This is a genomic window from Saccharopolyspora erythraea NRRL 2338, from assembly GCF_000062885.1.
Taxonomy (GTDB): Bacteria; Actinomycetota; Actinomycetes; order Mycobacteriales; family Pseudonocardiaceae; genus Saccharopolyspora_D; species Saccharopolyspora_D erythraea.
Genome location: NC_009142.1, coordinates 6,184,656 through 6,242,326, shown reverse-complemented (window position 1 = coordinate 6,242,326; position 57,671 = coordinate 6,184,656). Strand labels below are relative to the sequence as shown.

The 57,671-nt window shown below is 67.6% G+C and carries 27 protein-coding genes (2 of these 27 cut by a window edge); 19 read left to right on the top strand and 8 right to left on the bottom strand.

Annotated elements, in window-relative coordinates:
• Together SACE_RS26540 and panC are read right to left on the bottom strand one after the other, a co-directional pair.
• Positions 1–396, bottom strand: the 5' end (the start) of a protein-coding gene (locus tag SACE_RS26540) for a thiamine pyrophosphate-dependent enzyme (protein ID WP_009944708.1). It extends 735 nt beyond the left edge of the window; 396 of the gene's 1,131 nt are visible here — the first part of the coding sequence; it begins with the start codon at positions 394–396; the stop codon falls past the left edge of the window.
• Complete coding sequence (gene panC / locus SACE_RS26535; protein WP_009944709.1) at positions 393–2,567, bottom strand: pantoate--beta-alanine ligase; 2,175 nt, start codon at positions 2,565–2,567, stop codon at positions 393–395. Before panC ends, SACE_RS26540 begins: the two co-directional genes overlap by 4 nt.
• Positions 2,568–3,239: 672 nt before the next feature.
• On the opposite strand from panC, the gene SACE_RS26530 reads away from it, so the two are divergent.
• From SACE_RS26530 to SACE_RS26510, 5 genes are all read left to right on the top strand, one after another.
• On the top strand, positions 3,240–4,262 hold the full coding sequence (locus SACE_RS26530) for a beta-ketoacyl-ACP synthase III (RefSeq protein ID WP_011874750.1): 1,023 nt from the start codon (positions 3,240–3,242) through the stop codon (positions 4,260–4,262).
• A 30-nt stretch (positions 4,263–4,292) separates the two neighbouring features.
• Entirely contained in the window at positions 4,293–4,532 is a 240-nt protein-coding gene (locus tag SACE_RS26525) for an acyl carrier protein (protein ID WP_009944711.1), read from the top strand.
• Positions 4,532–5,755, top strand: a complete 1,224-nt coding sequence (locus SACE_RS26520; RefSeq protein WP_009944713.1) for a beta-ketoacyl-[acyl-carrier-protein] synthase family protein — start codon at positions 4,532–4,534, stop codon at positions 5,753–5,755. Before SACE_RS26525 ends, SACE_RS26520 begins: the two co-directional genes overlap by 1 nt.
• A gap of 33 nt (positions 5,756–5,788) precedes the next feature.
• Entirely contained in the window at positions 5,789–7,741 is a 1,953-nt protein-coding gene (locus SACE_RS26515) for an acyl-CoA dehydrogenase family protein (RefSeq protein ID WP_009944715.1), read from the top strand.
• An 890-nt stretch (positions 7,742–8,631) separates the two neighbouring features.
• Entirely contained in the window at positions 8,632–9,054 is a 423-nt protein-coding gene (locus SACE_RS26510) for an SsgA family sporulation/cell division regulator (RefSeq protein WP_009944717.1), read from the top strand.
• Positions 9,055–9,269: 215 nt separating this feature from the next.
• Here SACE_RS26510 and SACE_RS26505 read toward each other — a convergent pair whose 3' ends face one another.
• Entirely contained in the window at positions 9,270–10,124 is an 855-nt protein-coding gene (locus tag SACE_RS26505) for an endo alpha-1,4 polygalactosaminidase (protein WP_143538235.1), read from the bottom strand.
• A gap of 417 nt (positions 10,125–10,541) precedes the next feature.
• Here SACE_RS26505 and SACE_RS26500 point away from each other — a divergent pair, with 417 nt between their 5' ends.
• Positions 10,542–11,417, top strand: a complete 876-nt coding sequence (locus SACE_RS26500) for a hypothetical protein (protein ID WP_011874748.1) — start codon at positions 10,542–10,544, stop codon at positions 11,415–11,417.
• 335 nt (positions 11,418–11,752) lie between these two features.
• Here SACE_RS26500 and SACE_RS26495 read toward each other — a convergent pair whose 3' ends face one another.
• The gene (locus SACE_RS26495; RefSeq protein ID WP_009944722.1) at positions 11,753–16,969 is read right to left on the bottom strand and encodes a type I polyketide synthase; all 5,217 of its coding nucleotides are present in this window, start codon (positions 16,967–16,969) and stop codon (positions 11,753–11,755) included.
• A gap of 818 nt (positions 16,970–17,787) precedes the next feature.
• On the opposite strand from SACE_RS26495, the gene SACE_RS26490 reads away from it, so the two are divergent.
• The 4 genes from SACE_RS26490 (at position 17,788) to SACE_RS26480 (ending at position 37,580) form a co-directional block, all read left to right on the top strand.
• Entirely contained in the window at positions 17,788–18,087 is a 300-nt protein-coding gene (locus SACE_RS26490) for a transposase (RefSeq protein WP_009944723.1), read from the top strand.
• A 498-nt stretch (positions 18,088–18,585) separates the two neighbouring features.
• Positions 18,586–19,290, top strand: a complete 705-nt coding sequence (locus SACE_RS37980; RefSeq protein ID WP_157355923.1) for a type VII secretion system-associated protein — start codon at positions 18,586–18,588, stop codon at positions 19,288–19,290.
• A 60-nt stretch (positions 19,291–19,350) separates the two neighbouring features.
• Positions 19,351–36,864 carry a helix-turn-helix domain-containing protein gene (locus tag SACE_RS26485; protein ID WP_269453551.1) on the top strand — a complete coding sequence of 5,838 codons (17,514 nt, stop codon included), beginning with the start codon at positions 19,351–19,353 and terminating at the stop codon, positions 36,862–36,864.
• A gap of 50 nt (positions 36,865–36,914) precedes the next feature.
• Complete coding sequence (locus SACE_RS26480; protein WP_009949998.1) at positions 36,915–37,580, top strand: type VII secretion system-associated protein; 666 nt, start codon at positions 36,915–36,917, stop codon at positions 37,578–37,580.
• A 67-nt stretch (positions 37,581–37,647) separates the two neighbouring features.
• Here the strand turns inward: SACE_RS26480 and SACE_RS26475 are convergent, their stop codons facing one another.
• The 4 genes from SACE_RS26475 to SACE_RS26460 all read right to left on the bottom strand — a co-directional run bounded on the left by SACE_RS26475 (position 37,648) and on the right by SACE_RS26460 (position 46,978).
• Positions 37,648–38,241, bottom strand: coding sequence for a sigma-70 family RNA polymerase sigma factor (locus SACE_RS26475; protein WP_009950000.1), 594 nt, complete (start codon positions 38,239–38,241; stop codon positions 37,648–37,650).
• Positions 38,242–38,672: 431 nt separating this feature from the next.
• Positions 38,673–41,504, bottom strand: a complete 2,832-nt coding sequence (locus SACE_RS26470) for a helix-turn-helix transcriptional regulator (RefSeq protein WP_009950002.1) — start codon at positions 41,502–41,504, stop codon at positions 38,673–38,675.
• A 228-nt stretch (positions 41,505–41,732) separates the two neighbouring features.
• A complete protein-coding gene (gene mycP, locus SACE_RS26465; RefSeq protein ID WP_011874743.1) occupies positions 41,733–43,001 on the bottom strand; it encodes a type VII secretion-associated serine protease mycosin in 1,269 nt (422 codons plus the stop codon).
• A complete protein-coding gene (locus SACE_RS26460; protein ID WP_009950006.1) occupies positions 42,998–46,978 on the bottom strand; it encodes a type VII secretion protein EccC in 3,981 nt (1,326 codons plus the stop codon). The genes mycP and SACE_RS26460 overlap by 4 nt, the downstream gene beginning before the upstream one ends.
• 209 nt (positions 46,979–47,187) lie before the next feature.
• On the opposite strand from SACE_RS26460, the gene eccD reads away from it, so the two are divergent.
• The 9 genes from eccD to SACE_RS26405 all read left to right on the top strand — a co-directional run.
• The gene (gene eccD, locus SACE_RS26455; RefSeq protein ID WP_029622033.1) at positions 47,188–48,606 is read left to right on the top strand and encodes a type VII secretion integral membrane protein EccD; all 1,419 of its coding nucleotides are present in this window, start codon (positions 47,188–47,190) and stop codon (positions 48,604–48,606) included.
• A gap of 42 nt (positions 48,607–48,648) precedes the next feature.
• Positions 48,649–50,040 (top strand): type VII secretion protein EccB, encoded by a 1,392-nt coding sequence (eccB, locus tag SACE_RS26450; RefSeq protein ID WP_011874741.1) that lies wholly within the window; start codon positions 48,649–48,651, stop codon positions 50,038–50,040.
• Between the two features lie 89 nt (positions 50,041–50,129).
• On the top strand, positions 50,130–50,435 hold the full coding sequence (locus SACE_RS26445) for a hypothetical protein (RefSeq protein WP_011874740.1): 306 nt from the start codon (positions 50,130–50,132) through the stop codon (positions 50,433–50,435).
• Between the two features lie 31 nt (positions 50,436–50,466).
• On the top strand, positions 50,467–50,754 hold the full coding sequence (locus tag SACE_RS26440; protein ID WP_009950010.1) for a WXG100 family type VII secretion target: 288 nt from the start codon (positions 50,467–50,469) through the stop codon (positions 50,752–50,754).
• 143 nt (positions 50,755–50,897) lie between these two features.
• Positions 50,898–52,562, top strand: a complete 1,665-nt coding sequence (locus SACE_RS35790; protein ID WP_157894871.1) for a hypothetical protein — start codon at positions 50,898–50,900, stop codon at positions 52,560–52,562.
• Between the two features lie 354 nt (positions 52,563–52,916).
• On the top strand, positions 52,917–55,493 hold the full coding sequence (locus tag SACE_RS38585; protein ID WP_052635544.1) for a hypothetical protein: 2,577 nt from the start codon (positions 52,917–52,919) through the stop codon (positions 55,491–55,493).
• A gap of 41 nt (positions 55,494–55,534) precedes the next feature.
• Entirely contained in the window at positions 55,535–55,990 is a 456-nt protein-coding gene (locus SACE_RS26415; RefSeq protein WP_011874737.1) for a YbaB/EbfC family nucleoid-associated protein, read from the top strand.
• Between the two features lie 136 nt (positions 55,991–56,126).
• Entirely contained in the window at positions 56,127–56,429 is a 303-nt protein-coding gene (locus SACE_RS26410; RefSeq protein ID WP_009951605.1) for a hypothetical protein, read from the top strand.
• 359 nt (positions 56,430–56,788) lie between these two features.
• Positions 56,789–57,671, top strand: partial view of a helix-turn-helix domain-containing protein gene (locus SACE_RS26405; protein ID WP_011874736.1) — the 5' end (the start) only. Its footprint extends 34,496 nt past the window's final position; only the first 883 of its 35,379 coding nucleotides appear in the window; the start codon lies at positions 56,789–56,791; the stop codon falls past the right edge of the window.

The following is a 57,671-nucleotide window of genomic DNA, read 5'->3' as shown; positions in this document are numbered from 1 at the left end:
GCCGTGGTGCCAGTCCCCGCGCATCACCGCCAGGGCTTCGACGGGGTCGACGCCGCGGACGATGGCGGCAAGCGTGTCTCGGTAGGTGGGGAAGATCCAGTCCTGCGGCGACAAAGCGCGGGCAGCCGCGACTTCACACGCCTCTTGACCGGTGGTCGAGGGATAGACGGCGAGCCTGCCCTGCTTCGCCAGTGCGGTCGCCTGCTGGTTGTAGCGCCGGCCCCGTACGACATCCCTGTACAGCGTGTGCAGCAGTCCGGTGTCGGTGTCGGCGGATCGGGCAGTGCCGAGGACGCGGAACGGTTCTCGTTCCGGAAGCAAGGCGGACGGGTCGGTCCGTGGCGGTTCCTGCTTCACCGACGCGGTGGCACCGGTCTTCTGAATCACCGTGGTCACGCCAAGCTCCTCGTCGCGTCGTTGACGGATTCGCCGACCGGCAGACGTGGCCGCGCCACTTGGACGACCGCGTCGGTGGGCCGGTTCTTGCCCAGGAACTCATGAGCCGCGACGAACTCGTTGCTGCATTGGGCCGCGGCGCACCCGATCTCGCCGCCGAGTATGACCGCGGCCATGATCTCGGCGAGTTTGCGAGCTTTCCCGGTCCCGTAGCAGTCGACCACGGACAGCGTCGCACGGAAGGCGGGGAGGCCGGTTCCGCCGCCGACGGTGCCCAGGATGAGGGTCGGCAGGGTGATGGAGACCTCCAGGTCGCCGGAGGGCAGGAACCGGCAGTCCACCACAGCTTGCGAGCATTCTCCCAAGTAGGCCATATCCTGTCCGAATGCCTGGAACAGCGCGGCCATGCCGTTGACCGCGTGGATGTTGAGCGACGGACTCCCGTGCAGGGCCAGGACATTCTTGTAGTTGCGGATGTAGCTGGCCAACTGGTCCAGTCCCACCCGGGTCATCTTCCGCACCACGTCCTCCTTCAGGACCGTGCGCGCGATGACCTTCTTGCCCTTCTTGCGAGCGGGAATGTTCTTCTTGTCCTCCGGGTAAGGTACGAACTCCTCCTGGACCAGCCCGCTGTTGGTCTTGACGTAATCGGACACCCGGCTCACGGCCTTGCTGGCCATGTTGCTTCCCATGGCGTCGCCTGTGGTGCAACGCAGCGACAGGATGACGGAAGTGCCCACGCAGTCGTAGGAAACACCCGTCACACCCAGATGACCGCTACTGGCGACCGCTAGCCCGCGAATGGTTTCCTCGTGTTCCCTGCACCAGGCGATGAGCCGTGCCGACTCGTCGAGCGAGTTGGTGGTGAGCTGGGTGGCGCGCAGGAAGTAGTCGCCGTAGACCAGGGTTTCGCACCCACCGGACAGGTTCATCACCTTGGCGCCACGTGAGTACGAGGCCAGCAGAGTTCCCTCCAGGGTGGACATCGGGACCGCGAACGTCCCCCGGGCCTCCGTACCGCGAATGTCCAGGGGGCCGCACAGCCCGAGTGGAACCGGAACCGCGCCTACGAAATTCTCGATGTTGCCGCGCACGTCCGACTCCGAAAGGGAGCTGCTCAACGACTCGTAGGATTCACCGGTCCCGTCGAGCAGCTGCTTGACCAAGCCGATTCGTTCGTCGAAGCTGTGGCGAGAGATCTCGATGTGCGACGAAGGGTCCGCGGACAGGTGGCCTGGATGCGCGTCCCTCTGCCGGTCGCCTCCTCCGTGCGTGGCGACTTCGGTGGCCGGGTCCCTTGGACTCGGGACTCCGAGATCGGGCCGAAGGATGTCGAGCAGGGACACCGGCCCGACGCGGGCGCCGATGGCGAACAGCACAGGATCCTTGATCGTCTCCACCGGTTCAAGGGTTTCGATGTCGAGCACTTCGAAATACTCGAGTTCGACGTCGCCGGAGGACACCTCCGCCGCCATCGCGGCCAGTGCCCGCTCGCGTAGCACGGCGGTCTCGGTAGCACCGTTGCTCAACGAGTCGGCGGCGGCGCGCAGCGCGCGCGGCAGCGCAACGGCCTTCGGCCGGTGCTCGCCCAGGTGCACGTTGCGGCTCGACATCGCCAAGCCGTCGGGTTCCCGCACTGTCGGCAGTACCTTGACCGACGCGGGCAGGTTCAGATCGCGCACCAAGCGCTCCACCGCGACCCAGTGCGGCAGATCCTTCTCCCCGAAGTACGCGACGTCCGGTTGCACGATGTTGAACAGCTTCGTGATCACGGTGCACATTCCCGGGAGCTGACCGTCCTTGGTCAACCCCGTGCGCCGAAGCATCTCGACGAGCCGTCCACCCACACTCACGGTCGTGGCGAACCCGTCAGGGTAGATCTCCGCCGTTTCCGGAGCGAACAGCACGTCCACGCCCTGCCGGGCCGCGATCGCGGCGTCGCGCCGCTCGTCGCGCGGATAGGTCTCGAAGCCGCCGTCGTCGCTGAACTGAGCAGGATTGACGAAAAGGGACACCACCACGACATCGCATTCGCGGCGCGCGGCCTCCATCAACGATTCATGGCCTGCGTGGAACGCGCCCATTGTGGGCACGAAACCCACGGTGCGTCCCTGCGAGCGCATTTCCCCCACGTAGTCACGTATCTCGGCGATCGTACGCATCGTCTTCATGCTCAATGCTCGTCTCCGTACTGCTCGGAACCGACTGATCCAGCTGATCCGGACAGCGTCAACCGGCCTGATATGGAGGCGCGGTCTGGTGCCCGATGAGGTGAGCTGCGTGGAAGGCAGCAGTGCTCTGTCCGCCTGCGAAGGTTTCCCGCTCTCAGGAAACCCGCTGTGAAGGAATATGCACCCACCGCAGCGATTTGTCAGTAGTTCGGTGCCCGGCCGCCGGGGTTCTTGCCCACCAGGTCAGTGCCGCGTGTACGTCGGGGCACCCGCTCAAGTGCGGGCGACTTGCGGGGTTCCCCGCGGGTCGGCGCGAGTCCGCTCCTGTCCGCCGCGGGCGGCCGAGGCAGCCGTCTTGAGCAGGCAGGCGAGCGACCGGGCGCATCGGCACCGCTCTTCCAAGACGTGCGCCCGCGCCGCATAGACGAGGGACGCTGCGAGGTCAAGGTTGTGTCGCGGAGGACCGGGCCAGAAAGGCAAAGCCTGTGTCCGAAGGTCCAGAGGTTGAAGTCCCCGTCTTCTCCTCCTCTTACGCTCACCTCGGGTTCCGAAATCTGGTCCGGTCAGGCTCATTGTGATGGCTGATCGGCCATGTGGTCCGCCCCATTCTTTTCTGCTTTTCGTTGGCGGGTCACGTCCGGTTGGGATCAGTCGAGCGATGGAGTGGGCCGAATGACGACCGGTGCTGTATTGGCGGGTGTAGGGGCGTGGTTGCCGCCGGCGGTGGTCACCAACACGGATCTGTGTTCGCGGCTGGACACCACGCAGGAGTGGATCGAGAGCCGCACCGGGATCCGGGAACGCCGCACCGTCTCCAATGGAGTGGCCACGGTGGACCTCGCGGTGGAGGCCGGTGTCCGGGCTTTGAAGTCGGCGGGCATGTTCGCCGTCGACGCGGTCGTGCTCGCCACGACCTCACCGGACCGGACCTGTCCGGCGGGGGCGCCGGAGGTGGCGTCCAGGCTGGGACTGGGCAATGTGGCGGCCTTCGACCTCACCTCCGCCTGCAGCGGGTTCGTCTACGGGCTCGCCACCTGTGCGGGACTCATCGCCACCGGGGTCGCCGAGAGCGTGCTCTTCATCGGCGCGGAAGCGTTCTCGACCTTCGTCAACCCTGCGGACCGGACCACGGCCCCGATCTTCGGAGATGGAGCCGGGGCGGTGGTGCTGCGCCGCGGGGACGGCGACGAGCCAGGGGCGATCGGCCCGTTCGACCTGGGCAGCGATGGCCGGCATGCCGATCTGCTGGCCGTGTTCGGTGGTGGCTCCCGGCAGCGAGCGGCGAACGGGCTCGGACACGCTGACGTGCCGGCCGAGGACTGGTACCTGTCGATGTCCGGACGGGCGGTTTACCAGCACGCGGTGGCGCGGATGACCGCTTCGGCGCGCACGGTGCTGGACCGGGCGGGCTGGTCGGCGACGGACGTTGACCGGTTCGCAGGCCATCAGGCGAACCTGCGCATCATCACCTCGGTCGCCCAGCAACTGTGCATCCCCCACGATCGCGTCCTGGCCAACATCGATCGAACCGGGAACGCACTGGCGGCCTCCATTCCGATCCTGCTGGCCGAAACCGCCGCGAGCGGTGAGCTGAGCGCGGGGCAACGGGTTCTGGTCACCGCGTTCGGCGCGGGACTGTCGTGGGGCTCCACAGTGCTGGAGTGGCCGGACATCACGGCCGATTCCCTGATCTGAGTTTCCGTCAGAGTACTTATAGGAGAAGTGATGGACGATCTGTTCAGCCGCGTCAGTGAACTGCTGGCCTCCCGGTTTGAGGTCGAACAGGCCGACCTGCGTTCCGACGCCTCGTTCGACGACATGGGACTGGACTCGTTGGCACAGGTCGAACTGGGCGAGATCCTCGCACAGGAATTCGGCGTCGACATCGATGACGAGGAGATGGAGAACATGTCGACGTTGACCGAGCTCGTCGGCGCGTTGCGGCAGAAGGGAGTGGCTGTCTGATGCCCGGGTTCGCGGCGGCGGTCACCGGCCTGGGGCTCATCACGCCCGCGGGCATCGGCGTGGAGGCGAACTGGGATCGCGTCGTGGCAGGTCGTCCGACGGCGGCCACCGATCCCGACCTGGCCGGTCTCCCGGTCGACTTCGCCTGCCGGGTGCCCGACTTCGACGCCGCCGCGAGCCTCGGTGAGCGGACCGCCTGGCAGCTCGACCGGTACCAGCAGTTCGCGCTCGTAGCGGCGCGCGAAGCCGTCCGCGATGCCGGACTGTCTCCCCAGGACTGGGACGGCACCAGGGTCGCGGTCGTTCTGGGCTCCGGCGCCGGCGGCACCTCGACGATGGAGAGCCAGCAGACCCGGCTGCTCGACAGGGGAGCGGGGAAGGTCTCGGCCCTCACCCTCCCGATGGGGCTGCTCAACATGGCGGCCGGGCGGTTGGCCATCGAGTTCGGGGTGCGGGGCCCCAACATGGCGATCTGCACGGCGTGCGCCTCCGGTGCGAGCGCGATCGGCGTGGCGAGGGACCTCCTGCGCTCCGGCGCGGCCGACATCGTGCTCGCCGGAGGGGCGGAGGCCGCCGTCACCCCCCTGTTCGTCGCCGCCTTCAACCGGATGCGGGCCTTGTCCAGGAACAAGTCCGACCCCGGTACCGCTTCGCGGCCGTTCGACAAGACTCGCGACGGCTTCGTCATCGCCGAGGGCGCCGCCGTGCTCGTCCTGGAGAGCGAGCGCCACGCGCGGGCCAGAGGAGCCCGAGTGCGCGGCAACGTCGTCGGTTACGGAGCCTCCGCCGACGGTCATCACATCACCGCGCCCGACGCGGAGGGCCTGGGAGCAGAGCAGGCGCTGCGAACCGCGATGGACGACGCCGACCTCACCGCGGCAGAGATCCAGTACGTCAACGCCCACGGGACGTCCACTCCGCTCAACGACGTCGCGGAGGCCGCGACGATACGGCGGGTCATCGGCGGGCATGCCGCCGTGAGCTCTACCAAGGGCGTCACGGGACACGCGCTCGGTGCCGCCGGGGCGATCGAAGCCGCCTACAGCATCCTCGCGCTCCAGCACGGGTCCGTTCCCCCGACGGCCAACCTGGAGAACCCGGATCCGCGGATCGAGGTCGATCTCGTGACCGGGTCGGCGCGGTCGGGCGCGCTGCGGACGGTACTCAGCAACTCCTTCGGCTTCGGCGGCCAGAACGCGGTTCTGGCGTTCGCCGCCGCGTGACCAGGCACAACATATCGCCTTCGAGGAATGCCAATGACGCGATTCGCAGAAAAGCTCCCGGAAACCGAGAGCGAAAGCTCCGATGCCCGTGGCGATCTGGTTGATCTGATATTCGACGGGAAGTTCAGCAGCCTGCACCAGGACCTGCGCGCGGCACTGGAGAACCCGCTCTTCGACCAGCGCCCTGGGCTGTCAACCCTGGAAGCAGGCCGGCTCTCCTACGAGCGCGCCCGGTTCCTGCACGAGCACCTGGAGCTCGGTTCCGAGCTTCCGCACGACCAGGAGCGGATGTTCGCGGTCAGCGAGTGGTCGTGCCTGGTCGACATCACGACCCTTCCGGTGCTGAACATCCACTACAACCTGTGCATGGGGACCATCCTCCAGCACGGCGCGGGACGTGACGACCTCGGCGACTACCTCGACGAGCTCAGGAGCATGTCCTCCATCGGCCTGCTGATCGCCACCGAGCTCGGCTACGGCAACAACATCGCCGCGTTGGAGACCGAGGCGGTCTACGACCACGAGACCGGCGAGTTCGTGCTGAACACCCCGAACGCCCGGGCGCAGAAGTTCATGCCGAACACCGGAATCTCCGACATCCCGAAGCTCGCGGTGGTGCTCGCCCGGCTGAAGGTGTCCGGGGCCGACCGCGGTGTCTTCCCGTTCATCGTCCGGATCTCCGACCGGAACGGCCTGCGTCCTGGCGTGCACGTCACGCGGCTTCCGGAGAAGCCGGGCTTCGCGCTGGACAACGGCGTGACGCGCTTCGACCACGTCCGTATCCCGCGCAGGAACCTGCTGACCGGGAGCGCGGGGCGGCTCACCGACGCGGGGGAGTTCCGCGCGAACGTCAAGAACAGGCGTACGCAGGTCCTGCGCGCACTGGACAGGGTGACCCCGGGGCGGATCTGCCTGAGCGGTGCGCTCATCTCGGCCGCCCGCGCCTCCACCTACATCGCGGTCCGGTACGCGTGGCAGCGGCTGACGGCCGCCCCGGGCCGGGGGGAAGTGCCGATCATCTCCTTCCGCAGCCAGCAGTCAGCGCTGTTCACGTCGCTGGCCAGGGTGTATGCGATGACGTTCCTGCTCAACCACGTCAAGAAGGAGTATCTGCACCGCCACGGTGGCGACGACACCGAGGTCAACCAGCTCGTCTCGATCGCGAAGGCGCTGTCGAGCTGGGAGATGTCGGAAGTGCTGCATGTCTGCCGGGAGCGGTGCGGTGCGCAGGGCATGTTCTCCATCAACCGGATCGCGGACTACCTGCCGATGGCACAGGGCGTGGTCACCGCCGAGGGGGACAACCTTCCCCTGCTCGCGACCGTGGCCGGCCAGATGGTCGCCGGACGCAGTGGACGAGTGGCGTCCGCACCGCAGGTGCCGGAGCCCGGAGACATCCGCGACGGCCAATTCCACCTCGACCTGCTGCGCTACCGTGAGGACAGCCTGCGGTGGGAGACACGGCAGGCGATGCGCAAGCGCTCCGATGAGCGTCCGAGCCTGGCCTCCGGCTGGAACGACAACATGAACGCCGCCGTTTCGATGGCGCGCACCCGCGGTGTCCAGGTAGCGCTGGAGCGGTTCCTGGACGCCGCTGACCGGGCGCGAACCGAGGAAAGCCGCACCGCCCTCCAACTCCTGGCGTGTCTTTACGGGCTCATCGAGGTCGAGCGCGACAGCGGGTGGTACCTCGCCAGGAACGCGCTGACGCCCGAGCAGGTCGAGCGGCTACCCCGGGAGATCGACTCGCTGTGCGAGCAGATCCTGCCGCACTCGCTGATGCTCGTCGACGCGTTCGGGGTCAGTCCCGAGCTTCTGCGCGCACCGATCGCGGCGGACGACTATGTCTCGGCCGTCGACCAGGCGGTCGGCCACGCGTTGACGTCCGTGCGCCCCAACGCACCAGCGCCGCGCCAGCCGGTGGAGGCAACGGCGGGGCACACCGGCAACGGGCGGTCGGTGCGCGTTGAAGCAAGTACCGGATGAACCGGGCGGCGGCTCGGCCTCGCCGAGCCGCCGCCGATCACTTCACGCCGTCATCCTCGCGCCGCGGTCGGCCCGCCGCATCGCCGTCTCGATCAGGACGTGCTGGCGACGGAGGCGGGCAGTGAGGGCCGGGGGTCCACGCGCGACACGCCGACGCTCGATCCATTCCTGGTCGGCTTTGCATACGCCGGCAGGTCAAGCCGGTCGCGTTCCGCGACTGAGAGGGAGTCCCGTTCGGTTCGCGGGACAACACCGTTGCGTCCGATGCCGCCGCGGAGTTCGCCAGATGGCACATCTCCGGAGCGAACCCGGCACCACCAGGCGAGTGCCACGGCGTTGTCGAAACGGCCGATCTGGAGCGACGCGCGGTGGCCGCCTGGCACCTTTGCGCTGAACCCGTGCGCCAGCGCGGTCCGCCATCGCCGACCGCATCACCGCCATCTTCATGGCGGTGGTGAAGGCGGTGCAACGGTGAAGGCGGTGCAACCTTCTGAACGCCGTGGCCGGGGATCCGACGGGCGCGGCTGGAGCTCCATCGCACTCCGCTCTTTCCAAGGCCACCAAGCGCCTCGTGAGCCAAAATCACGCCTCCGTCGCCCATTCTGGATATTGACGTTCGTGGCTGGTCGCATAAACTTGTGCCTTACTCGCGGTTTCCCGTCTGCACGGTGAACCACAGGGGACCAAACTGCCCGGTAGGGTGAAGGCCCTTGGTTCAGGTGTGCCCTCGGCTCCCGTAACGCCTGTTCGAAAGGGCACTTCGTGTAACGCGTGTCCGGGTGGGTCGCCCCGTGTACGTCGGCGGACCTGAAGACTTCGTGAAGAAGATATGGATTCGGGGCGTGCATACTCGGAACTCGATACGGAGTCGAGGGAAGAGGAGCACGCGAATGAAGAACCACAGGACCGTCCTTACCAGCATGGTGTTCAAGCTGCTGGCGCCGGCGGGAGCGACCGCGCCGGTCGGCGTGGAGCTGCGGTTCGAGAGCCGCAACCCGTACGAGGTGTCGCTGGCCTTCAGCGCTGGTAGCGGCGGTCACGTGGAGTGGGTGCTCGCCAGGGACCTGCTGGCCGACGGTCTGATGATCGACAGCGGGGAAGGTGACGTGCGGGTGGGGCCCGACGCGAGCGATCCCGCGGTGATCGTGGTGTCGCTGTCCTCGCCGAGCGGGCAGGCCACCTTCGAAGCCGACGCTGAGCAGTTGGTCGACTTTTTGAACCGGACCTACGACGTGGTACCGCCTGGTAAGGAACACCAGTGGATGAGTATCGACGAGGCCCTGGCGCGGATGCTGCCGCATGACCTGTACTGATCGCCGCGGGTCCGGCGCCGGATCGCCGGATGTGCCTCGCCGCTAGTCCGGGGCTTCCCGGGCACTGGAATCGCCGGGCTCGGGGGACGGCCCGAAGGCGGCCGGTGCGCGGTGCGCGGCAGGTCACACCCGTGAGTCTTCTGGTTGCCAGGGCGCCCCAGAAGACTCACGGGTCCTGCTGCTTGACGGGGTCTGCTGCCGCTCGCGGGCATCGCTCAGCACCGCAGGTAGAAATACTCCTCAGCGCCCACCTCGACGAGCTGCCGATCACGCACCATCATGGATCTCGGCCGCTCCGGTCTGGTGCATACCTGCGCCAACGGCGCGGCGAGGTTGTCGGTGTACTCGATGTCGATGACCCGATCACCGTAGACGGCCGCGTACTCGGCGCATTCGGCATATCGCGAGCACTCCTCCGCCACCGCGAATTCGAAACCGGCCTCCTGCTTTGCGCGTTCGCTGAGTTCCGCGGAGTTCTTCTGGCCGATGAGAAGCCCGGACTCGTGGGCGATGCGCCCGAGCTCGGCCGCGAGTGCCAGGTTGTCATGGGCTGTGAGTTTTTCGTTCGACCGGCTGTATGAGTCCAGGTTGTCGATCTCCACCGCGTCGAAGCCGGTCGCGGCGCAACTTCTGATCGTCCGTCCCACGATTTCGGCCAGTCTGCGCCGATTGTCCTCGGTGGAGGTGTCGACGAGGAGCTCGTCCGGCCAGTTCTCGTCGATGACCGGCCCACCGTCATCCCCGGTGAGCACCAGGTCGTCATGTTCTCGAAGCCACATGTCGCGTTCCTCGGGCTGAGTCTGGAACGCGTTGACGTAGCAGATGTTGTAGACGCCGGGAGCGGGTGCGGCCGAGCTGTCCCTGACCACCACCCCGGTGCCGACGGGCGGGGGGTAGGGACCGCCTAACTGGTAGTCCGCCGCTGCACCCACGGGAAAATCCAGCGCCGCGTCATTCGCCGCCGAATCGGTCGTGGGCGTGCGCGCATCCCCGGGCGGTGGGGCCGAACATGCGGCGGCCGACACCGCCGCGAGCAGTAGCCAGAACGACGACCGCGCCATCGGCTTCATTTCTCTGCCTCCACGAGGACGGTGCGTGGGACGAAGGGGCTACGCACCGGCGAACGACTCGCCCACGATAGCCCTGCGAAGGCGGAGGTTCGGCGGGGCGAGCCCCGTTCTGCGGGCGTAGGGACTTTCGGGTCATCGTGCGAGGTTTCGTGGGCAACAGTCGGCAAAGGATCACCTTGATACGAGGAAATCTGCGGTTTGCTGGCTCCCGGAATCGTCAACATGGGTGAGGATCCGCGATGCGGAAGGCGGTTCGGCGCTGGACCGGACGTGGCATCGGCGAGTCAACGTGCCTGACTTCTACGTGTTCTGAGCTGAACGAGGGCTTGGGTGCCGTCGCCGCGGAGTCCACGGGGACGGTATCTCTTCATCGGGGGCCGGCCGCCTCGCCGGTCGGCATCGAAACGGAGGCGTCACATGCCCACCTATCGCGGTAGCTGGCGGTTGACCGTGGTCGGCAAGGAAGCGGCGTGGCCTCAGCGCGTCGTGATCAGCGGTTCGGTCAGCGGCATCGTTCCTGGCGAACCGGGTCGCACCGTGGTGATCGCGGGCGACGAGTGGCATCTCGTGGTAGAGCACGACGACGGCGGCGGCTGGAAGCGCAGTGCGCAGGTGATTCAGCGCCCGCTGAACCGCACCGGTGACCAGGCTTCGCAGGTCATCGTGTCCAAGGACAGGTTTTGGGCGCATGACTCGACTCCCGACGACCTGGTGGTGAGCCTGGAAACCGTCGGCGGTCCATTGTCGGTCGGCAAGCTGTTCGCGGCTGATGCCGACCGCCTGACGCCGCGCGGGAGCGGCTCATTGCGGTCCGGCGACGGTGAGCAACTCCTCGGGGTCGAGATCACCAATACCGGGTTCGAGAGTTTCGGATACGACGCCGTGCTCGACATCTCGCCGCGAGGCCGCTCTGAGCTGGCCGGTTGCGGGGTGCTGGTCCAGGACAAGTGGCGTCCGGCGCTGCTTCGCGCGACGGGGCAGGAGGTATTCGAAGGAGCCGTGTCCGTACCGCCACTGGAGGTTGGAGAGAGCACGACGGTCTACTTCCCGGTCGACTGCGCACAGGCGAGCAGTGCCGCACCGGAGGTCGAGTTCGAGCTTCGCCACCGATCGGGCGTCCGGAGCTTGCGGAGTTATGGCACGGCGTCGATCACCGTGGAGGGGCGGGCGAAGGATCACCGCGACGGTGGCGCTGCGAGTCCGACGGAGCAGCCCCGTGGCCTCGCGCACCCGGCAGCGAGCCCCGCGCTCCGTCAGGAGCCCGGTCGCGCGGCAGGCCACAGCACGGCCTGAGTACGCGCTGGTCGACTCAGGTCGCCTCCGCGGGCTTGAAGGCCGCGCGCCCGCAAGCCAGCGCTCGAGCGGATCGTCACCTTCGTCCTTTCCGTGGTCGATGTCGTAGGCGGCCGCGGTGCGACTCCGCCTCCGCGCGTCCACCTGTTCGGGAGCATTCCCCGCAGCTCCCCGTGCTGTTGCGAATCTGTCGACGACCGACAGCGAGTTGGGAGCAGGTCGGCGCGGCTCGTAGCGGCGTTGCTTCCTCTTGATTAGACACAGCAACGACGTGCCCCTTCGCGCAGCCCCGACCGCACCCGCACATCAGTACGAAGAGCGCTTTTTGCGGTCCTTCACGAGACTTTCGCCTTCAGCAGTTCGGTGATGTGCTCGGAAAGGGCGTTGATGGTCGGGCGATCCCAAAGGACCGTTGGCGGCAGGGCCAGTCCGTACCGTCGCTGCAAACGCGCTCGCATCGCGACCGCGATCACCGAGTCCACGCCGCTCTCCGGTAGCGGCCGGCGAACGTCGACCTCGCTGATCGGCTGTTTCAGTTCCTCCGCCACCTGGCCGATGAGGTCGGCGTTGATGTGCTTGCGCAGTTCGTCATGGGGCAAGCTCGCCCATCCCTCGACAATCGACGGGCCCTCGTCCGGGCCGGTGTCGCCGGAGGCGGTCAGTTCGCTCAGCACGGCCGGGCGTGGGACGTTGCCGGGAATCGGAATGGACCGGAGGACAACGGCATAGGGTAGGTCGAAGCGGGATACGAACTGCCACGCCTGGAAAGCTTCCTCCGGAGTGAACCCGTCGATGCCGTTCGCGCGGGCTTCGGCCATGCTCGACTCGATCGAGGCGGCCATACCGGTGTTGAGCCACGCCATCCATGCGACGCTGATGGTCTCGTGACACCCGGCAGCGCGTCGGTACGCGGCCAGTGCATCGAGGAACGAGTTGGCTGCCGCGTAGGTCACCTGGCCTGTGGTGCGGGCGAACTGCCCGGATGAGGAGAACAGGACGAAGAAGTCCAGCGTGCCCGGCGGAAACTGCTGATGCAGCGCCATCGCCCCGCGTGCCTTAGGGCTCATGGTGCGCGCCAAGCCGTCCGTGTCCATGTTCTCGGCGAGGGCGTCGTTGACCACACCGGCCGCATGTACGACCCCCCGAATCGGCGGCAACCCGAGCGCGGATGGCGTCAGCGAATCCGCGACCTGGCCGGGATCGGCGATGTCGATGGCGACCACGCGGACCGTGGCCCCGAGGTATTCCAACGACCGAACGGCCTCGATCCGGGTCCGGGTGGTGGCGTCGGTGACCGCGTCCCATTCGTGTCGGGGCGGCAATCCATTCCGGCCGGCCAGCACCAGGCGACGTGCACCGCGTCCCACCAGCCAGCGCGCAACCTGAAGGCCGATCGCACCGAGTCCGCCAGTGACCAGGTATGTGCCGTCCGGGCGGCATTCCAGTTCGGAGCGCGCTGGTTCCCGCGTCACCGGGACCATCCGCTCCACATAATCGCCGTCGTCGCCGACAGCGATGATGTCTTCGCCGTCGAGGGGCGTGCCCAGAACCAATTTCAGCAGCCTTTCCTGGCTCCGCACGCCGGATTCCACGTCGATCAGCCCGCCCCACAGGTCGGGACGTTCACCCGAGATGATCCGCGCGGCACCCCACAGCGGCCGGTGCGCGAGTGCCGTGCGGTCATTCCCAGCCCTGACGCCTCGGGTGATGCACCACAACCGCACGTTCTCGGTGGCGGTCCGCGGCAACCGCTGGGTGGCGCGGATCAACGACCAAGTCGCACGTTCAGCCTGATCAACGGGGTCCTCGTCGTGTGTTACGACGCCGGGTGCGATCACGATCAGAGCGGAATCGCCGGGACTGGGCTCCGGCACCGCCTCCGGGGTGGAGATCCGGCGGCACAGGATTCCTTGTTCCTCCAGGAGCTCCGCGAAACCTGTCGTCACCGGGTCGTCGTCCCCGATGATCACGGCCCATTCCGGCAGGGAGCCGATGTCCGGCTCGGAGGCCAGCGGTTTCCAGATGATCTCGTAGGCCAGATCACGCGGAGCGGCCATGGTGCCGGGTGCCCCGTCCAGCACGCCGAATCGGAGTCCGGTGGTTTCGGCGACCACCCGGCCGCTCTCGTCAGCGATGAGGACGTCGATCGTATCCGGTGACTGTACGGAAGCCCGGGCGTGCACGAGCAAGTGGCTCGGCGGATTGCCGGATACCGCGAATTTGCGGATGTGTGCGGGCATACGTGTCAGGTCGTCGTCGGGCAGCAGCAGCGGCGTGATCGTCAGCGCGGCGTCGAGCGCTTCGGCCCAGCTATCGCCGTCGCAGTGCAGGGAGGCAAGGAGCTCGCCGTTACCCGTGTGCAGCGTCTCGACCTTCCATGGGAAGCCGTAACCGTCGACCCCGCGAGCGCGGAACCATTGATCGAATTCATCCCAGGTCCACTCTTCGCGACTGCTCACCCGTCGGATGACGGCTTCTTCCAGGTACTCGGTAGAGAGCCGGGAATGGTGGTCGGCCACAGCCGTCGTGTGGGTGAGCCAGACGTGCTCGTCGGAACTGTCCCCGTCGATTCGGCTGGCCAACCGGAGGTTGCCCTCCTGAAGCACGACCTGGAGCGTGCGGGGCACTTCGACAGCGATCGGGATGCGCAGTTCAACGTCGCTCAACGCGGCGGGCTGATTTCCTTCGGAGACTGCCTTGATGAACGTGTTGAGCAGCACGGCGGCAGGCACGATTTCCACACCGTGGACGGGGTGCTGGTCCGGGTATGGGCGGCTGTCGAAGTCCAAGTGTGTTTCCCACACGCTGATCGGCGACGAGCCGCTGACCGAATGCCGTGCGCCCAGCAGGGTATGGCTGTCAGGTGCGTGGCCACGACCTGAGCCCTGCGCGATCGCCGTATTCACCCAATAATGCTGATGTTGCCAGGCCATCGTGGGGAGGTCGACGAACGCGTCGCGCGGGTATTGCCGGGACCAGTCGACAAGTCCGCCGTGGCAGTGCAGCTTCGCCAATCCCATGAGTAGCTCGTGTTGTTCGTCCCGGTTTCGGCGCAGGCTGGTATGCACAGCGGCGTCGATGTTCGAGGCCTCCAGGGTTTCCCGGATGGAGTGGGCGACGATCGGGTGTGTGGACACCTCCAGGAACGTCCGGTGCCCATCCTCGATGGCGGCCTGCACGGCTTCAACGAAGCGGACCGGGTTGCGCAGGTTGCCGACCCAGTAGGCGTCGTCCAGAGGCACTTCGGACCGGGGATGATCCTGCGACGTGCTGTAGAACGGGATGATTGGCGTACGCGCCGTGATGTCACGCAGCCGGTCGGTGAGTTCCGGCGTCAACTCGTCCATGTGCGCGCTGTGGAATGGGACTTCGGTGTCGACGCGCTGTACGAGCAACCCTTCTTCGGTCCACTCCCGGACGATCGCGTCGACGGCGTCGCGGCCACCGGAGATCACAGTGGACCGAGGACTCGCCGAGATCGCCGGTACGACGTCATCGCGGTCGTGCAGGCGGCGTTCGACCTCGTCGAATGGGAGTGCGACCATCGCCATGCCGCCCGTTCCCTCGGTGCGCCGCACCAGAACCGATCTGCGGCACACGGCCTTGGCCGCGTCCAGGATCTCTACCGCACCGGCGGCCACGGCGGCGGCGTACTCTCCTACCGAATGGCCGATCACGGCAGCCGGGCGGACACCGCGCGTATGCCATAGCTTGGCCAGCCCGGCTTGGATCGCGAAGGTCACGGGGTGGGTGACCGCCACGTTGGTCCAGTCGCCTTCCGCGATCGCCGCACGAATCGAGAACTCGGCCTCTCGCCGCACAACCGGCTCGAGCATGTCGATCACGTCGGAGAAAACGGGCTCGGCTTCGAGAAGTCGCCGCCCCATTCCGCTCCACTGGGCACCCGCTCCGGAAAACACCCAGACTGGGCTGGCGTCCATATCCGCGCGAGCGAGGACGGCGTTTCCGGATGCTTCACCGGCGGACAGCGCCCGCAGTTCGGTGACGAGCTCATCGCGGTTGCCGGCCACCACAGCGCCGCGCCAGGTCAGGTGCGAGCGTCGCCGCGCCAGCGCTGCCCCCACGGAGTCCGCAGTGGTCTCGGGGTGGGTCTCCAACCAATTGGCGAGTTTGCCGGCCAACGCGCGCGCCCCGGCCTCCGACATTGACGAGAGGGGGAAGAGACGCGGGTTGCCGTCACTGGACGTGTCACGCTTCTCAGGCTTGGTGTGGGCGGCGGGGGCTTCTTCCAGAATCATGTGCGAGATCGTTCCGCCGATCCCGTAGCTTGACACTCCGGCGCGGCGCACTCGTTCCCCCCGGGGCCACGGTGTCGTGTTGGCGACCAGCTCAAGCCCCGAGTTCTGCCAATCGACTTCGGGGGTCGGCTTGTCGTGCGGGCTCGGGGGGATCTGTTCGTTCCGCAATGCCAGCACGGTCTTGATCAGACCCGCGACCCCGGCGCCGGCTTCCAGGTGGCCGATGTTCGGCTTGACCGACCCGATGCGGCACGGCCGGCCGGTGGGACGGTTCTTCCCGTAGACGTTGGCCAGCGCGTTCGCTTCGAGTGGGTCGCCGGTGGGCGTGCCGGTTCCGTGCGCTTCGACGTAGTCGACAGTGGCGGGATCGATGCCGGTGCGGTCGCAGACCTGGCGCAACAGGTTCTCTTGCGCGTCCCCGTTGGGCATCATCATGCCGTTGGTGCGGCCGTCCTGGTACATGCCGCCGCCACGGATCAACGCGAGGATCCTGTCTCCGTCGCGTTGGGCGTCGCTGAGGCGTTTCAGGACGATGACGCCGGCGCCTTCGCCTCGTCCGTACCCGTCCGCGTTCGCGTCGAATGCCTTGCTCTGCCCGTTCGGGGAGGTGGCCCCCGCGGAGTCCAGGGCAACGGCGAATGAGGGCCCGGCCATCAGGTTCACGCCACCGGCCAGGGCGAGTTGCGTTTCCCCGCGCCAAAGGTTTTGGCACGCCGTGTGGATCGCGGTCAGCGAACCTGCGCAGGCGGTATCGATGGTTAAGCTGGGGCCGTGAAAGTCCAGCGCGTAGGAAACTCGGTTGGCGATGCCGAACAATCCGGCGCCGTTCAGCGCCCACGCCTGGAGGTTTGGGATGTCGTCAAGCAGCCGCTTGCCGTAGTCGAACGCGCTCGCACCGAAGACCACGCCGGTGTCGGTGCCACGTAACCGGTGCGGAGGAAGCCCCGCGTTCTCCAGCGCCGCCCAAGCCAGCTCCAGCGTGATCCGCTGCTGCGGGTCGATGTAGTCGGCTTCGCGCGGCGTGACACCGAAGAAGTTCGCGTCGAATCCCGAGATATCGTCGAGGTAGCAGCCCAGCTGAGTGGTGCGACGGAGGACTGCTCCGACCTCGGGACAGTGGGAGTCGTATGGTGCCCACCGTTCCGGAGGCACTTGCCGGACCGCATTCCGGCCCTGGAGCAGGAAACTCCAGAATCGCTCGGGTGAGTCGAGATCCGGGGCGAACCGGAAGGCCATTCCGATGATGGCGATAGGCTCGTCGGCGGTGGCTTTGACCGCAGCGTAGGTCGACATCAGGCTGCCTCTCCTGGTTGAGCAATCGGGCGAGCGAACAATGAGATCGGTTTGGGCATTCGCATGGCGGTTGAGGTGTGTCGGTTCTTCTCAAGACTCGTTTCAGAATGATCGGCATGCCTGATGCCGGTAATGGTTGATCAACTTACGAATGCTGCTTGGGGATCGAGGTATTGGCGCCGGATGCATGAGGGCGCGGGTGAAACCGTTGCCACCGGCGAGTCCTCCGCGTCGGGATCGGCACCCGGGGCGGTTGCCGGCCGAGGATCGGGCGGCGCTCCACAACTCACGACGCCGGCCTCGGCAACGGTCAGATGGCCCTATGCGCGCACTTCGCCCGACTACACCAGTTCAAACGTCCCGGCGCCCGCTACGGACGACGAGCCGACGTCCATCTTGGACTCCTCCAATCCGGATACGTCCTGATCTGCTATCGCCAGATCCCGGCATCCTTCTGAAACGAGTTGGAAGGCGCGGCCTGTACTGGCTGGATGTCCAGTGTGGTGGGAGGCGCGGGAGGGTAACGCTGTCCCGTCCGGCCGCGAGGGTTCCCTTTGCCGGGTTCCTCGCGAAGGAGGATGCCCCAACCGATGTCCCTTGTCAGTGGCGCGGGATCCGCAGCGGGACTCTTTGCCCGTTTCTCCAGTATCGGTTGCCTGACTGGGCAGCACGGCTTGTAGTGCACGCTAGCCCGGGGCTTTCATGGCGGTGAGGGCTCTTGGTGCGCCGTGAGCCTTGGATGGTGCCTGACCTGCGGCGTGTTCGGGCCGTGGCCTCGGATCCGCCCCTGTCCCCGCTGATCACCGTACTCGCCGAGGATGCGTTCAGGCGGTGACGACCATCCGGGCGGCGCGTGCGGCAGCTCTGCCGAGCCATGGAAACTCGCCGGACAATCCACACCGGATCACGACACCAATGCCGATGAACCCGGGATCATCGACCTCGATGCCACCCTGGTACCCGCGCCCTCGGGCGAACAACACGCCGCACCGACGTTCGACAAGATCTTCGGTCACCATGCGCTGGGCGCCTGGGCCGACCACGGGCCGGCCGGCACCGGCGAGCCGTTGGCGGTCATCCTGTGGCCGGGCAACGCCGGCAGCAACCCCCGCCGCTGACCACAAGCAGGCGATTCCAATCGCATCTGGGGCGAAATCGTTGTCCTGGCAACAGAACCCGCCACTGGATGCAGACTTTCGCCCTGCAGGACAACCAAGCTCGCCGCTGGGAATCCAAACGGGAACGTCCTACTGTCCTTTTTGGTGTGCCCCGGAGTTTGTCTCTGCTGAGGTTGTGGGACGCGCGCACCTGGGAAGAAGACACCGTGTCGTGTGCGACTCGACCCGGGAGTGGATAGCCGGTTTCTGCTTCGCATGTTGACCAAGGCGGTCCGGTGTTATTCCGGCGACGGGTTTTGCACGGTCAGATCGGTTCCCATGGTATGGCGGGTTGCCGGTTCCGGTTCGTCGACGCGCGGTGGAGAGGCCGGGTGCCCTTTCGCGCCGATCGCCGGGCTGAAAGGGCAGTCTTGCCCATTTTTCACGTTTGGCGGCTGCGGGTACCGGCACGCTCTTGTAGGGCGTGTGAGACCGCGAGGACGAGGACATTGGAGTCTGGTGAGGAGCGATGCCGACAAGGGCCGGTGGTTTCTGTGGCTGGATCCGTGGCGGGCGCCTGAGGCGGCGGATTCGATCCCGCCACCGGAGTCGGTGCTGGGGGTGTGGCCTTCCGACGGCGCCGGCGGTGTGGGTCGGTTGCGCGTCAACCCCGACTACGTTCCCAGCGCTGATGAATCGCCCACGGATGCGGTGGACGCGATGTTGCGTTCGCTGATGAGGCGTGGAAGCGACGCGGCCGCGTATCTGCAAGCGGTGTTGTGTGATGTGTCGTTCGAGGTCGCCATGAACGGTGACGGTCGTGCGCTGGTGGTGCGGTCGCGGGACGGATCCGCATGCCTGGTCGTGGCGACGGCGGAATCGCATCGGCGACGTGTCTCGGCTCCGGCGTGGTGTCGTGTCGATCTTCCGGGAATCCTCGATCTGCTTTCTGACGGTGGCGAGGTGGCGTTCAATCCGGGTGGTCCGGCATCGGTGTGCGTGGCGGATGCGTTTCTCCGTGCGTCATGCACTCTGACTCAGCAGGACATCCTCGCGCTGTACGCAGAATTCCGCGAGCAGAACGCGGATGGTTGCATTCTTCCGTGGCGGTTTGGCGATGATGGTTCCGTCGGGTCGGTGGTTGGTGCCGTTTCGCGGACTGCGTGGCCTGTTGTCTCGCGTTCTGGTGTCAGTGGCGTTTCGATGTTGAATTCGTCTTGGTAGTGGGTGGTTGTTGTGGTTGTTTCGATTAGGTTTACGGAGGAGCAGAGGAAGCTTTTGTTGGTGGTGTTGGGTGATGATCCGACGGATGCGGATGAGGGTTGGTTGTTTTGGGTGGGGGAGCAGTTGGAGGTGAAGGCGGTGGATGTGGCGGAGGTGGGTGTGGTGTTGCGGGAGTTGGTGGGGCGGGTGCTGTCGGAGTTTTCGGGGAAGGCGGCGGATCGGTTTGAGGAGCAGTGGGTGGGGTTTGAGTTGTTTTTGGAGCGGGGTGGGGCGGTGTTGTCGGGGGTGGGGGAGAAGGTGCGGGAGTGGGCGTTGCAGGTGCAGTATTTGAAGTTGATGACGTTGTATGGGTTGAATTTGTTGTTGGCGGAGATGGCGTGGGCGGTTGCGATGGCGGCGTTGTCGTTTGGTGCTGGGGTGGGGGCGTGGTTGGCGTTTCGGTTTGCGGTGATGCGGTTTTTGTTGCGGTCGTGGTGGGGTCAGTTGTTTGTGCGGTTGGCGATGGCGGAGGTGGCGGGGGTGGGGGTGCAGTTGGTGCTGGATCCGGCGGTGCAGGGGACGCAGATCGCGATGGGGACGCGGAAGCCGGATGAGTGGGATGAGAAGGCGACGGTGGATGCGGTGGGTGTGGGGGCGGTGAGTGGGTTGTTTGCGTTGCCGATGGCGGCGTTGGGGAATGTGGTGGGGAATGCGGTGTCGGGGGTGTTGGTGCGGGGGTTGGGTGGTGCGGTGGATGAGGAGGTTTTGGTGGCGGCGGCCAGGCACGCGGTGGCCGAGCATGCGGAGAAGTATCCGATCTCGGCGATGGCGCGTTTTGCTGACGCGGTGGGGCAGAGTGTGAAGGATTATGGGGGGATGTCGTTGGGGGGGATGTGGGCTGCGCGGGTGGGGTCGGGGTTGGGGGAGGCGATTGGTGAGGGGTTGACGGAGATGTTTGGGGAGTGGGCGTATACGGGGGAGTTTAATGTGTTTTCGGGGACGGCGGGGTCCTTTGATCGTGTGGGTGAGTGGGTGGGTGAGATGGGGGGGTTGGGGTTGGCGGGGTCGTTGCTGCCGGGTGGGGGGAGTCCGTATGTGGCGTCGGGTGCTGGTTCGGGTTCGGATTCGGATTTGGCGCCGTTGGTGGGAAAGCCTTCCGATCTCGATGATGATGCGGGTGATGATTCCGGGTATGACTCGGGGTATGGGTCGGGTGGTGATTCGGATGCGGAGTCGGTGTGGTCGGACGAGGGTTCTGGTTCGGGTTCGGGGGTGGAGGTGTCGGGTCCGTTGGGCGGGGGTGCGGGCTGGTCGACCGGCCCCGGCCTGGGGGCGGGTGCGGGTGCGGGTGTGGGGGAGTCGGTCTCGGCCGGTGGTGGTGTGTCCGGTCCGGGTGGCTCGTCGACCGCGGGCGCGGTGGCCGGGGCTTCGGCTGGGGGCTTGGCTGGGGGGTCGGAGACTTCAGGGGGTCCGTCGAAGGGTGCGGCTCCGGCGGTCGGTGGCGGGGTGTCCGCGGCCGCGCAGCCGGGTCCCGGGACGGGCCCGGTCGAGTCGAGCGGTGGTCCGGGTGTTTCGCCGGTTGGTGGTGTGACGGGTGCCGTTCCGGTGTCGCAGGGCTCGGTTTCGCAGGGCTCGGTGTCTTCTGGCACTGGTCCGGCGGCTGGGGGTGCTGCTGGTGGGGAGCACGGCCACGGCCCTGGTGTGTCGGGTTCGGGTGCGGTGGCCGGTGTCGGGGCGGTGCCGGCAGCGTCGGTGGATGGTGGCCCGGTTGTGTCTTCTGCGGGTTCGCGCACCGGCGGGGTGGTGGATCCCGCGACCAATGCTGGTGAGGTGTGGGCTGGGGATGTGGAGGGGGTGCGGTCGCAGACCCCGCCGCCGCCCTATACCGAGTTTGACACCGGGGCTTTCTCTGCCCCGGATGTGAGTGTGCCGCCGCCCGCTTATAGCGAGACCGAGCCCGGAACGGTCCACAGCGGACAAGATGGGTCTGGTGTGGACTCGGCCGTGGGTGCCGGCGATGGCTCTGGGGCACAAACGTCGGTGCCGGGTGCGGTTCCCGTTGGTGGCGCGACCGCGGTGGGGTCGGGTGCTGCGCCGTCATTGGCGGGGTTGCCGTCGGGGGGGACCGAGGGGGCGCGGGTCGTGCGGGTGCCGGAGCCCACCACCGGTGCGGGCACGGAGGGTGTGTCGGCGGAGCAGGTGCGGGCCCAGCTCGGCACGGGCGTGCCCTCGGCCGGTGGGCCGGTGGTGGTGGCGTCGCAGGCGGCCTCTGGTGGCGGTGTGGTGATGTCGCCGGAGCAGGCCAAGACGCTGGCGCGCGAGCTGAACAACGACGTGGTGGTGCTGACGCCGGGGCGTCGAGGGCCTCGGTGGATGCGGTTCCCGGCCAACGCGGCCGACGGCTTGGCGGTGCGCCCGTCCAAGCCGGACACCTCACCGACCGCCACACGCACGGATCTGGGCTCGCTGACGCACGCCTCGACGGCAGCCCCGGAGACCGCCAAGACCCCCACACCTACGCCGACGGGCCCGGAGACGGTGACGGCGACCGCGGACGGCTCGACCGGTCACACAACCACGACGATGGCCGCCGGCAAGCCCGGGGATCTCGCTCGTCCGGCCGACCGGGAGTCCACTGCGGACCGTCGGGGGGCCGGCGCATCGAGGAAGCCGGTCACGGCCCGGGGGCACGGGCGCTCGGTGACGCTTGATGAGGGCCGGTTCCCGAAGGATGAGTCGGCGTTGACGGTGTTCGCCGCGGGCTCGGCGCGGGGGAGGTGGATCGAGGGGCGGCTGCTGTCCGGGGAGGCGCTGGATGCCGCGCTGGCGGCGAGGCGTGGTGGGGACCGGCGGCCGTTGCGGTTGGTCGCGTGTGATTCGGCGGTTGGTGGCTGGGAATCGGATGCGGGGCGGGCGGCCGTCAGGAGTGGGTTGCCGGTGCTGGGTGTGCGGGGTTGGGTGTGGCAGGCCAAGCGTGGGGGCCGGTATCCGGAGGGGATGGCCAGCGCTGCGATGGTGGATGGCAGTGGGCGTCCGGTGTTGCCTCCCAACGGCGGTTATGTGTTGTTCGTGCCCGGCAAGCCGGAACCGTATGACCTGGGTTCCTATGTTCCGGTGAGTCTCGGTGAGGTGGTCGCCGCGGTCGCTGCCGGTGACATGGCACGGCTTGACGAGCTCATCGCCAACGCTGAGGCCACCGCCATCACCGCGGCCGCGGTGGGGCGTATGTCGACGACCGGTGACGCCCACGCGGCGGAGGTCTACAACGGCGCCGACACCGACTGGGCCCACTGGGCCGACACCGACACATCCCACACTGCGACCGGGGAACAGACCTTGGCGCAGCAACGCGTTGTGCTCGGAGCGGCGTTGAAACGTCTCCGCAAGGCGAAGAAGTTGGCGCAAAGGGATATCGCGACTTGGTTGAAGGAGGGTGGGGAGGATCGGGGAGCCCAGTCGACGGTATCTCTTATAGAATCCGGGCGCTATCCTCCGAATAGGCGTGAACTCCTTATCATGCTGAATGCTTATGGGGTCTCGAGGGAGGAACGAGCGCGGCTCCAAGCTCTCCATGACGCGGTCGACTCGACGCGGAGTGCTCCTGAGTCGGATCGGAAACGCGCTGAGTTGGGGAACAAGCTCAAGGAGTTTCGTGAAGCCGCTCGGTTGACTAAAGCCGGAGCGGCGAGAGCGGCGAGTCTGAGGGTCAAGCAGGGCGGTAATGCTATTAGTCGGATTGAGAATGGAGGCATTCCGGAAAAGGAGCAGCTGCGCGCGCTACTGGAAGTTTATAGGGTCCCGGAGGAGGAACGAGAGGAGCTCGAAGCTCTCCGTGACGCGGTCGATCCGACTCGGCTCAGTGGTGTATTGGGGGCGAGGCTCAAGTTGCTGCGTGAACGGGCCAAGTTGTCTCAGTGTGGCGCAGCAGCTGTGTCGGGGGTGAGTCGGACGCGTATCTCCGCTGGGGAGACTGGGCGCGCTGTTCCGAGTGTGGAGCAGCTCGGTGCGTTGCTGAATGTTTACGATGTTTCTAGTGAGGTGCGTGCGGAGGTTGAGGCGCTTTGGCGTGAGGCGGTTGCGAGCGGCGGTGATGGGGCTGCTGTTCCCGGTGCGGGTGAAGGACATGCCGGGGATGGTGGGCCGGAGGCTGAGTTGTTGCGTGAGTTGGATTCTTTGTTGCGGTGGCTGCATGCGGCGCCGGAAGTGTTGCCTGGTTTGAGGGTGCAATTGGACGAGTTTCGGGCGGATGTGGCGGAGCTTGTTGTGCGGGGATGGCCGGTTCCTTATGTGGAGGCCCAGTTGGGTGTGGTGCGGGGGTTGGCGGAGCGGGTGCGGAGTAGTGCGTTTGGGTTTTCCGAGGAGGAAGTGCGTCGGTTGGGTTGGGAGGTGCTGCTGGGGCATGTTGAGGTGGCCCGCGAGAGCTTGTTGCAGTGGGACGAGGGAAGTGTGGCGCGGTGGTTCGCGGCCGCGGATGAATTTTTGGGGCCGTGGCGGGCGTATGAGCCGTTGCGGGTTTTGATGGCGCATCACTTCATGCTGAGCCCGGGTGACCAGGCTGGTGCGGAGGCCTTGCGGGAGCAGTTCAGGCCTTATGTGCCTGGTGGTGTGCGTGGCGGGGCGGGACCGGAGCCGGACGGCGACGGGGTTTCACGGTCGCCGGTGCAGGCGGCGGAGGGTATGGCGTCGGACGGACTCGAGGGACCGGCCGATGCTGTCCGGGAGGAGAATCGGCAGGCCATGCTGGCTCGACTCGAGCGGTTGGCTGCCCCCACGGACGACGGCATTGAGCTGGGGTCGGCAACGGAACGTATTTCGTTGGGGGCGAGGCTCAAGACGCTTCGTGACGCGGCTGGGCTGAGCCAACGTGACGCGGCAACCCTGTCGGGGGTCGACCACAGGGAGATTTCCCACTACGAGCTTGGCGAGAGGGTTCCGAGTGAGCAGCGGCTCGGTGCGCTGCTGGACGCTTACGACGTGCCGGTCGCGGAACGAACGGAAATCGAAGCTCTCCGTGACGCGACTGTTCCGATTCCTGGTGGGCAGAGCCCCAGTCAGTTGGGGTCGAAGCTCACGATGCTTCGTGAAGCCGCTGGGTTGAGCCAGCGTGCCGCGGCGACTCAGATGAGGATTGACGGGATCAACCAGGCGAGTATTTCCGCATTTGAGTCTGGTCGGGCTGTTCCGAGTGTGGAGCGGCTCGGTGCGCTGCTGAATGTTTACAGGGTTTCGATTGAGGAGAGTGCGGAGGTTGAGGCTCTCCGGGATGCGGCTGTTTCGGTTCCTGGCGAGCAGGAGTTGGCTCAGCGACGTGGTGTATTGGGGGCGAGGCTCAAGTTGCTGCGTGAACGGGCCAAGTTGTCTCAGCGTGGCGCAGCAGCTGTGTCGGGGGTGAGTCGGACGCGTATCTCCGATTTTGAGACTGGTCGCGATGTTCCAAGTGTGGAGAAGCTCGGTGCGTTGCTGAATGTTTACGATGTTTCTAGTGAGGTGCGTGCGGAGGTTGAGGCGCTTTGCCGTGAGGCGGTTGCGAGCGGCGGTGATGGGGCTGCTGTTCCCGGTGCGGGTGAAGGACATGCCGGGGATGGTGGGCCGGAGGCTGAGTTGTTGCGTGAGTTGGATTCTTTGTTGCGGTGGCTGCATGCGGCGCCGGAAGTGTTGCCTGGTTTGAGGGTGCAATTGGACGAGTTTCGGGCGGATGTGGCGGAGCTTGTTGTGCGGGGATGGCCGGTTCCTTATGTGGAGGCCCAGTTGGGTGTGGTGCGGGGGTTGGCGGAGCGGGTGCGGAGTAGTGCGTTTGGGTTTTCCGAGGAGGAAGTGCGTCGGTTGGGTTGGGAGGTGCTGCTGGGGCATGTTGAGGTGGCCCGCGAGAGCTTGTTGCAGTGGGATGAGGGAAGTGTGGCGCGGTGGTTCGCGGCCGCGGATGAATTTTTGGGGCCGTGGCGGGCGTATGAGCCGTTGCGGGTTTTGATGGCGCATCACTTCATGCTGAGCCCGGGTGACCAGGCTGGTGCGGAGGCCTTGCGGGAGCAGTTCAGGCCTTATGTGCCTGGTGGTGTGCGTGGCGGGGCGGGACCGGAGCCGGACGGCGACGGGGTTTCACGGTCGCCGGTGCAGGCGGCGGAGGGTATGGCGTCGGACGGACTCGAGGGACCGGCCGATGCTGTCCGGGAGGAGAATCGGCAGGCCATGCTGGCTCGACTCGAGCAGTTGGCCGGCACGGGGGAGGATGGCGCTGGTCCGCGGTCCGCTGTGGACACCGGCGACAACCGGCAGGGTGTTGATGAGTATGCGGGTTCGGTGACGGCTTCTGAGCCTGGTTCGGAATCTGATTCTTCGTCGGTCGCCGGCGTCGAGCACATCGAGGAGTACGAGCACACCGATCAGGACGACAGTAGTTCCGCCCCTTCCGGAACGAGTGCGCGGGACGATGCTGAACGCGCGGCTTACGAAGCCGCCGGGCCGCTGGTCACGGCTGCCTTCGGAGGTCGTGAGGAGTCCGCGGCCGCGGTGTTCCAGGAGCATCGTGAGGCGATCGGCCGCTGGTTGGTAAAGCATGCCGGGACTCCTCGGGCGGTTCACGAGTTCACGGCCATGTGGAACGAGCTGGAGCGACCGGAGCCGGAGTCGGCAGAGCGCCGTGCGGCACCGGACGAGGCGGTCGCCGCCTTCCGCCACCTCTCGGTTTGGGCGCGTGAACTGCACGGTTCGGTGAACCTGGGGGCAGCCATCGCGGCCGGAGCCGAGCAGGTTCGGGACGCGGCCCGGGCGACGCTCAACCTTCCCGGCTCGGAACTCGTTGGTGAAGCAGGTGCGCGAGCGGCACGAGTCGCCGCGGCGATGGAGGAAATGGTCGCTTATCGGAGCTACGAAGACGGGATGACGCCTGGCGCCGCGCAGGCGCCGGAGTTCGCTTCGAAGCTCCGCGACACGTATCGGCGACTGCTCAGCGAGGACGCCTTCCAGCAGGAGTCCGAGGTCGAGCGCTTTCTCTCGTTTTACGCGGCACCGTTGCAACGGGCCACCACCTGGCTGGAGTCGCTCGGTACGGCCGGCCGGGAAATGGCGAAGCGCCGCGACCAGGCCCGTGAGTTGTTCGGCGCAGACTTCGCCGACCTGGCGCGCAGCGACGCGGAGCGGAACCTGCTGGATGACCTGGTCGACTTGGTGGCGCACCGCAACGTGGGCGCTGAGTGGGAGACGCCTCCTGACGAACTCCGCGCTCTGGCGCGGGACATGCGCGAGGACTTCGAGGAACTGCGCTGGGTGGTCGACGTCCCTGCTCCCGTGGCCTTGGATCGGGTCCTGCACGCCCGGTGGCATGAGACCGTCGAGGTCGCGCGCACGACGCTGGGCACGCTGACGGAGGGTCAGCGCACCATTGCCTACCGGCTCGCGTCGGCGTTCCTGGGTGAGCCGCAGCCGTCTCGGCTCAGCGCGGACGCACACGCGGCGCATGCCGCCTGGCTGTACGACTGGGCTGTCCGCTACCGGGGGACCGACGAGGCGGCGAAGCGGTTCAGCGGGTGGAACGGGCACGTTCTGGCGGAGATGCGGGTCACGCTCGACTGGCCGAGTGTGGTGTCGGATCCGTCGGTGCAGTACTACCGGTCTCGTTCGCCGGTGTGGGCAGCAGCGCGGCAGGAGGCGTTGCGCGCAGTCAGGCGAAGTATGCGTCGCGGGGCGGAGTGGCTTCGTGAGCAAGCCAGGACCCTGCTGGCTTTTCCGTCGTCGGGGCCGCGACTGAGCGGTGAGCTGGCGCGACGCAGAATCGGCCTGCAGCGTCGGGTGACGGAAATCCTCGCCTGGAACCTCGAGGTGCTGAGAGATCCGGCGCTGGTGCAGCCGAAGGCGGTGCGCATCCGCGCTGAGCTGGACCGGATCGATGAGGTGGCGCAGGACGGGAGTGCTGCGCGAGGCGTGCACGCCATGATTGACGCCTACGAGGCGAGCACCGAGGACGCGTTCGTGTCCGCGTCCCTCGGGCTCGCCCTGGTGGATGTGGACTTCGGCCAGTACCGCGACGATGGCGGGAGGCTGCTGCTGGCATCTCGTTTCGGGCTGCCCGGAGCGCCGTACGGTCCGGCGGAGCGTGCACTGCTCGATGACCTGGTCAACCTTCTCGCAGTGCGCATGGCGTCGGGAATGCCGGAGTCCGCCGCACGTGATCTCGCCGAGTCGCTGGCCAGAGATTCCCACATGCCACGGACCAGGACGAATCCACCGGACTACATCGCTCGAGAGATCGTCGAGCGCCTGGCTGATGAGGCAGGACTGGAGTCGGCGGCCGACGGTTCGGCATCCGCACCCGGTGCGGATGCCGAACCGCCGGCCGCACCCAGCTGGCTGACTGAGATCAACGCCTTCCGCGAGCAGTACGCACGGTTCTTCGACGAGCTGTGGGCTGATGCGGGCGCCCGGTCGTTGAGCGAGGTCGAGTACGCAACGAAGCTCGGACATTCGGTGTTCGGCGACCTGAGTGGCCTGGAGGCCGCGGCCGCTGAGGTGGCGGAGGACCTGGTATTGGCGCACGGGGAACTAATGCGTCGGCACGGGGACGGATTCGAGGAGTCCGGCCCCGAGCGTGCCGATGCCTTCCGAGCGGACTGGGGCTCGGAGTTCCACACCGGGCTGCGTGCCGTCGCGGGCAAGGTGCTCGGGCAGCTGTTGCCGGAAGAGCCGGCCCCAGAGTCCGTCGTACGCGCGTTCAGCCGGGTTCCGCGTTGGCGTGAGTCGATCGACGAGGCCTACGCCGAGCTGCACTCGCTGGTACCACGGTGGCTTGACAAGGCCCGTGAGGAGCTTGGGCTGCCGCTGCCCGAGCCGGAACTTTCCGGCGGGCTGGAGTACGAGGCCAGTAAGCTGCGCGACGAACTGGCGGCGCTGGTGGCGTTCGAGGCATCGGGGTCACCTCGGAACCTGCTCAGGTTGTGGCAACCGGGCGACGACATCAAAAAGTTCGCGGAGGGACTGCGTCAGGAGTACCAGGAGGTGCTCACACGTGCGACGAACGATCCCGATGGCGCGCTGGTACTGGAATACTTCAGAGACGATTGCAGAGCCAGGGTCGACGAGGCAAAGGAGGGACTGGACAAGCTCTTCCGGAGCGTCCGGGACCGGTGGATCGCGCGGGGTCGAGAGCAGCTCGGCGGCGAAACCTTCTTGCCGGAGCTCAGCGAAGCGAGGAGCCAACTGCTGGACGACCTCGCGGTCACCGTCGGGCACCGCATGCAAGATCGCTCGAACCAGGCGTTGGCGTCGGCGGTGAACCTGCTTGCCGAGAACGACTCCGAGGTGCTCGAAACATGGCGCGGACAGGGGCATGCGGATCTCGGCGCGGTTCTGGCGCAGTCCGCGTTGGAACGGGATGCGTCCGACTGGGTCGCGCGCCTTGCTGGATATGCGCCGCATCTGCGGGCCGACATCCGCTCGGCACTGCACGCACTCGCGACCGTCGAGGCCGACACCGCGCAATACTGGCGGGAAGAGGGCGCGCGTGAGCTGGTCGTCTCCGACGACGAGCACGTGCCGGACGTGGTGGCCTCGATCGCCGGCTACTGGCTGCTGGCCCATCCGTGGCCGCAGGCAGCTGATCTCGCGACGCAGGCACGGGAAGCCTTCAACGTGCTGCGCGACCGGTTCGACCCGCCTCTTGAGGTGGTGGAGGCTCTGCTGTCGGACGATGCCGACGACTCGGACGGATCGCTCGACTACGACAGCGCTTCCGACGGCTGGTTCACTCCCGACACGCGGGATATCGACGAGATCGATGCCTATGTCGATGCGCGAGCGCCGATGGCGGAGGGTGTCTGGAAGGGAGCTGATGGCCGGGACCGGCCCGGTGATCCGCAGACATGGCGGGACTGGATCGAGCACGGGGAAGAGTTGTACGCCTGGCTGGAGAAGGCCCGGCGCATGGGCTGGTGGCGCGGCCGGCTGCTTGCTCGAATTGCGGCCTTGAAGGCTGAGTACAGGCTCGGTATGACCGGCGAACTGGCCGAGCCGCACGAGTCGGAGCCGCGGTTCGAGCTGGCAGCGGAGCCGCCATACACACCGGAGCACGTCGCGAACCTGCGCGATTCGTTCGGCACGTACGCGCTGGAGGTGCTCCTGCCCCTTGCGGACATGCTGGGCGACGGGCTTGGCGACTTGGGGGCCGCCAGCGGGGTGCGCAGGATGGCGAGGAGCCTGGAGCGCGATGTCCGGCGATTCGTAACTGCCGTACACGACCTCAGCGCGCGCGCGGAGCGAGACGGCTCCGTGCCCGCCCAGGAGTTCGAATCGCTGGTGAGGTGGGCCGGACGGATACAAAGCTTCGTAAGCCGAAACCTCGATGGCTTCGGCTTCCTACATTCTGATCGCGACGCTGCGAATGCGTTGCCGAGGGTGATCCACTCTGACATTCGTTTCAACGTTTTGTTGGCCGCGTCGGATATTCCGGGGAGGCTGGTATCGACGGTTCGTCCGCGGTATGCCTTCGATGCGGCAGTGGTGGAGGTTGACCCCAACGCTCTACGGCGGTTGCAGGATTCCATTCAGGCGGAGGGGTTGCTGTGGCGCGTTGACCGCGAGTTGCTCTTCCGGAAGGATAGTCGGACCCCTGCGGAGATCAAGGAGGCGAGGGGGTTCGCGCCGCGGAGCAGCGATTTGGCCGTGTCGCTGTGGGGCTACCAGCAGGTTCCCGGTGAAAGCGGTTTGGTCTCCGTAAGTCGAAGCGAGAGCCTTGCCGCCGAGTTTCGCATGGGTGGCGTGCATTATGAATCCGAGTATGTATATGAGATCGACGCGTTGGGCGGAATCGACTTGGTGGCGACGCTGGGTCGCTGGACGTTACTTCCGTACCAGCAGGAGGTAGTGTTTCCCGGCGGTATTCTGTGGGAGTTCGTCCGCGGTTGGAGAATGGTTCGCGACGGTAAGCTGGGCGAGTTCACCCCTAACCCGGATTACGATCCGCGGGGGGCAAGTCCGTCGGAGTCGGTAAGTTCGCCGGAGCCATCTGGTGCGCCCATGGTGGTGCGCGCCGACGGGGATCAGGGGTTCGTCGTGGGTGTGCCCGGGGTGTCATATCCGGGTCCGAACCGTCCGGATGTGCTGTCTGACCGTTCGCCGCAGGAAGGCCCGCTTCCACCGGTGGTGAACCGCGGGGATTTTGAGATCGAGATCGTCGATGGCACGCCGCATGTCCGGCTTTACACCGTCGTGTCCATGCCGCAGCTTCCAGATGGTGACGTGGCGTCGGGCAAACCGCCGGCGGCTGATGTCGGCGATGTGCAGCAGGACCCGAGCACGGGGAAGATCCTGATACTGAACGCCCGGCTGGGCCGTCCGTTGTCGGTGTTCGTGGGTCGGCCGTTGTCGGCGCTGCAGGTGTTGGCGGCCGCGGAAGCGGAGTTGGCGGAGTCGCAGCCGTGGCGCTCGGCGGTTCCTCCGGTAATCCGGTCGTATCTGGTGCCGGTGGATGTGGTGCGGGAGTTGAGCGGCGGTGCGGTGGCGCCCGAGGCTTATCCGAATCAGGCGAACGGCCGGGTGGCGAATGTGTGGCCGGAGTTCGGTCCGAACTTGTTCGCGGTGCCGCAGTCTTTGGTGGGCGAGCTCGCCGCTTCGGTGGCCCCGAATTCCTTGGTCACCTACACCTCGGGCTTGGGCAAGGAAGAGTTGCTGCGCGGCGAGTGGGCAGGCGCGGTCGAACACATCGATGGGCTGCGGGAGCGCTTGGGGGTGCCGCGTACGGAGTTGCTGCCGGAGTGGCGTCCGTGGCCGACGATGGACGAGCTTGATCGTGGGTCGACGTGGCGAGTGCGGCGGGTCGGTCGGGGTCTGCGGCGGCACTACGCGACCTGGCAGGAGGTGGTGTCGCAGCCGGGCGGCGCCCCCTCGACGTTGCCGCCGGACGAGTCCGTCCCGTTCGAGGAGCGCAAGGTGGCTCTGGAGGAGTTCGTCGCGCGGCATCTCGGTGCGGGGATGCTGGGGCGGTGTGTTGATCACGGCCGCGGTGGGTCGTGTGTGGTGGATGAGTTCATGGAGTCCACGGTGCGGCCGTGGGCGGATCAGGCCGCGATCGCCGAGGTTCTTGCCGAGGATCACGGCAGGATGCTCAAGGATCTGAACATCACCGGTAAGGGGGCGGAGAACGATTTCGCCGCGTTGCGTGAGCAGCGGCCGGAACGGGAGGCTCATCAGCGGCGGGTGGGTGCGCGGATCACCGAGATGTGGCGTGATGAGGGAGCATCGCCGCATGAGATCATCGACTATCTTGTCGCCAAGTTTCCGGAGTTGTCGCACAAGTACGACGAGATCACGGTCTGGAATGAGCGGTATACTTATTACGAGCATGCGCAGATGGTGCTGGGTCAGTATTTGAAGCTGGCGCGTGCGGAGGCGGCTGAGGATCGTCTTGTTCCCGTTGATACGGTCGTGAAGGCGATTCTGTTCCACGATATCGAGAAGGACAACGCGAAGCGGCAACAAAGATCTCGGTTTGAGCAGTATCGGGACGAGTTCGCGGATTTTGGTCGGCGGGGCGAGGAGGCGGCTGCCGAGTACGGCGACGAGATGGCGCGGATTGCGCGCGAGGCGGGGGCTGGTCGGCATGATGCTGCCGCGGAGCATGTGCTGGCGGTGGACATGGTGAGGCGGTATGGCGGGATTTTCGCCGATGATCGGCAGTTGGCCATTGCTGTTGATTTGATTGATTCGGATCCGTTCGGGTTCTATTTGATGGGTCGCCATTCCGCGGATGATGTGTTTGAGTACATCGCGAGGATGGCGTTGCGGGTGTCGGGTGATTCGGGTGCGAGCTTTGGTTCGGTGCCGGAGCTTGCGGAGAGTTCGACGCGTGATATTCAGCGGTTGTTCAACGAGTTCCACCAGTACTATCAGGCGGACTTTTCCTCTTACACCAGCGACAGCACGTACCGGAAACGAGAAGGATCGGAGCCGCTGAACGGCCTGCCCACATTCGACCGGTACCTCGGCTTCCGTGATGGTAAGCTGACCAGGACGGCGGATGAGCGGCATTTCGAGTATTCGGGTCGGTATCGGGAGAAGTTCGCCGAGCTGGCCGCGATGTTCGCCTCGCCGGAAGCCGTCCGGGCGTCGTATGAGCGGATAGCTCCGCCGGCGTCCGATGCTCAGTCGCCGTCCGGTGCTCAGCGGGCCTCCGATGGTGAGCTGGAAGCGGGTCCTGAGTCGGCGTCCACGGCCGTTGGTGAGGGTGTTCGGGGTCGGCACAGGCGTCGGTTCAGTCGTTGGCTGCGTAACTGCTTTGGTGCCGATTCTGATTCCGAGGGCCAGCGTCTTGAGGGGGCCGCGGTGCCGACGGCGGAAGTGGCTTCGCCGTCGGTGAATGAGGCTGATGTGCGGGTGGTCCGTGATGCGGATGGTGAGGTGGCGCTGGTCGGTTTCCTGAGCCGGGAAGGTGATGAGGCGGCGGTTGCGAATTTGGCGCGGCGGATGCCGGCCGGTGGGCATCGCACGTATCGGGCGAAGACACGTGTGGGGCCGGTGGCGGTGACTCGGCGTCGGCGGGTTCCGTGGCCACGTCAGCGTCCGCCTTTGTATTTGTACGTGCACGGTGACGGGGTCAGCGGCCGTGTGGGCGGCGGCGCGGTTGGTGCTGCGGCGTTCGCGCGGATGGCGTGGAGCATGAAGGTGTTCCAGGAGGCCGCGGTGCAGCAGCGGCCGATCGTGTTGCTGTCCTGCGATGCCCGATCGAATCCGGTGCGGGATGCGGGGTTTGCGTCTGAACTTGCGAAGGAGTTCGACAAGCGTGGCCATGCGGGCGGGTTGTGGTCGGTCTTCGGCAGCCCGATGGTGGTGGATACCCGCGGCAGGCTTGATCTGCGGGAGGGAAAGTTCGTCTACCACGGTGAGCGGCCGGCTTCTACCTCGGGTGGCTTGCGGTCCTGGCTGACGGAGTTCGACCGCGGCCGTCGCAGCACCCCGGCCGCGCGTGCGATCTTCGACGGCCACGGGCGGCGGTTGTCTCTCGGCGAATCCGACGCTGTCAGCGACATGGAGATGGCCTCTTCAGCCAGCCGTGCCGCACCGCAGTCCGGCACGGTCGACGACATAGAGATGGTTGCTTCGCCCCAGCAGGGGCAGCGCGGCACGGAAGCCGGCCCTTCGCACGGTTCCCGGCAGGCTCGGTCAATCGAATCGCTGAGTGTTCCGGAAGCTCAGCGGATGGGGTTGGTGCCGCATGCGTTGGATTACCCGAAGCGTATTTCCCGTGCGAAGCCGAAGCCGGATCCGCTCGCGGAGAATCTGGGTGTATGGGAGCGGATCGGGGAGCTGCGCTCGGAGCTCGGGCAGGCCGATGGGGCGGACGTCGACCGGATCAGGGCGGAGATCGACGAACAACGCGCGCGCTTGAGCGGGATGTTGGATGCCTTCCTTGCCGCGGCGGACGCGGGTCAACTGGCGGATGCCATCGGCGCGCGGTTGCAGCTGATCGATCACCTGCGGGCGCGTCGGCGGGAGTTGGTTGAGCAGGGGACGGTGCTGAGCGCGCCGGGCTGGGAGGTCGAGCATCTGGATGAGCAGCTTGTTCATGTTGCTGATGAGCGGGAGGTGCTGGTCAGTGAGGTGGCCAAGAGGAGGTTGGTCGACCGGCCGTATCAGTGGATGGTGCCCGGCGCGCGTGATTTGGAGGTCGTGCGCTGGTTGAAGGCGTTCGGTGAGACGGGCGAGCGTCCGGATGCGGAGTTGGTTGGCGCCAGCGAGGAGCAGCGGGTTGTGTTCGACGGGTTGGCGGGGCGGCCCGGGGTGTCGTGGCGGGAGTTGAGTGAGGCGCAGGTCGCGGCGCTGGTGGTGGTGGAGCGCAAGGGCCGGGCGCAGCAGCGGCGTGATGAGGAGCGGTTGCTGGCCAGGCTGCACCGGGGTGGCGAGGGGATGGAGTGGGCGAAGGCCTATCCGTTGAACGACCGCGCGGAGGCCAGGGTGTTGCTGGAGGACGTGCGGCGGCACATGAACGAGAACATGCTGCTGGCGACCAACTACAACTTCATCACGCCGCGAGGTGTTCTTCCTTTCATGCAGGCGAGGCCGATACCGGACGACGCTCCCATCCCGCTTGACAAGATATGCGACGATCCGCGCCAGGAATTCCGGAGCCTTTGGGAGATCATCAAGTCTGAACGCGACTTTTTCCTTTTGCGGCGCGGTGCTCACGAGGAGAGACTGGGGTATGCCGCGACGCTGCAGTGGGACCGGGCCGAGCGCATGTTCCGACCAGATCGCGATCAGCGGGCCCAGCTGCCCAAGTACGCGGCGTTGGTGTCGGCCTACCAGACCGACGGCAGTGCCGGCGATCGGTACGGGGCTTTCGTGATGTACTGGGAGCCGGAGGTGGCGAACCGTGCCACCTACACCCCAGCCGACAGCATCGCGGCTTCGGGGGCCGCGGGCATCAACGGTGTGACGGGGGCGAATAACAAGCTGGGGTTGCTGGCCGAGGCTTCCCCTGACGTCGTGCGGCTGGCTTTCGCGCAGGCCACCGACTTCCGCCATGAATCCGAGGAGTTCGCCGAGTGGGTCCGCAACGAGGGATACAATCCCGACTACATTCCCGGCACGTACCACGGTGAGTACATCGAGGCGCAGATCCACGGGTCGCTGCGCTGGACGGATCTCGCGGCGGTCGTGATCAACTACCGCGACAGCCTCGAAGACGGGGCCCCCACGTTGCAAGAGGCTGAGCGGGTCAGAACCAGGTTGCTCGCACACGCGCGCAAGCACGCTTACGGCTTCACCGTGGTGCTGCACAAGATCGGTGACCCGCCGCCTGGTCCGGAGCTGTTCGACCAGATCAAGGCGCGTGCCGATGTCCGGCAGGCCGCGGACAGGGGCGAGCCGATCAGCGCCGTGGAGCTCGCCGCGAAGTACGGCAAAGACCTTTCATGGGCGTTCGAGCAGATTTTCGCCGTCGTACGGGCCGATGTCCGGCAGGCCGCTAGGCAAAGACGACCGCGGGCGGTCGACTCGCTCGTCGAGCGTTTCGCGATCAGTCCTGAGGATGCCGAGGAGCAGATCGCGATAGACGCACGAGAAGACCTCCGCCGCGTTGCGGACAAGTGCCCGGAGGACCACTATATCGACGCCGCGGTAAACGCCCCGAAATTCGGTAAGGACCCCCAGTGGCTTGAGGATCGAATCGCCGACGCGGCACGTGCTGATGTCCGGGAAGCGGCTGACGCCGGCCGGCCATACACCAAGGAAGATCTGGCGAAACGCTGGAAGAGGAGCCACAAGTGGGCTAACGACCAGATCAAAGCCGCCCTGGCTGCCGCCATCCGTGAGGCCGCGGATCAAGGTACCCTCTTGACCTCCGATGACTGGGGCGGCTCCTACCAGGAGTGGGTCACGCGATACAACGTTCACATCACATTGGTGCGGGATTCCACGTCGGCGGCGGTGAGAGCGGACGTGCGGGAGGCGGCGGAGCATGGTTCGCCGCACCGTCGGGCCGAGCTGATCCGAAAGTACGGCCCACGTCATCACTGGCACCTCGCTGGGTACCGCTATGCACTGCCAAACCATGACCGGGTGCCAGTCGGTTCCCCACCGAATCGTCAGGAGTCGGACGCGCGCGCCGAGGTGCGGGCCTCCGTGGACCGCGGCGAGCCTTATCCGGTCGAGGCTTTGGCGAAGCGGTACGGCAAGAGCCGCCGTTGGGCCTTCGAACAGATCGCCGCCGCCGCACACGCCGATGTGCTCGACGCGGCGGACCGCGGCGAACCTTACTCGGTTGAGGCTTTGGCGGAGCGGTACGGCATGAGCCGCCGTTGGGCTGCCAGCCGTCTGCGCGGCGCGCATGCGCTCGTGCGGGGTAGGTACGCCCGTGCCTGGGAAGATGCGTCCAGCACGGCAGCCAGCGGAAGTCCCCGCACTGCTGTTGAACTCGCCGAGCTGCACGGCATCACCGTTGAACAGGCACAGGAGCAGATCGACAATGCCGCAACCGGAGACGCGTACCGCGCCGCGAAGCGCGGCGCACCCTACACGGCCGCGACGCTGAGCCGGCGGTATGGCATGAAGGGTGCGAGCGGCGTGCTGTGGGCGCAACGCCGGATCGAGGTGGCCGCATACGAATATGCCCGTTTGCTGGAAAGCACCGGGGCCGTTTCAGCTTTTTGGCTGCAGCACCACTTCAATCTGCCGGAGAGTCAGGCACAGCAGGTGCTTGCGCGCGCCGCCCGCGCTAATGTCCGCGAGGCGGCCGACCGTGGTGAGCCGTATACCGACGATGAGGTCCTCGATATGTACTCGACGCCGGACGGGACGCCGACCGAGTTGGCCTGGGTAAGAACGCAGGTCTCGCTCGCCGCCCAGGCTGATGTGCGGGAGGCGGCCGCTCGCGGCCGTCCTTACACGGCCGAAGAGTTGGCCAAGAAATACGGCAGGGACGAGGTCTGGGCACAGGCTCAGATCGAGGCCGCCGCGCGGGAAGCCATGAGGGAAGCGATCGCCAGCGGCGAGCCGTGTGATGCCGTGGAGTTCTTCGAGAGGTTCGGTGTGCCCGTCCGGTGGGCCAAGGAACAGATCGAGTACCTGCGTAACATGCCAGAGCATTCCGATGCGGACACTGAGGTTGGGTGAGCCCAGCGGCCGCCGGCCGGTCTGCTGTTGGCGGTAGGAGAGGATCACTCGTGGCGAACGACATTCCCGAAGACGCCGGCGATGAGGCGCCGTCCGAGACCAACTGGTTCCTGCTCATCGACCCGTCGTGGCAGCCGGAGTCGGAGGACGACTCGCCACCGCCTGAGGTCGTGGTCGGTGGGTGGCCGGTGGACGAGGAGGGGGCTGCCGGGCCGTTCCGGGCCAACCCGGGTTATCGGCCCTCGGACGAGAACTCGCCGTCGGATCCGTTCGATGCGGTGCTGCGGCTGGCGGTGGAAGGCGGTGTCGACACGACGCACGTCCAACTGCTGCTGCGGGACTCCCTCTTCGACGTCGCGATGAACGGCGACGGGCGTCCGCTGATCGTGAACTCGCCCGACGATGTCGCGTGCGTCGTGGTGGCCAGCAGCGCCCCGCACCGCGCCAGGATCGACTCGCCGGCCTGGGACCGGGCCGATCTCGGCATGCTCGCGGAGCTCCTGGGTGACGATTACGACGTGCTGTTCAACCCGGGCGGGCCGGCCGCGGTCCGCCTGACCGGCGATTTCCTCCGCCGGACCCTTGCCATGGAGGAGGACGAGGTCGCGGAGCTGTACCAGCGGTTCCAGGCCGTGGACGGCATCGACGTCGTGCGGTGGGAAACCGACGCGGACGAGGAGGGCACATCACGCTCGGCGGATGGCGGCGCGTCGTAGGACGTGTGCGGTGAGGGCGAAAGCCGGGGCCGACCGGCTTTCGCCCTCACCAAGCCGCGCCGCCCGCTCAGGCGGCGAGTTGGCTCGGCTCGATCGACGACTTCAGCTTGCGCAGTGCGTGGTGCAGGCGCGATTTGACCGTTCCCACCGGAATGCCAAGGGCGTCGGCGGCGCTGGCGGCGGTGCGGTCGGCGAAGTACACCTCGTAGAGCACACTGCGGTGCTCGGGAATGAGCGTGTGCAGGGCGTTTGCCAGCGACATCGAGGTGACCACCTCGTCGGAGTGATCGCGCAGGATGCCGATGGGGACGCCGGCGGACTCCTCGACCTCGGTCGGCCGGGCACGGCGCGCGCGGATCTTGTCGATGGCGATGTTGCGGGCCACCTTCGTCAACCAGCCCCACGGCGAGCCGAGGTCGGGACGGTTCAGCGCGTCGGCGTGCCGCCAGGCGCGCAGCATCGTCTCCTGGACGATGTCCTCGGCGTGGTGCGGATCGGACATCATCCGGCCGACGTAAGCCCGCAGCGCGGCGGAATAGTCGCGGTAAAGCTGGTTGACCAACGCTTGCGGGTCGATGGCGGGGCTGCCTGGCGTGCCCGCGCTCGTGTGACGTTCCGTCTCGTCGGTGTCCACCTGGTGCGGGGCGACCGCACTCACCATGATGACCCCCTGGTCCGATCCCTCGTGCTGCCCGCGTGACCGAAGCACTCCCGATGTCCCCTGCTCGATCGCTTGCGGTGTGTGATGACCAGGTTTCCTCTTGTACTGAGAGGGGGAATCGGTGAAACCACGTACACCGCGAAGTAGGGAAATAAGGGCAACGTGAACCCTGGCGGCGGTGCGGGCCGTGATATTGACGTGACCCCCAGTACTCGCGGAGCCGGCATGCGAGCCGCTCGGACGCGACGGCGATGTCGTCCTCTCATCACCGTTCGCTGATGCCTGGCGCTTCCCTTGCCGTTGGTGCCGTCTCACGCGAGCCGGGCACGGCCGGGCCGCGGGCCGGTGCGCGACCCGCCAAGCGCGCGATGAGGTACCGGCACGGCGCTCGGAACGCCCGAGGTCGAGTCGCTGTTCGACGTGTTCCCGGATCAGCCGCAGGAGCGGTCCTGCTGGGGCACGGGCTCGCCGGGTTCGCCGGGACGCTCGTGCCGGGTGGCTTCGATGGCGATCTCGACCCTGGAGCGCACCCCGAGCTTGGCCAGGATGCGCGAGACGTGCGCCTCGACGGTGCGTTTGGACGAGAACAGCCGGGCGGCGATGTCGGCGTTGGAGTGCCCGTCGGAGACCAGCCACGCCACCTGGAGTTCAGCCGGGGTAAGGGCTTCCCATCCGGTCGCCGCGTTGGCGCGTCGCCCACGCAGGCGGCGCATGCCGTGGGGGCGCAGCCGGGCGTCGGCGCGCAGCAGGTCCCACGAGGCGCCCAGCTCGGCGTAGATCCGGGTCGCTTCGACGTATGCCGCCCGGGCGGCGCCGAGATCACGGCGCCGGGCGAACAGAACCGCGGCGTCCTCAAGCGCCTGGGCGTGCACGGGAGGCAGATCGAGTCCCCGGTAGGCTCCTTCGACCTTCACCGGGTCGGCCTCCAGCAACCCCCGGCAGTGCTGGGCCGCCGCGGTCATGCCGGGTGCCGTCCCCGCGGCGGCGTCGGCTTCGCACATCTCGGTGGCCTTCGCCGCTGTGCTGCCGTCGCCGGTCTCCAGCGCGAGCCGGACCAGTCGCGGCAGCCAGGTGTAGCGGTTTCCCATGTGCTCGGCGGATGCCGACGCCGCGCTCAGTGTCATGACGGCATCGCCGGGCCGTCCGTCCCTCTCGGACCGCATCGCGCTCGCCAGCACCGTGAAACGGGTGCCGTCAACCTTCTCGGAAGCATCGACGGGCTGTGCTTCGGGCGTGCCGCGGCGGTAGCGGTGTGCCGCGATGACGGCGGCCAGTCCGCGCAGCCGCGACTGCTGCAGCGTGCCGAGCCGGTCGTAAAGACCCATCGCGGCCTCCAGTTCGGCTACCGCGTCGTTCCACCGTCCGCTGTAGTAGTAGTGGGTGGCGGCCGCGATGCGAACCGCCGCGAGGCCCGGGGACGCGGGGCTGCGCTCGGTGCCGGCCAGCACCTCCCGCAAAGTCATTTCGGCGTCGACGGGTTTTCCCGCCGCGGAAAGCGCCATTATGCGGTCCGCCGAGACGCGCAGCCGCATGTCGGGGTCGCTGCCGAGCTCGGTCAGCGCCAGATCGAAGTCGGCGGCGGCGCCGGCCGGATCGCCGCGCCGGGCCGACAGAAGTCCGGTCGCGTGCATAGCCACGCCGAGCGCGATGCGGTCGCCGACTCGCCGCGCGGCGGCGAGCGCTTCGGACGCCTCGGTCTCGGCGGCATCGACCTGTCCGAGGGAAAGCGAAGTGGCGGCGAGCAATCCGCGCAGGCGGGCTGCCCAGCGGCTGTCCACATCCGGCGCTGCGATGGCCCTTTCGACCACGGTCCGTGCCTGCTCGTCCATGCGGCGCCCGCTCAACGACCGCGCGAGGTACCAGTTCGCCTCGGCGGTGGTGGCCGGATCCCGCGTGTCGGCCAGTATCCGCTCGGCCAGCTCCTGGGCGTCCTCCAGACGTCCGAGCATGAGCAGGACGCCGACCAGCGCCAGGCGCAGCGCGTCCCGGCGCGGGTTGGCGGAATTCACCGCCTCGGCGGCGGAGGTGAGGAGGTCGACCGCGACTTCGGGGGTGCGCTGTGCGAGCGGGCGTCCGTTGTGGACGAGCCAGTCGGTGACCCAGTCGTCGTCGAGGACGTCCGAGCCGGGAAGCGCGGCCAGCAGTTGTTCGGCGACGTGCTCGATGCGGGCGCCGGAGGTCGCCAGGGCTCGGGCGGCCTGGTAGTGCAGCGCAGGCCGCAGCGCGGCCGGGATACCGTCGAGCAGCGCGCGCCGGACCAAGCTGTGCCTGAACTCCAGCCGGGTGCCGGATTCGAGCAGGAAGCCGCAGGTCACGGCTTCTTCGACGATCGCGAGCAGTTCCAGCGCGGGACGCCCGGACACCGCGCTCAGGTCGCCTGCCGAGAACGCCGGCCCGAGCAGCGCTCCCACTCGCAGCGACTCCAGCGCGTCGCTGCTGAGAAAGCGCAGTCGCTCGGATACCGCCGCCGCCAACGACTCAGGCAGCATCGACGGCTCGGAGGTCAGTTCAGCGGTGTCCGGTGACCGGGTGAGGTGGCCGCCGCTGCTGAACACGTCGACCATCTCGCGGATGTACGCGGGGTTTCCCGCCGCGGCTTCCAGAGCCAGCCGCAGGCTCGGTCCAGTGGCATCGGCGTCGAGCAGGTCCGCGGCGAATTCGGCCGTAGCGGGCGCGTCGAGCGGCTTCAGCGCGATGACCGAGGCATGCTCGGCGGCCTTGCCGTGGCGGAGCTTCGCGATCTCCGCCCGGCGCGGGGCCGGACTACCGGCGGCGACCAGCAGCAGCGGCAGGTCTCGGGTCATCCGCGCCAGTTGGTGCCAGACCAGGAGGCTGGCTTCGTCGGCCCACTGGATGTCATCGAGCACCACAATCGCCGGTGCGGTCGTGCAGATGCCGTGGACCAGGGTCAGCAGACGTTCGGTGGCGCTCGCGACCGGATCGGCGTGCGGCGCGGACAGCAGTTCACGGATGGCCCGGCGCTTCGGGTCAGGCGAGTCCGAGGTGACGCGAAGGCACTCCAGCACGGCGCGAAGAGGCCAGCGCCGCGCGAGCTCATCGGCGCAGGCCCGGAACACCTGACAGCCGAGTCGCTCGGCCTCGGACAGCCCCGCGTCCAGCAGCGACGACTTCCCGATGCCCGGCTCGCCGTCGATCCACACGGCTCCGCCGTGGTGGTGGGCGACCTGCCGGACGGCGTCCTTCAGCCGCCGCACCTCGTCGTCCCGGCCGACCAGGACAGTGCCGCCAACGAAGACCTCCACGACCCGCTCCTCGCTCTGACATGCCGGCATAACCGGTGCATGCGGGGCGAGAGCCCACCCGTATTGGCGATCGCTTCGCTCCGCCGAGCTGCGCAACCGGCTCCTCGGCGACGCCGCCGAGCCACGGCCTCGGCATTCGCCTCGCCGTGCTTGCGCCTTGCTCCGCCAGATTCTGCCGCGGGCCAGGTGGAGTCAAGCGGCCCCCGGGACCGGGCCGCGCTTTCTGCCTCAAAGGGCAGAACTGCTGGTCGATCGGGAAACGGGAACGTCTTCTTCGGTGGTCTCCTCGGTGGTCGCTCGCACGGCGCCGGCGGGTTGGTCGTCCTGTGATCCCGCTGCCCACGCGGAGCGCCATTTCCTCCTGCGTCCACGTGTGACGAGAGCGGCTGCCAAAGCGCCCAGCGAGGCGGCCGAAACCGTCAGGGCGGTGACGGCCAGGGCGATGAAGACCGGCGTGTCGTCGGCGGCCGGGACCGGTGGGACCCGCACGTCTGGGGCCGGCGCGGGCGTCGGTCGGTCGCCGGACTCCTCTGGGAGCACGGTCGCCAGCGCGGCGCGGGGGTCGACGACGCCGAACCCGAGCGCGGGGTCCGGGAGCACGGCCGGCGGGTGGTCGGCGGTGGCCTCCAGCCGGTGCCGGACCTGAGCGGCGCTCAGGTCCGGGTGGTAGCTACGCACCAGAGCTGCCGCACCGGCCACGAAAGCGACCCCGATCCCGCCGCCGGAGGCCGTGATGTGACCAGCACCGGCGGGGGCGATGCTCACGACGTTGGAGCTCGGCGCCACCAGCGCCGGGGCCTGGGCCGGCGCGTTCGATCCGCCCCTGTTCGCGGGCGAGCCCGACTCGTCGATTCCCGACACCGGCAGCACGGAAGGGAAGGCAGCCGGGTAGGAGGTCTGGCCGTCCTGCACGTTCATGTCGGATGCCGCGATGACGAGCGCGTCACGCCCGGCCGCGTAGTCCACCGCGGCCCTCAGATCCGCCGCCGGGCTGGGTGTGCCCATCGACACCGCGATCACCTTGGCACCGCCGTCGACCGCGGCCCGGATTCCCGCGGCCAGCCTGCCCGGGTCGACCTCGTTGGGGTTCTGGGCCACCCGGATCGGCAGGATGCGGGCCCTCGGCGCGATACCGGCGAAGCCCACACCGGTCGTCTGACCGGCCGCGATCAGGCCCGCCATGAACGTGCCGCGGCCCGCGCAGTCGTTGTTCGCCGGGCCGGAGCCCAGCACGTCCTGCCCCGGCAGTACTCGGCCCGCCAGCGCGGGCGCCGCCGCGCTCACCCCGGTGTCGACGACCCCCACCAGCGTCGAGCCGCCCTGGTTGAGCGCCCAGGCGGACCGCGGTGCCAGCCGTTGTTGCGGCCACGGGATTTCCCGGACGACGTTGTCGGCCGGCGCGGCGCACTGGCCGGGCTGCGCGGAGACCGGTGACGGCGCGGCGACGAGCCCTCCGAGCACCAGCAGCGCGCCCGCGACCAAGGTCGGCCGTCTCATCGTGCGCTCCCCACGGCCGTCCCGGCCGGTTCCAGCCAGGCGGTCTGCAGCAATGTCGCGCTGCGCCGCGTGACCATGTACGCGCGTCCCGGCGGAAGGGTCCGGGGACGCATCCCGTTGAGCAGCGGCATCTCCGTCGGCGGGCAGGACAGTGCGAGGTCCGGTGTGTTGGACTCCTGCATCCGCCGCACCACTGAGTCCATCGACAGCCGGCTGGACCCGGCCGCGCTGCGGGCCAGGACGACGTGCAGGCCGATGTCGGCGGCCTGCGGCAGCAGGTCGAGAAGGCTGTCGAGGGGACCGCCCATCGCGCCGGCCAGGAGGTCGTAGTCGTCGACGAGGATGAAAATCTCTGGTCCCGACCACCAGTCCCGGCGCTGGAGCTGCTGCGGCGAGATGTCCGGTCCGGGCAGCCGTTCCCGCAGCTCGGCCGCGATCGGGCTGATCAGTTCGCCCGCGGCGGAGCCGGAGAACGCGAAACCGCGGCGGTACTCGTCCGGTACCGCCTCCAGCAGCATCCGGCGGGAGTCGACCAGGATCATCTGCGCTTCCGCCGGCGCGTAGTTCTTCGTCACCGCGTCGGCGATGAGCCGCAGCACCGCGGTCTTGCCGCTGGAGGTGTCACCGAGCACCGTCAGGTGCGGCTGGCGCGAGAAGTCGTGCCAGACCGGTTGCAGGTCCGACTCGCCCAGGCCCAGCGGCACACGCAACCGGCCTTCCGGCGCGGGCAGCTCCGCGGCCGGGAGCACGGCGGGCAGCATCCGCACCGGGGGCGCCTCCGGTCCGTTCCAGCTGTCGGCGACCGACTCGGCGAGCGCGCGGGCCGCCTGGGCCAGGTCGTCGGTGCGCTGCCTGCCGTCGATGCGCGGCACCGCTCCCAGGAAGTGCAGCTTCTCCGGCGTGAGACCGCGCCCCGGCTGCTTGGGCACACCCGCGGCGGCGCGCATGTCGATCACCGAGTCGATCGAGTCGCCCAGGCGCAGCTCCAGCCGGGTGCCGAGCTGGTCGCGCAGCGCACTGTGGATGTCCGACCAGCGCGAGGTCGTCAACACCACGTGGATGCCGTAGGTCAGGCCCCGCGCGGCGATCTGGCGGATGGGCTCGTCATGCTCCTCGAAGTCGGCGCGCACCGTCGCCCAGCCGTCGACGACCAGGAACACGTCGCCGAACGGGTCCTCGGTGATCCGGCCGTCGCGGCGCATGGCGCGGTACTCGCTCATGCTTTCCACGCCGTACTTGTTGAACAACCGTTCGCGGGTCGTCAGCACGCCTTGCACCTCGGCCACTGTGCGGCTGACGCGCTCGCCGTCCATCCGGCCCGCCACTCCGCCGACGTGCGGCAGCTCGTTGAGCGTCTGCAGGGTGCCGCCGCCGAAATCGAGGCAGTAGATCTGCACTTCCGCCGGGGTGTGGGTGAGCGCGAGTCCGGCGATCAGCGCCCGCAGGAGCGTGCTCTTGCCCGACTGGGTACCGCCCGCGATGCCCACGTGCCCGCCGACCCCGGACAGGTCGGCCATGTACAGGTCCCGCGCCTGCTCGAAGGGCTTGTCCACGACGCCCACGGGCACCGTCAGCTTGCCGCGCCCGGGCCAGGAGGCCGCGGTCATCCCCAGCACGGGGTCGGGGGCCAGCGGCGGCAGCAACTGGTCCATCGTCGGCGGCTCGTCCAGCGGCGGCAGCCAGACCTGGTGCGCGGGAGGCCCCTGACCACGAAGCCGGCTGACCGCGACCTGCAGCAGCGTCTCACTCGGCTGTTCGGTATCGGCGGCCGCCACCGCGACCGGTTCCGGCTGCTTCTGCTCCTGCCGGTCGGGCAGGCGGGCGGCGCCGAACGGCACCACCTGCCGCCGCACCTCTTCCCTGCGCTGTTCGACCGTGCGCCGCTTGAACGGCGCGGACACGTAGGCCGCCTTGAACCGGACCAGCGTGGCGACGTCGGATCGCAGGTAGCCGTTGCCCGGCGCGCTGGGCAGCTGGTAGGCGTCGGGGACACCGATCACCGAGCGGCTCTCCATCGCCGAGAACGTGCGCAGACCGATCCGGTACGACAGGTGGCTCTCCAGCTTGTGCATCCGGCTGTCGTCGATGCGCTGACTTGCCAGCAGCAGGTGCACGCCGAGCGAACGGCCCAGCCGGCCGATCATGACGAACAACTCGGAGAAGTCCGGGTGCGAGGCGAGCAGCTCGCTGAACTCGTCTACGACCAGGAACAGGCTGGGCATCGGGTCCAGCGGCACGCCGGAGGCCCTGGCCTTCTCGTACTCCAGCAGCGAGCTGTAGTTGCCCGCGCTGCGCAGCAGCTCCTGCCGCCGCACCATCTCGCCCTGCAGGGCGTCCTGCATACGCGTGACCAGCGGTGCCTCGTCCGCCAGGTTGGTGATCACCGCGGAGGTGTGCGGCAGCTCGTCCAGCCCGAGGAACGTCGCCCCACCCTTGAAGTCCACCAGGACGAAGTTCAGGATCTCCGACGAATGCGTGGTCGCCAGCGCGACCACCAGCGTCCGCAGCAGCTCGCTCTTGCCGGAGCCGGTCGCACCGATCAGCAGTCCGTGCGGCCCCATGCCGCCCTGCGCGGACTCCTTGATGTCCAGCTCGATCTTCGTGCCGTTCTCGGCGATGCCGATCGGCACCCGAAGCCGGTCGGGTCCGTTGGTGCGCGGCCACACCTTGGCCGGGTCCAACTGGTCCATCTCACCGACACCGAGCAGCGTGCCCAGGTCGAAGTCGGTGACCATGGGCTCGACGACGTCGGTGGTCGCGCCGAGGCGGAAGGCGGAGATGTTGCGCGCCAGGGCCTCGGCCTTGCGCACGCTGAGCCCGTCGGGTTTGGCCAGCTTCGTGCTGACCTCGGCACCGCTGCGGTCGTTGCGGACCATGTCCAGCTTGTCCGGGGCGACGTCCAGCCGCAGCGTGGTCCGGTTCGCCGGAGTGGGCCAGCGCTCGACGAGGTTCACCACGAGCGCGTTGCGGAATCCGGTGCCCATCATCCGGGACTCGGTGGGCAGGGCCACGTCGTCGACGACCACCACGACGTAGGGCTCGTCACGGTTCGGGGCCGCACCGGCCTCGAACCGGCCGCGCTCGCCCAGCTCACTGGCGAGCAGCGCTTCCAGCCCATCGGCCGAGTCGGTCATGAGCCGCACATTGCCCGCGCCGTCCTGCTCGCTGCCGTGCTGCGAGTGCGGCAGCCACTTCACCCAGTCCCAGATCGCGGCCTTGTCGGGACTCGCGCAGACCGCCACCTTGAGGTCGTCGGGGGAGTGGAAGGTCACCAGCTGGGCCAGCATCGCGCGCACCAGCTGCCGCGCGGCTTCGGCGTCGCCCCGGAGCTGTACCTGCGCGAACCCGCGCAGGAACACCGCGGTCGGCAGGTCGTCGACCGTGCCGTACGCGCGGATGAACCGGCGCAGGGCCCTGGCCGAGAGCGGTTCGAGGTCCTCCACCGGCTTGCTCTGCGGCGGTGTGATGGTCATGGCCAGCTTCTGCGGGATCAGCCCGACGCGGATCTCGGCGAAGTCGGCGTGGGAGACGCGGCGCTCCCACAACCGGCCGCTCATCGCCACCGACCACAGCCCGGCCGGGTCGGGGTGCCGCCAGACCTGGGCGGTGCGCTGCTCGGAAGCGGCGTCGCGAACCTCTTTGCGGACCTGCCCGAGGTAGCGCAGGTAGTCGCGCCGCTCGCCGTGCATCCGCCGCTTGCGTTCGCCCGCGGACCGGCCCATCTGCCCGAACCCCATGGCCAGCATGCCGACAGACATCAGGGCGACCGCGACCAGCGCCATGCCCCCGCCGCGGTTGCCCATGAACATCAGCATCATGGCGCCGGAGCCGATCGCCATCGGCAGGTACATGAGCAGGCCGCCGATGCCTCCGCCGGCCTGCTCGGACAGCGTGGGCGGTTCCTGCAGCGAGATCTCCCCGCTGGGCATCTCGGGCGGCCTCTGCCGTGCTGGCCGGCGGAACAGCGTCACGCTCACGGCGATCGGTCCTTTCTCAGTCCTGACCCCGCACCTCGACCGGGTCGTCGCGGGAGCCGCTGAGGGCTCGGGGGCAGGTCGACGTTCTTCGGCTCCGTTGGTTGAGACACGGATATGGAGGTCCCCGCGGATCTGCCCGTTGTTACCCAAGTTCGGGCCAGGCCGCCGTTGGGGTGAACTCTTCGCTGGACAAGCCGCGTGTTCTGGGCATGACGGGAACGACGCAGCCCACTGTCGGCGCCGGCGAGGTGTGCCGGCTCACGATCTACGGCCCGACGTCGCGCATCGAACTGGCGGTACCGGCGCACGTGCCGCTGGCCGACTTGTTGCCGACCTTCCTCGGACACCTCGGCCAGGAGCTGGGCAACGCCGGCCTCGACCACGGCGGCTGGGTGCTCCAGCGGCTGGGCGAGGCGCCGTTGGACGAGGACCTCGGCACCGCCGCGCTCGGCCTCTACGACGGTGACACCCTCTACCTGCGCCCGCGCAACGACCAGTTGCCGCCGGCCGACTTCGACGACCTGGCCGACGGGGTGGCCACCGGTATCTCCGAACGCAAGGACGCGTGGCGGCCGGAGCTGACGCGGCGGTTGTTCCTCGGTCTGGTCGGCGCGACGCTCGCCTTCGCGGTGCTGATGGTGCCCTTGCTCGGGGACGGTGGTGCCGTTGCTCTCGTGTCTGGAGTCGCGGCACTCGTGCTGCTGGTCGGCGCCGCGGCCACCTCTCGTGCGCTGGGCGACAGGTCCGGCAGCGTCGTCCTGTCGGCCGGCGCGATCGGCTTCGCCTTCGTCGCGGGCTCCGCGCTGCCTTCGATAGGGCGGTCGCTGCTCGACGGCCCCCGGGTGCTGAGCGCGCCCTCGATTCTTTCGGCGGCGTGCTGCGTGGCGGTGTTCGCGGTGCTCGGCCGACTCGTGGTCGGCCGCGGGCCGGACTCCGGGTTCATCTCCGCCGCCGTGTCCGCCGTACTCGCGGCGATCGCCAGCGGGCTCTCGCTCCTGGAAGTCATCGGGGCCAAGGGCGGGGCCGCGATCGTGCTTGCGGTGACCTTGATGCTCGGGATGCGCGTGCCGGTGCTCGCGGCTCGCATGGCCGGCCTGCGCGTGCTGCCGCTGCCCGAGACTCCGGAGGAGTTCCAGCAGGACATCGACCCCGAACCCAGCCGAGACGTGCTGGAACGCACGGCCCGTGCCGACGCGTTCGTGACGGCCCTCTACATCGGTCTGGGCATCGTCGGTGCCGGCTGCCTCACGGTGCTCGCCTGGAGCCCCGGCTGGGCACCGGTGACGCTCGCACTGGTCGCGTCGGTACTGCTGATGCTGCACTGCCGCGAGCTGGTCAGCGCCCGCCAGCGGATCGCCGTGCTGATGCCCGGGGTCGTCGGTGCCGCGATGTCGCTGACAGCCGTGTGCGCGGAAGGAAACGCGGTACTACGGCTGGTCGTGGTGGTCGCGCTGGTCGCGGTGGCCGGGCTGCTGTACGCGGGGGCTCGAATCCTGCCGGGCCGCAAGCTGCTGCCGTACTGGGGCCGTGCCGCCGACTGGGGCCAGACGACCCTGGCCATCTCGATCATCCCCCTCGTGCTGGCCGCGATGGATCTGTACTCCCGGGTGCGGTCCGGATGGTCCTGACCTCGACCCGCCCAAACCGCAAACCGCTGAAGGAGGTGTGCCGTGCATTCGCGCAGTGACCAAGTCCAAGCGCACTCGTTCATGACCGCGCGACTGGTGTCCGCGCTGGTGCGCGCCGAACCCGACGCGGCCGACCGCCCGCTGCGGCGCACACCGTTCGGCATGGCGATCGGGCTCATGCTGGCCGTGCTGATCGTGGCCGGTTTCGCGGTGGCCTCGATGTTCTGGCCGGGCGGCGCGACCAAGTGGATGCAGCCGGGCACGCTGATCGTGGAGAAGGAGACCGGCACGCGTTACGTGCTGGCCGGCGGAGTCCTGCACCCGGTGTCCAACCTGGCCTCCGCGAGGTTGCTGCTGGGGGCGAACATGCAGGTGGCCAGCACCCCGCAGTCCTCGCTCTCCGAGGTGCCGCGCGGGACGCCGGTCGGCATCATCGGAGCTCCGGACTCGCTGCCGGACCCCAGCCGCCCCGCGAACGGGACGTGGTTGTTGTGCGCGGATTCCACGACGGACGCCTCCGGTGCGCGCCAGCCGACGCTCTCGCTCGGTGTCGGCGAGGCTTTCCAGACGCAGCCCGTGCCCGACGATCGGGCCGTGCTGGTGCGGGTCGCCGACGGTACCGAGTACCTGGCGTGGCGGGACAAGCGGATGAAGCTGGTAGGGCCGTGGGTGGGGCGGGCCCTCGGGTACGACGACGGTGCCGCGGTCCGCGTCCGCGACGCCTGGGTCAACGCGCTGCCCGCCGGGCCGGACCTCGGTGCGCCGCCGGTGTCGAACCAGGGGCAGCCCGGGCCCGTGCTCGACGGCGAGCCCACCAAGGTCGGCCAGGTCTTCCGCGTCGACGGCATCGGGGTGCAGGAGCGGTATTTCGTCCTGACCGGTGAGGGGCTGCTCCCGGTGACCAAGACCGGTGCCGCGCTGGCACTCGGTAACCCGGCCACCGCGTCCGCATACGGCGGCGCCAAGGTCGAGGCGCGCACGCTCAGCTCGGCGGCGCTGGCCTCGGCGATGGTCCTGCCCGCACCGGAGGCGATGGCGGCGTGGCCGCCCGTCCCGCCCGCCCTGGTGACCGGTCAGCGCCCGTGCGTCCAGACCGTCACCAACGGCACCAGCGCCTCCCATCGGTTGGTGTCGGCGCACAGTGTCGGCAACGCCGCGGTCGTCGGCGGCCCCGGCATCACCGGCACCGAGCTGACCGCGGACCGGATCGCGGTGCAGGCCGGCGGCGGCATGCTGGTGCGCACGCTGCCCGCCCCTGGTGTGGCCGGCGCGGGTCTGTACCTGGTCGCCGAGCCCGGCGCGAAGTTCCCGGTGGCCGGCCAGCAGACCGCGACCGCGCTCGGGCTCCCGGCGGACAAAGCCGTCGGGGTTCCCGCGAACCTGCTGGATCTGCTGCCGACCGGTCCAGTGCTTTCCGGCCAGGGTGGGGGGTGACGCCGCTACGTCGTGACGATCACAGCACGTTCTCGAGCAACACACGACTTACCCGAGTTTCTCGTACCGGTTGAGAAGGAGAAAGAACAATGACCGCTCCAGGCACCTATGGCCTCAAAGTCGCGCAGATGGACGAGATCATCCGCCGTACGGAGGAAAAACTGCAAGAGATGAAGGTCCTGAACACCATGGTCACATCCGATGCCGGCGCCATCATGACCGCGAACCAGTCGGATTCGGGCAAGCTCCTCATGGACAAGTTCAACGTCTGGACCAACGACTTCAACCAGATTCGTTCCAAGCTGGTCGAGCTGAACGACAAGGTGAAGGCGCTGCGGCAGTTGCAGCTCGCCAACACCCATGACGCCACCAGCGTCTCCGGCGCCGACATCTGATTCTTCAAAACCGCTAGAAAGGGGAAAAACCATGTCCGACTTCTTGGTCAATTTCGGTTCCTACGGCGAGGTCAACCAACGTCTCACGCAGGCTGCCAACCGGATGGGCACGATCCTGGACGACCTCAACAATTTCCTCAAGAACATGGGCGAGGCGACTAAGGGTCAGGCTGCGCCGCTGTGGCAGGAGCAGCAGCTGAAGTGGACGCAGGCCTACATGGACATGAACACCCGGCTGAACACCGGCGCCCGGACCTCGACGGAGGTGGCGAACATCTTCCAGGAAGGTGACCGCCGGGGCGCGAACATCATGATGTGATGCATTCCCCCGTGGAATGCTCGACTCCGGTCCGGGCCTTGCGGTGACGCCGCGGGCCCGGACCGGGCCCCGAGTCCCCAGCGCTTCCGCTCCGAAAGAGAAGGCCCATGACGGATAGTACGAGTATTCCCGATCCGGCTAAGTTGACCCCGCCGTACCGGAGGAACCTACCACCCGGTGGCGACACCAATTCCGATCCCAACGTTCCCGCCGGCCACATCACGGCGTTCGACAGGAGCCAGTACGAACGGCTGATCAAGGCGGTCGACTCGGTCGACCATTCGCTATCCCAGCAGTTCCTCAAGCCCGGTACGGACATCCGGCTGGACGAGTCGCTGGGCAGCCGGCTGCACGTCGGCAGCGACTCGTGGTCGGCGGTGACGGACTTCATCAACGCCGCCAACAAGTTCGGTACGTCGGTCGACACGATCAACGAGAAGTTCAGTGACGACTGGCGGGGATTCATCAAGGCACTCAACGCCGCCAAGGATGTCTTCGACGACACCAACAACCTGGCGAACTACAGCGCTCAGAAGTTCCTGAACGACTATCCCGAAATCGGTGGAGAGGGAGCCTCCTCGTACGGCGGTGGTATGGGGTCGTACGGCGGCTTCGGCGGTACCGGCGGGATGGGTGGTGAGGGCACGACTGGCGGTACCGGCGGGGCTGGTAGTGAGGGCACGACTGGCGGTACCGGCGGGATGGGTGGTGAGGGCACGACTGGCGGCACCGGCGGGGCTGGTAGTGAGGGCACGACTGGCGGTACCGGCGGGGCTGGTAGTGAGGGCACGACTGGCGGTACCGGCGGGGCTGGTAGTGAGGGCACGACTGGCGGTACCGGCGGGGCTGGTAGTGAGGGCACGACTGGCGGCACCGGCGGGGCTGGTGGTGAGGGCACGACCGGCAGCACTGGCCCGACCGGCAGCGGATACTACGGCCCTCCAGGGAACGCGCAGTTCACGCCGAATTCGCAGAAAGCGGCGCCGGACCAGAACACGCCGTGGCAGCAGCGGCCGGTGGGTACCGAACTGCAGCAGGACACAGCGCCGCAGCCTGTGCCGCCGCCGCAGCAGCCGTGGGGGCAGCAGGGCACGACGCCGCTGGAACCGAGGCAGGCTTTGAAGGTCGTTCACGTCGATCAGAACGGGAACCCGCTGCCGCAGCCCGTGCCGTCGGCGTCGCCGCCGCCGGTGCAGCGGTGGGGACAGCCGGTGGACAGTCAGCCGAAACCGGACGCGACGCCGCAGCAGCCGATGCACTCGCACCCGAAGACCGTGGTCGAGATCGTTCACGTCGATCAGAACGGGAACCCGGTGCCGCAAGGGCAGCGGCCGTCGGATCCTGAGCAGGACACGCCGCCGGCGCAACCGGTGTATTCGCATGAGAAGACGAAGCCCGAGATCGTCAACGACCCGAACCAGGGCACGGCGCCGCAGGCTGTGCCGCCGGCGTCGCCGCCGCCAGCGGAGTCGTGGGGGCAGCAGGGCACGGCGCCGCAGGCTGTGCCGTCGGCGTCGCCGCCGCCGACGCAGCCGTGGGGGCAGCAGGGCACGGCGCCTCAGGCTGTGCCGCCGGCGTCGCCGCCGCCAGCGGAGTCGTGGGGGCAGCAGGGCACGGCGCCTCAGGCTGTGCCGTCGGCGTCGCCGCCGCCAGCGGAGTCGTGGGGGCAGCAGGGCACGGCGCCGCAGGCTGTGCCGTCGGCGTCGCCGCCGCCGACGCAGCGGTGGGTTCAGCCGGTGGAAGGGGTTCAGCCGGTGGATGGCCAGCCGAGGCCGGACACGCAGCCGGACAACCCACCGGGCCAGTAAGTGCGTGCCTCTGATCAGGGGTTCGTGCCCCGAAGCGAGCTGGGCAAGGGCGAGGATGTGAGCAGCCAGGCGCGGGAGGCGGTTGAGCGGAGTGGGCTCCGGCGCCTGCTGTCGATGGAGGACAACCGCTCGGATGGGGAACGACCGTGAAACCAGTCCCGGTGACGGAGCCTGCGTCGCGGCCAGGCCCTGTACGCCGAGCTAAGGCCGATGTTGGATCCAGCTGAGCACGGGCCGCGGTGCCGGATCGTCGGCCATCGTGGCGGCGACCAAGCGCCGTGAAGCCCTAGTGCCTACCGGCCGTGGCCTGACCAGTCAGTCGATGCGGGTATCCGCTGAGATCGAGGAGAATTCATGGCTGAAGAGTCAGCCTCAGGGTTGAGCGTCCCCGACAACACGCATTGGGCGGAGTGGAACTTCGGGCAGGTGCTCCTCGCGCTCACCGGCGACAAGATCGATTTCGGCGCCGTGGACAAGACCTGGGTGAAGTTCAACCCCGATTCCGCCGGGAAGGAGTTCGAGGGCGAGCCCGACGGCAAGGACGCGATCAGCTACCACGCCTACTACAAGTACTACTACGGGGCGAACTACAACCACGAGGCCTTGCGGGCTTGGCGGGATCTGTGCGCCAAAATGGACACGATCGCCGAGCATCTCTGGTCGGCCCGGCGTGGCTCGCTCGACATTACGACCATCCGCGACGCACGCCTGAAGCTCGAGGCGTACGAGAGGTGGCTGAAGGAGTCCGGCGACGACTACCGGGCCTGGGCGAAGAACCTCAACTCGGATGACTCGAAGTTCAAGGGCCAGGCGGCGTCGGTTATCCAGCAGCGTATGGACACCAATGCCGACGCGCTCGAAGATTTGCACGAGCAGGTCACGGACAACCACGGTGTCAGGATCGCCAAGACGTTGCGCGACCTCGAAGACCAGTTGAACTCGGCAGCCGTGAAGATGTCTTCGGCATGGTTGCGCATCAGTAGCGAGATCGCGGGGTACCCGGAAAAGACCGCGGGGAACAGCGTTCAAAACGTCGTCGATTACATCCGGGGCGCGGGTATTGTCGCGGGGCATCCGAACTACCAGTTGGAGACGATAGTCCAAACCCAAGGTTGGTGGAAAACCGAGGTAGGTGTGAACGCTGCCAGGGACTACATCGACAAAACTCTGGCCGGCTACGCGGGCGGAAACCTCACGAACGCCGAGACCTGGAACAAGATGAACGATGAGATCAACAAGCAGATCACATCGAAACTCGAAGAGCTGGACAACGTGGCGCGGGAAGTCATGCGAAATCTGCACCCCGCGATGCTCACGGCGACCACTGCCCTGACCGAGCTGACGACTCCGACGCAGTCGAACCCGAGTGGTGGCGGGTCGAGCTTCACGCCTCCGCCTGGTGGTGGGACGGACTTCACGCCTCCGCCTGGTGGTGGGACGGACTTCACGCCTCCGCCTGGTGGTGGGACGGACTTCACGCCTCCGCCTGGTGGTGGGACGGACTTCACGCCTCCGCCTGGTGGTGGGACGGACTTCACGCCTCCGCCTGGTGGTGGGACGGACTTCACGCCTCCGCCTGGTGGTGGGACGGACTTCACGCCTCCGCCTGGTGGTGGGACGGACTTCACGCCTCCGCCTGGTGGTGGGACGGACTTCACGCCTCCGCCTGGTGGTGGGACGGACTTCACGCCTCCGCCTGGTGGTGGGACGGACTTCACGCCTCCGCCTGGTGGTGGGACGAGCTTTACGCCTCCGCCTGGTGGTGGGACGGACTTTACGCCTCCGCCTGGTGGCGACCTGAACGTTGCTTCCCCGGGTGGGAGCGGCGGAGACTTCGAGCCCGCGAACGGAGGGGCCGGATTCGTTCCTCCACCCATCATGGGAGGCGGTCTCCCGTCCGGCGATGGACTTCGCAGCAAGCAGACCCCGCCCGCCTTCAACGGTGGCGCGTCGTCCGGCCTGGACCAGGACGGGAACCCGTTGCCTGGGTTCGATGCGCAGGGCAATCCGTTGCCTGGGTTCGACCAGGACGGGAACCCGTTGCCGGGCTTTGACGCCCAGGGCAACCCGTTGCCGGGCTTCGAGCCCGCCAACGGCGGCATCGGCGATGGTTATGTCCCCGGGCTGGACCAGAACGGCAACCCCTTGCCTGGCTTCGACCAGAACGGGAACCCGTTGCCTGGGTTCGATGCGCAGGGCAATCCGTTGCCGGGCTTTGACGCCCAGGGCAACCCGTTGCCGGGCTTCGAGCCCGCCAACGGCGGCATCGGCGATGGTTATGTCCCCGGGCTGGACCAGAACGGCAACCCCTTGCCTGGCTTCGACCAGAACGGCAACCCCTTGCCTGGCTTCGACCAGAAAGGCAACCCCTTGCCTGGCTTCGAACCCGCCAACGGCGGCATCGGTGCCGGCGGTGGGCTCGGTGCCGGTGCCGGTGCCGGCGGGGGCGCCGGGATCGGCGGCGGAGCCGGGATCGGGGCTGGCGCAGGCGGTTCCACCTCCATGCCGAGCTCCGGTTTCTCCACTGGCGCGAGTTCCGGTCTGGGGGGCACGGGCGCGACGCCGTCCGGCGGTCTTGGCGGCGGTGCTCAGATGCCGCCCGCGCAAATGTCGGGTGGCGCACCGGGCATGAATGGCGTCGGCTCGCCGATGATGCCGCCGATGATGCCGCCGATGGGCGGTATGGGAGGCATGGGTGGCAACAACGACCAGAAGGAACGCGAGCGCCAGACCTGGCTGTCGGAGGACGACGAGGTGTGGGGCGCCAACGAGGCCGCCGGCATGAGCGTGATCGGCCGGCCCGACGAAGAGGGCTACGAGTTCGACGAGTCGATCCTGGCCGCTGGCCCTTCTCGTGGTCCCCGCCAGCCAGTGCAGCAGCAGCCCGCCGAGGGCGAGCAGACGGAAGAGACCGCCAGCGGCAGCGCGTAGCGCGCGGTCATCTAATCCAGCGTCAGGAAGGGAAGGTTTCCGTGTCCTCACCGATGTTCAACGATATGGAGGCGGCGCTCGAGGAGCTCCGCGCTCAGCAGAAGCGCATCAAGGAAGCCAAGGAGCAGGCCGAGAAGGAAACCACTTCCTTCCGGACCAAGGACCGCATGATCACCGCGACCGTCGACCACAAGCAGCGGCTGACCGAGCTGAAACTCTCGGGCTCGCGCTATCGCAGCATGGCGCCCGACGAGTTGGCCAGCCGCATCGTCGAGGCGGTCCAGTCGGCTCAAGACGAGGCAGCGAAGAAGTCCACGGACGCGTTCGCGAAGTTGCAGCCCACCGCATCGGGTTTCCAGCTCGGCGACATGTTCAACGGGAACTTCGACCTGGACCGGATGTTCGACGAGGCCGTCCGCATGGCCGAAGCACCTTTGTTCCCGGAGGACGCCAAGAAGAACGCCAAGAACCAGGAGGCGGATACCGATGGTAAGTAGTGGTTCGGGAAGTGGCGCTCCTGCGAGCGGCTCCGGCTCGGGGTCTAGCTCGGCGTCGGGAAGCGGCTCCGGGACGGGGTATGACTCCGGGGCAGGGAGCGGCTCCGATGCGCAGTTCTATGCCAACATACAGGGGATGCAGGCCGGCTCGTACAAGGTCAAAGACTTCGGTGAAGCGATGGCCGGGAAGCGCGACGAGCTCAGGGATCTGACCAACAAGCTCATAGATGCCGCGGGAACAAACAAGGATATGAAGGAGTACGCCTGGAAGTTGGCGCCCGAAATCGAGGGTGTTTTGGAATTGGTCCACGCGCTCAGCGCGGAATTGGACGGGTCGGCCGATCGTCTTAAGGCGCTCGGGGGCTCTTACGAGGACATGCTCACGGACGCGGCCAAGGAAGCGGGGCGAGAGGACGGTCCCACTGTGACCCGGAAGTAGCACTGTTCTGATCGCTTGATCGTGCTGGTTCCACGGCGTTGCCAGCGCGCCGGCACCGTGGGGCGGCAACGGAGTCGGTAGTCGAGACCGGGGGCAAGGCGGGACCTGACGGGACCGCCTTGCCCCCGGTAATGGCTTTTTATCGCGGTGACGGAGCCACCGTCGAGGTCTCGCGATGTGGGAGGTCCGGGGCCGGCGTCACGGGCATTCTGCCCCTTTGGTCTTCCCCCGGATGGTCGAACGTGCATGAACGCGGCGTTGCCGCGTTGATGGCTCGGTTGGCCCGCCTGGCGGGTTCATAATGCTGACGTCCCCCGTTCTACCAAGCTGTCGGATAACGAATTGGGTAGGTGGTTGTTGTGGTTGGTTCGATTATGGTGCCGGAGGAGGTGAGGCGGCTTTTTTTGGTGTTGACGGGTGAGGATATGACGGATGCGGATGAGGGTGTGTTGTTTGCGGTGGCGGAGTTGTTGGAGGCGGGGGCGGTGGGGGTGGCGGAGGTGGGTCCGGTGTTGCGGGAGTTGGTGGGGCGGGTGCGGTCGGAGTTTTCGGGGAAGGCGGCGGATCGGTTTGCGGAGCGGTTGGAGGGGTTTGTGCCGTTGTTGGAGCGGGGTGGGGCGGCGTTGTCGGGGGTGGGGGAGAAGACGCGGGAGTTGGCGTTGCAGGTGCAGTATTTGAAGTTGATGACGGTGTATGGGTTGAATTTGTTGTTGGCGGAGATGGCGTGGGCGGTTGCGATGGCGGCGTTGTCGTTTGGTGCTGGGGTGGGGGCGTGGTTGGCGTTTCGGTTTGCGGTGATGCGGTTTTTGTTGCGGTCGTGGTGGGGTCAGTTGTTTATGCGGTTGGCGATGGCGCAGGTGGCGGGTATTGGGGTGCAGTTGGTGCTGGATCCGGCGGTGCAGGGGACGCAGATCGCGATGGGGACGCGGAAGCCGGATGAGTGGGATGAGAAGGCGACGGTGAATGCGGTGGGTGTGGGGGCGATGAGTGGGTTGTTCGCGTTGCCGATGTCGGCGTTGGGGAATGTGGTGGGGAATGCGGTGTCGGGGGTGTTGGTGCGGGGGTTGGGTGATGCGGTGGATGGGGAGATTTTGGTGGCGGCGGCCAGGCACGCGGTGGCCGAGCATGCGGAGAAGTATCCGATTTCGGCGATGGCGCGTTTTGCTGACGCGGTGGGGGAGAGTTTGCGGGATTATGGGGGGATGTCGTTGGGGGGGATGTGGGCTGCGCGGGTGGGGTCGG

Coding starts and splice junctions, on each gene's coding strand:
- SACE_RS26490 (WP_009944723.1), top strand. CDS start 17,788: ATGCGTTCAGGCGGTGACGACCATCCGGGCGGCGCGTGCGGCAGCTCT.
- SACE_RS26510 (WP_009944717.1), top strand. CDS start 8,632: ATGAAGAACCACAGGACCGTCCTTACCAGCATGGTGTTCAAGCTGCTG.
- SACE_RS26515 (WP_009944715.1), top strand. CDS start 5,789: ATGACGCGATTCGCAGAAAAGCTCCCGGAAACCGAGAGCGAAAGCTCC.
- SACE_RS26500 (WP_011874748.1), top strand. CDS start 10,542: ATGCCCACCTATCGCGGTAGCTGGCGGTTGACCGTGGTCGGCAAGGAA.
- SACE_RS26525 (WP_009944711.1), top strand. CDS start 4,293: ATGGACGATCTGTTCAGCCGCGTCAGTGAACTGCTGGCCTCCCGGTTT.
- eccD (WP_029622033.1), top strand. CDS start 47,188: ATGACGGGAACGACGCAGCCCACTGTCGGCGCCGGCGAGGTGTGCCGG.
- SACE_RS26440 (WP_009950010.1), top strand. CDS start 50,467: ATGTCCGACTTCTTGGTCAATTTCGGTTCCTACGGCGAGGTCAACCAA.
- SACE_RS38585 (WP_052635544.1), top strand. CDS start 52,917: ATGGCTGAAGAGTCAGCCTCAGGGTTGAGCGTCCCCGACAACACGCAT.
- SACE_RS26530 (WP_011874750.1), top strand. CDS start 3,240: ATGACGACCGGTGCTGTATTGGCGGGTGTAGGGGCGTGGTTGCCGCCG.
- SACE_RS26505 (WP_143538235.1), bottom strand. CDS start 10,124: ATGAAGCCGATGGCGCGGTCGTCGTTCTGGCTACTGCTCGCGGCGGTG.
- SACE_RS26475 (WP_009950000.1), bottom strand. CDS start 38,241: ATGGTGAGTGCGGTCGCCCCGCACCAGGTGGACACCGACGAGACGGAA.
- SACE_RS26520 (WP_009944713.1), top strand. CDS start 4,532: ATGCCCGGGTTCGCGGCGGCGGTCACCGGCCTGGGGCTCATCACGCCC.
- mycP (WP_011874743.1), bottom strand. CDS start 43,001: ATGAGACGGCCGACCTTGGTCGCGGGCGCGCTGCTGGTGCTCGGAGGG.
- panC (WP_009944709.1), bottom strand. CDS start 2,567: ATGAAGACGATGCGTACGATCGCCGAGATACGTGACTACGTGGGGGAA.
- SACE_RS26410 (WP_009951605.1), top strand. CDS start 56,127: ATGCAGGCCGGCTCGTACAAGGTCAAAGACTTCGGTGAAGCGATGGCC.
- SACE_RS26495 (WP_009944722.1), bottom strand. CDS start 16,969: ATGTCGACCTACGCTGCGGTCAAAGCCACCGCCGACGAGCCTATCGCC.
- SACE_RS26445 (WP_011874740.1), top strand. CDS start 50,130: ATGACCGCTCCAGGCACCTATGGCCTCAAAGTCGCGCAGATGGACGAG.